This window comes from Paenibacillus sp. J31P190, from assembly GCF_059692075.1.
This window is the reverse complement of sequence record NZ_JCAUAS010000009.1, coordinates 173,015-230,685: the sequence shown is the minus strand read 5'-3', so window position 1 is coordinate 230,685 and position 57,671 is coordinate 173,015. Positions and strand designations below refer to the sequence as shown.

At 46.0% G+C, this 57,671-nt stretch carries 51 protein-coding genes, 1 riboswitch and 1 other annotated feature (2 of these 53 running past the window's edge); of the genes, 8 read left to right on the top strand and 43 right to left on the bottom strand.

Annotated elements, in window-relative coordinates:
- The 7 genes from AC58U0_RS18095 to AC58U0_RS18065 all read right to left on the bottom strand — a co-directional run.
- Nucleotides 1–1,080, bottom strand: the 5' portion of a protein-coding gene (locus AC58U0_RS18095; RefSeq protein WP_497380367.1) for an ABC transporter substrate-binding protein. It extends 399 nt beyond the left edge of the window; 1,080 of the gene's 1,479 nt are visible here — the first part of the coding sequence; it begins with the start codon at nucleotides 1,078–1,080; the stop codon falls past the left edge of the window.
- Nucleotides 1,077–2,009, bottom strand: coding sequence for an ABC transporter ATP-binding protein (locus AC58U0_RS18090; protein ID WP_497380366.1), 933 nt, complete (start codon nucleotides 2,007–2,009; stop codon nucleotides 1,077–1,079). The genes AC58U0_RS18095 and AC58U0_RS18090 overlap by 4 nt, the downstream gene beginning before the upstream one ends.
- Nucleotide 2,010: 1 nt before the next feature.
- A complete protein-coding gene (locus AC58U0_RS18085) occupies nucleotides 2,011–4,938 on the bottom strand; it encodes an ABC transporter permease (RefSeq protein ID WP_497380365.1) in 2,928 nt (975 codons plus the stop codon).
- On the bottom strand, nucleotides 4,938–6,038 hold the full coding sequence (locus AC58U0_RS18080; RefSeq protein WP_497380364.1) for an efflux RND transporter periplasmic adaptor subunit: 1,101 nt from the start codon (nucleotides 6,036–6,038) through the stop codon (nucleotides 4,938–4,940). The genes AC58U0_RS18085 and AC58U0_RS18080 overlap by 1 nt, the downstream gene beginning before the upstream one ends.
- Nucleotides 6,001–6,771, bottom strand: coding sequence for an ABC transporter ATP-binding protein (locus AC58U0_RS18075; RefSeq protein ID WP_497380363.1), 771 nt, complete (start codon nucleotides 6,769–6,771; stop codon nucleotides 6,001–6,003). The genes AC58U0_RS18080 and AC58U0_RS18075 overlap by 38 nt, the downstream gene beginning before the upstream one ends.
- A gap of 376 nt (nucleotides 6,772–7,147) precedes the next feature.
- Nucleotides 7,148–7,768 carry a nitroreductase family protein gene (locus AC58U0_RS18070; protein ID WP_497380361.1) on the bottom strand — a complete coding sequence of 207 codons (621 nt, stop codon included), beginning with the start codon at nucleotides 7,766–7,768 and terminating at the stop codon, nucleotides 7,148–7,150.
- A 133-nt stretch (nucleotides 7,769–7,901) separates the two neighbouring features.
- On the bottom strand, nucleotides 7,902–8,447 hold the full coding sequence (locus AC58U0_RS18065; RefSeq protein WP_497380360.1) for a GNAT family N-acetyltransferase: 546 nt from the start codon (nucleotides 8,445–8,447) through the stop codon (nucleotides 7,902–7,904).
- Between the two features lie 179 nt (nucleotides 8,448–8,626).
- Here AC58U0_RS18065 and AC58U0_RS18060 point away from each other — a divergent pair, with 179 nt between their 5' ends.
- Complete coding sequence (locus AC58U0_RS18060) at nucleotides 8,627–10,003, top strand: dipeptidase (protein WP_497380359.1); 1,377 nt, start codon at nucleotides 8,627–8,629, stop codon at nucleotides 10,001–10,003.
- Between the two features lie 24 nt (nucleotides 10,004–10,027).
- Nucleotides 10,028–10,540, top strand: a complete 513-nt coding sequence (locus AC58U0_RS18055) for a GNAT family N-acetyltransferase (RefSeq protein ID WP_497380358.1) — start codon at nucleotides 10,028–10,030, stop codon at nucleotides 10,538–10,540.
- A gap of 195 nt (nucleotides 10,541–10,735) precedes the next feature.
- Here AC58U0_RS18055 and AC58U0_RS18050 read toward each other — a convergent pair whose 3' ends face one another.
- Entirely contained in the window at nucleotides 10,736–11,140 is a 405-nt protein-coding gene (locus AC58U0_RS18050; RefSeq protein WP_497380357.1) for a RidA family protein, read from the bottom strand.
- Nucleotides 11,141–11,153: 13 nt separating this feature from the next.
- Entirely contained in the window at nucleotides 11,154–12,035 is an 882-nt protein-coding gene (gene dapA / locus AC58U0_RS18045) for a 4-hydroxy-tetrahydrodipicolinate synthase (protein WP_497380355.1), read from the bottom strand.
- Nucleotides 12,036–12,158: 123 nt separating this feature from the next.
- Here dapA and AC58U0_RS18040 point away from each other — a divergent pair, with 123 nt between their 5' ends.
- Nucleotides 12,159–13,031 carry a LysR family transcriptional regulator gene (locus AC58U0_RS18040; RefSeq protein WP_497380353.1) on the top strand — a complete coding sequence of 291 codons (873 nt, stop codon included), beginning with the start codon at nucleotides 12,159–12,161 and terminating at the stop codon, nucleotides 13,029–13,031.
- A gap of 406 nt (nucleotides 13,032–13,437) precedes the next feature.
- Here AC58U0_RS18040 and AC58U0_RS18035 read toward each other — a convergent pair whose 3' ends face one another.
- The 8 genes from AC58U0_RS18035 to pyrR form a co-directional block, all read right to left on the bottom strand.
- On the bottom strand, nucleotides 13,438–13,638 hold the full coding sequence (locus AC58U0_RS18035) for a putative motility protein (protein WP_261305801.1): 201 nt from the start codon (nucleotides 13,636–13,638) through the stop codon (nucleotides 13,438–13,440).
- A 20-nt stretch (nucleotides 13,639–13,658) separates the two neighbouring features.
- A riboswitch (cyclic di-GMP riboswitch) is annotated at nucleotides 13,659–13,744 on the bottom strand.
- Between the two features lie 87 nt (nucleotides 13,745–13,831).
- Entirely contained in the window at nucleotides 13,832–14,473 is a 642-nt protein-coding gene (pyrE, locus tag AC58U0_RS18030; RefSeq protein WP_497380352.1) for an orotate phosphoribosyltransferase, read from the bottom strand.
- A gap of 39 nt (nucleotides 14,474–14,512) precedes the next feature.
- On the bottom strand, nucleotides 14,513–15,202 hold the full coding sequence (gene pyrF / locus AC58U0_RS18025) for an orotidine-5'-phosphate decarboxylase (RefSeq protein WP_497380426.1): 690 nt from the start codon (nucleotides 15,200–15,202) through the stop codon (nucleotides 14,513–14,515).
- 95 nt (nucleotides 15,203–15,297) lie between these two features.
- Nucleotides 15,298–18,507 carry a carbamoyl-phosphate synthase large subunit gene (gene carB, locus AC58U0_RS18020; protein ID WP_497380351.1) on the bottom strand — a complete coding sequence of 1,070 codons (3,210 nt, stop codon included), beginning with the start codon at nucleotides 18,505–18,507 and terminating at the stop codon, nucleotides 15,298–15,300.
- Nucleotides 18,494–19,666, bottom strand: coding sequence for a glutamine-hydrolyzing carbamoyl-phosphate synthase small subunit (gene carA / locus AC58U0_RS18015; RefSeq protein WP_497380350.1), 1,173 nt, complete (start codon nucleotides 19,664–19,666; stop codon nucleotides 18,494–18,496). The genes carB and carA overlap by 14 nt, the downstream gene beginning before the upstream one ends.
- Before the next feature lie 189 nt (nucleotides 19,667–19,855).
- Nucleotides 19,856–21,139 (bottom strand): dihydroorotase, encoded by a 1,284-nt coding sequence (gene pyrC, locus AC58U0_RS18010; RefSeq protein ID WP_497380349.1) that lies wholly within the window; start codon nucleotides 21,137–21,139, stop codon nucleotides 19,856–19,858.
- Nucleotides 21,140–21,159: 20 nt separating this feature from the next.
- Entirely contained in the window at nucleotides 21,160–22,065 is a 906-nt protein-coding gene (locus tag AC58U0_RS18005) for an aspartate carbamoyltransferase catalytic subunit (protein ID WP_047672396.1), read from the bottom strand.
- Complete coding sequence (pyrR, locus tag AC58U0_RS18000; RefSeq protein WP_497380348.1) at nucleotides 22,062–22,616, bottom strand: bifunctional pyr operon transcriptional regulator/uracil phosphoribosyltransferase PyrR; 555 nt, start codon at nucleotides 22,614–22,616, stop codon at nucleotides 22,062–22,064. Before pyrR ends, AC58U0_RS18005 begins: the two co-directional genes overlap by 4 nt.
- 885 nt (nucleotides 22,617–23,501) lie before the next feature.
- Between pyrR and AC58U0_RS17995 the strand changes: the two genes are divergently transcribed.
- From AC58U0_RS17995 to AC58U0_RS17980, 4 genes are all read left to right on the top strand, one after another.
- Nucleotides 23,502–25,226, top strand: a complete 1,725-nt coding sequence (locus AC58U0_RS17995) for an ABC transporter ATP-binding protein (RefSeq protein WP_497380347.1) — start codon at nucleotides 23,502–23,504, stop codon at nucleotides 25,224–25,226.
- Complete coding sequence (locus AC58U0_RS17990) at nucleotides 25,223–27,103, top strand: ABC transporter ATP-binding protein (protein WP_497380346.1); 1,881 nt, start codon at nucleotides 25,223–25,225, stop codon at nucleotides 27,101–27,103. Before AC58U0_RS17995 ends, AC58U0_RS17990 begins: the two co-directional genes overlap by 4 nt.
- 72 nt (nucleotides 27,104–27,175) lie before the next feature.
- On the top strand, nucleotides 27,176–27,886 hold the full coding sequence (gene dapD / locus AC58U0_RS17985; protein ID WP_057303031.1) for a 2,3,4,5-tetrahydropyridine-2,6-dicarboxylate N-acetyltransferase: 711 nt from the start codon (nucleotides 27,176–27,178) through the stop codon (nucleotides 27,884–27,886).
- 21 nt (nucleotides 27,887–27,907) lie between these two features.
- Nucleotides 27,908–29,029 carry an N-acetyldiaminopimelate deacetylase gene (locus AC58U0_RS17980; protein WP_497380344.1) on the top strand — a complete coding sequence of 374 codons (1,122 nt, stop codon included), beginning with the start codon at nucleotides 27,908–27,910 and terminating at the stop codon, nucleotides 29,027–29,029.
- Nucleotides 29,030–29,129: 100 nt separating this feature from the next.
- On the opposite strand, the gene AC58U0_RS17975 is transcribed toward AC58U0_RS17980, so the two are convergent.
- Genes AC58U0_RS17975 through lspA form a run of 3 tightly spaced genes read right to left on the bottom strand, consistent with a single transcriptional unit; the run spans nucleotide 29,130 to nucleotide 31,762 of the window.
- Entirely contained in the window at nucleotides 29,130–30,287 is a 1,158-nt protein-coding gene (locus tag AC58U0_RS17975) for an aminotransferase A (RefSeq protein ID WP_497380342.1), read from the bottom strand.
- Between the two features lie 31 nt (nucleotides 30,288–30,318).
- On the bottom strand, nucleotides 30,319–31,269 hold the full coding sequence (locus tag AC58U0_RS17970) for an RluA family pseudouridine synthase (RefSeq protein WP_497380341.1): 951 nt from the start codon (nucleotides 31,267–31,269) through the stop codon (nucleotides 30,319–30,321).
- Entirely contained in the window at nucleotides 31,244–31,762 is a 519-nt protein-coding gene (gene lspA / locus AC58U0_RS17965; RefSeq protein ID WP_497380339.1) for a signal peptidase II, read from the bottom strand. The genes AC58U0_RS17970 and lspA overlap by 26 nt, the downstream gene beginning before the upstream one ends.
- Before the next feature lie 152 nt (nucleotides 31,763–31,914).
- Between lspA and AC58U0_RS17960 the strand changes: the two genes are divergently transcribed.
- Entirely contained in the window at nucleotides 31,915–32,658 is a 744-nt protein-coding gene (locus AC58U0_RS17960) for a TraR/DksA C4-type zinc finger protein (protein ID WP_497380337.1), read from the top strand.
- Nucleotides 32,659–32,709: 51 nt separating this feature from the next.
- On the opposite strand, the gene ileS is transcribed toward AC58U0_RS17960, so the two are convergent.
- The 23 genes from ileS to AC58U0_RS17845 all read right to left on the bottom strand — a co-directional run.
- The gene (ileS, locus tag AC58U0_RS17955) at nucleotides 32,710–35,478 is read right to left on the bottom strand and encodes an isoleucine--tRNA ligase (RefSeq protein WP_497380335.1); all 2,769 of its coding nucleotides are present in this window, start codon (nucleotides 35,476–35,478) and stop codon (nucleotides 32,710–32,712) included.
- Nucleotides 35,479–35,543: 65 nt separating this feature from the next.
- Nucleotides 35,544–35,792, bottom strand: a binding site (T-box leader).
- A 72-nt stretch (nucleotides 35,793–35,864) separates the two neighbouring features.
- Entirely contained in the window at nucleotides 35,865–36,341 is a 477-nt protein-coding gene (locus AC58U0_RS17950; RefSeq protein ID WP_497380334.1) for a DivIVA domain-containing protein, read from the bottom strand.
- A 156-nt stretch (nucleotides 36,342–36,497) separates the two neighbouring features.
- Nucleotides 36,498–37,280, bottom strand: a complete 783-nt coding sequence (locus AC58U0_RS17945; RefSeq protein WP_497380333.1) for a YlmH family RNA-binding protein — start codon at nucleotides 37,278–37,280, stop codon at nucleotides 36,498–36,500.
- Nucleotides 37,281–37,282: 2 nt separating this feature from the next.
- The gene (locus AC58U0_RS17940) at nucleotides 37,283–37,555 is read right to left on the bottom strand and encodes a YggT family protein (protein WP_235549210.1); all 273 of its coding nucleotides are present in this window, start codon (nucleotides 37,553–37,555) and stop codon (nucleotides 37,283–37,285) included.
- A 32-nt stretch (nucleotides 37,556–37,587) separates the two neighbouring features.
- Nucleotides 37,588–38,010 (bottom strand): cell division protein SepF, encoded by a 423-nt coding sequence (locus tag AC58U0_RS17935; RefSeq protein WP_057303040.1) that lies wholly within the window; start codon nucleotides 38,008–38,010, stop codon nucleotides 37,588–37,590.
- Nucleotides 38,011–38,048: 38 nt separating this feature from the next.
- Nucleotides 38,049–38,735 (bottom strand): YggS family pyridoxal phosphate-dependent enzyme, encoded by a 687-nt coding sequence (locus AC58U0_RS17930; RefSeq protein WP_497380331.1) that lies wholly within the window; start codon nucleotides 38,733–38,735, stop codon nucleotides 38,049–38,051.
- Nucleotides 38,736–38,779: 44 nt separating this feature from the next.
- Nucleotides 38,780–39,625, bottom strand: a complete 846-nt coding sequence (gene pgeF / locus AC58U0_RS17925; protein WP_497380330.1) for a peptidoglycan editing factor PgeF — start codon at nucleotides 39,623–39,625, stop codon at nucleotides 38,780–38,782.
- 120 nt (nucleotides 39,626–39,745) lie between these two features.
- Entirely contained in the window at nucleotides 39,746–40,045 is a 300-nt protein-coding gene (locus tag AC58U0_RS17920) for a YlmC/YmxH family sporulation protein (RefSeq protein ID WP_047672367.1), read from the bottom strand.
- A gap of 135 nt (nucleotides 40,046–40,180) precedes the next feature.
- Entirely contained in the window at nucleotides 40,181–40,963 is a 783-nt protein-coding gene (gene sigG / locus AC58U0_RS17915; protein WP_057303043.1) for an RNA polymerase sporulation sigma factor SigG, read from the bottom strand.
- A 161-nt stretch (nucleotides 40,964–41,124) separates the two neighbouring features.
- Nucleotides 41,125–41,847, bottom strand: coding sequence for an RNA polymerase sporulation sigma factor SigE (sigE, locus tag AC58U0_RS17910; protein ID WP_047672364.1), 723 nt, complete (start codon nucleotides 41,845–41,847; stop codon nucleotides 41,125–41,127).
- Between the two features lie 220 nt (nucleotides 41,848–42,067).
- Complete coding sequence (gene spoIIGA, locus AC58U0_RS17905; RefSeq protein ID WP_497380329.1) at nucleotides 42,068–42,991, bottom strand: sigma-E processing peptidase SpoIIGA; 924 nt, start codon at nucleotides 42,989–42,991, stop codon at nucleotides 42,068–42,070.
- A gap of 234 nt (nucleotides 42,992–43,225) precedes the next feature.
- Nucleotides 43,226–44,347, bottom strand: a complete 1,122-nt coding sequence (ftsZ, locus tag AC58U0_RS17900) for a cell division protein FtsZ (protein WP_029196512.1) — start codon at nucleotides 44,345–44,347, stop codon at nucleotides 43,226–43,228.
- Nucleotides 44,348–44,377: 30 nt separating this feature from the next.
- Nucleotides 44,378–45,625: a cell division protein FtsA gene (gene ftsA / locus AC58U0_RS17895; RefSeq protein ID WP_060645245.1), complete on the bottom strand. Its 1,248-nt coding sequence runs from the start codon at nucleotides 45,623–45,625 to the stop codon at nucleotides 44,378–44,380.
- A gap of 276 nt (nucleotides 45,626–45,901) precedes the next feature.
- On the bottom strand, nucleotides 45,902–46,819 hold the full coding sequence (locus AC58U0_RS17890; protein ID WP_497380425.1) for a cell division protein FtsQ/DivIB: 918 nt from the start codon (nucleotides 46,817–46,819) through the stop codon (nucleotides 45,902–45,904).
- Nucleotides 46,820–46,907: 88 nt separating this feature from the next.
- On the bottom strand, nucleotides 46,908–48,176 hold the full coding sequence (gene murA / locus AC58U0_RS17885; protein WP_497380328.1) for a UDP-N-acetylglucosamine 1-carboxyvinyltransferase: 1,269 nt from the start codon (nucleotides 48,174–48,176) through the stop codon (nucleotides 46,908–46,910).
- 15 nt (nucleotides 48,177–48,191) lie between these two features.
- Nucleotides 48,192–49,097 carry a UDP-N-acetylmuramate dehydrogenase gene (gene murB, locus AC58U0_RS17880; protein ID WP_497380327.1) on the bottom strand — a complete coding sequence of 302 codons (906 nt, stop codon included), beginning with the start codon at nucleotides 49,095–49,097 and terminating at the stop codon, nucleotides 48,192–48,194.
- A 204-nt stretch (nucleotides 49,098–49,301) separates the two neighbouring features.
- Entirely contained in the window at nucleotides 49,302–50,372 is a 1,071-nt protein-coding gene (murG, locus tag AC58U0_RS17875) for an undecaprenyldiphospho-muramoylpentapeptide beta-N-acetylglucosaminyltransferase (RefSeq protein ID WP_497380326.1), read from the bottom strand.
- A gap of 7 nt (nucleotides 50,373–50,379) precedes the next feature.
- On the bottom strand, nucleotides 50,380–51,477 hold the full coding sequence (gene spoVE, locus AC58U0_RS17870) for a stage V sporulation protein E (protein WP_057303050.1): 1,098 nt from the start codon (nucleotides 51,475–51,477) through the stop codon (nucleotides 50,380–50,382).
- 99 nt (nucleotides 51,478–51,576) lie between these two features.
- Nucleotides 51,577–52,971, bottom strand: a complete 1,395-nt coding sequence (gene murD / locus AC58U0_RS17865) for a UDP-N-acetylmuramoyl-L-alanine--D-glutamate ligase (RefSeq protein ID WP_497380325.1) — start codon at nucleotides 52,969–52,971, stop codon at nucleotides 51,577–51,579.
- Nucleotides 52,972–52,974: 3 nt separating this feature from the next.
- Complete coding sequence (gene mraY / locus AC58U0_RS17860) at nucleotides 52,975–53,910, bottom strand: phospho-N-acetylmuramoyl-pentapeptide-transferase (RefSeq protein WP_056833508.1); 936 nt, start codon at nucleotides 53,908–53,910, stop codon at nucleotides 52,975–52,977.
- Between the two features lie 100 nt (nucleotides 53,911–54,010).
- A complete protein-coding gene (locus AC58U0_RS17855) occupies nucleotides 54,011–55,408 on the bottom strand; it encodes a UDP-N-acetylmuramoyl-tripeptide--D-alanyl-D-alanine ligase (RefSeq protein WP_497380324.1) in 1,398 nt (465 codons plus the stop codon).
- Complete coding sequence (locus tag AC58U0_RS17850) at nucleotides 55,405–56,892, bottom strand: UDP-N-acetylmuramoyl-L-alanyl-D-glutamate--2,6-diaminopimelate ligase (protein WP_497380323.1); 1,488 nt, start codon at nucleotides 56,890–56,892, stop codon at nucleotides 55,405–55,407. The genes AC58U0_RS17855 and AC58U0_RS17850 overlap by 4 nt, the downstream gene beginning before the upstream one ends.
- Before the next feature lie 110 nt (nucleotides 56,893–57,002).
- Nucleotides 57,003–57,671, bottom strand: partial view of a stage V sporulation protein D gene (locus AC58U0_RS17845; protein ID WP_497380322.1) — the final stretch only. It continues 1,260 nt past the right edge of the window; the window shows 669 of its 1,929 coding nt (coding positions 1,261–1,929); the start codon falls outside the window, past its right edge; its stop codon occupies nucleotides 57,003–57,005.

Sequence of the window (57,671 nt, the reverse complement as noted above, 5' to 3'; positions counted from 1 at the left end):
TATACCCATAATACCATTCATATAGATGGATCCGCCAACACCTTTTGCTTCCGGGTGGGAAGGGATCGTTACAACATCCCATTCGATTGGTGTATAGCTTTTAAAATTGGCTGCATTTTTGTTTGCATTCGTAAGCTGTTGAATTTGACCATAATTGATAATCGCCATAGCCAATCGGCCTGACATGAAATCATCATACGCAAAAGGGTTATTTTGATCATACTGACGGTTCATTTGCTTTTGCGGATCCATCATCTCTGGGAACACTTTATCTTTTTGCATTTGAGCCATTTTTGTCCAAACTTTTTCCCATTGGTCCGTATCCACCGTCATTTTCTCACCGGCATCATCAAACATTTTCAATTGCAGTGGAGCTGTGTACATTTGCATGCCATAGAACAAATCTCCGCCTTGAGATTGCGTTGTAAATGAGAAACCATTGATTCGACTCTCTCCTTCCCCTTTAACAAGGCGTTTGGAAAGATCGAACGTCTCATCCCATGTCATCCCATCCTTCGGAAAATCGACTCCCGCATCTGTGAACATTTTCTTGTTATAAATGAGTGCCGAAGAGCTGAATGTCGGAGCAAGTGCGTAAAGCTTCCCGCCGCCTGCATTTTTCATGCCATCGATAACCGCCGGAACGATTCCTGCGGTGTCGAATTTATCTTTCGTTATTCGTTGATCCAGCTGTGTGAGCATGTTGCTTTCAATCATTTCCGGCAGCTGTTCATATCCAAGCATAACCACATCCGGCGGATTATCACCCTGCATCACTTCCTTCAGCTTCTCCATCGGATCGGGCATTTTCTCACCAGGTTGAATGTTGCCATAACGGTACTTCTCATCCATCGTTGGAATCATTTCAATCTTAATATTGGGATTGGCGAATTCAAATATTTCGGTGAATTGTTGTCTGAAATACTCATCATCACCTCCGTACATCATAGAAGTCGCGATCTTAAGCACGCGCTCCTGTTTATCATCGGTTTTTTCCCCCTTGGTACAAGCAACAGCTAGTGGAGCTACCATAACCAGCGTTAAGGTTGTAGCAAGCATTTTACGTGATAACTTTTTCATTTTGATTTTCCTCCAACGGTTTGTGAATTTGATTCAATTCGTTCGATATCTTCACTCGTAGATAAATCTTTCGGTGCTTTAATCATAATTTTCTCGCCGTCAAACTCCATCGTAGCTTTACCGTCAATCTGCAGAGCGTTCAAGTAAGCCTTCGGAACCTGCAATCGTCCCGCACGGTCTAGCACCACATATTCCTCATGGTCTTCACTTGTGAGCCCAGCCGATGTTCCATCAAGCGCCGAAAACGAAGGATTGCGGGCAATAAACTCCGAACTTGTCATACCGTCTCGAATGGCAACGACTCGCCCTACTTTGCCTGCCATGGACATATCGTGGGTAACAATGACAATCGTCACTCCCAATTCTTTATTCAGCCGTTGGAAAATAGAAAGAATCATATCCGCCGTCTTCGTATCCACCGACCCCGTTGGTTCATCCGCTAACAGCAAACGCGGACGGTTTGCAAGCGAAATCGCAATAGCCACGCGCTGTTGTTCCCCACCGGACAGTTCTTGCAGCTTGTTATTCAAGCGGTGGCTGAGGCCCACCCATCCAAGCAACTGTTTCGCGTAGACAGGGTCATAGTTCCCGCTGAGCATCATTGGCATTTCCACATTCTCGAGCGCGGTGAGGTAAGAGACAAGATTGCGCGCATTATTTTGCCAGATGAAGCCGACCGTATGTCGTTTGTAATCAACCAGCTGCTTATCGGTAATCTTCAATAAATCCCAATCACCGACTTTCACTTGACCTGCGGAAGGGCGATCAAGCCCCCCTAATATGTTCAGCAATGTGGACTTGCCGCTTCCGCTATTCCCGATAATGGCCATAAGCTCACCGGCATCGATCTGAATGTTTAGCCCTTGCAAAGCGACAACTTCTATCTCGTCTGTTTTATAAATTTTGACTAAGCCTTCGCAAGTAATCACGCTATTTCTCCTCTCCCAGCTTCACAGCCTGATGAACGCGCAGCCTTCTAATGTGTAAGAACAACAGCAGCGCCCCTGTTATCATCATGAAAGCAACCACGAAATATAGCTGATAGGTGTCTTTGGAATCGAAAACAACTCGGAACGGCGGCACCTGCGTCTTCACATTCTGGGAAGTTTGAAGGAAAGGCAGGAAGAAATAACTCGTTAATTTACCAATTCCGATGCCTAGCGCGATGGACAACCCAGCTGTAAAGCCTTGCTCTAGGAGCAACATGCCAGTTAATTGTTTGCGGGAAAGCCCCATGGCGCGAAGCACTCCAAACTGTACAACTCTGCTGGATAAATTGAAGAACCAATACAGCATATAGCCGATTAAGGACACGATCACTGAGACAAGAAAGCCCAGGCTAAGAATGCCAAAGACGCCGCCTCTTGCTGGAAGCTTCTTCTGAATAATGAGCTCGTTACGAACATCCTTCACGGAAGCTAGCTCAATCCCTTTGGCTTGCAGAGATGCAACAATCGGTGCAACTTTAGCGTCAGGTTTCATTTTGAGCCATACTTCATAGGGAGTAATAGGTGCCTGATCATATATATAATCCAAATTTGCTATGAAAAATGGAGCCTGATCCGGATATTGACTCGGCCAATATGGCAGGATACCAACAATCACGAATTCCACAGGCTGCTGACCGATGGTTATCGAAAGCAAATCACCCGCTTTAAGCGCATATTTGCTTGCATAATTCGAAGGTATGATGACAGCTTGCTCATAGCTTCCTAGTAAATTCAGGTATTGATTCGGATGTGCTGGGAACAAATCGGGACGGAACCAAGCTACTTTGGCAAAATCGGCATTATCGATTCCCATGATCATTCCCTGACCGGTTGATTTACCAGAAACAACAACGTTTCCTTTCATTTGCAAAACTCTGGCCGCAGCCTGGACGCCCTCAAGATCACGGAACATTTGAAAGGGCGGCTCGACGTAACGAATCTTGGAAGGTGTCTCCTCTCCAGGTTTCGGGCCACCTTGACCTTGGCCTCCACCCGCTCCAGAGCCACCGCTGCCTCCGTTATTACCTCCGGCACCAGATGTCCCGCCCCCCTGTGCTCCACCGCCGCTTTTCCCTGCGTTCGGATCCTTCGGCAGGTCGTCTGAGAATCCTTCCCATACGGTTTGCAGCACAACATCGGTACCATATTGGTACATGATCCTCTCCGTCGAGTTCAGATCGATCGTACGTGCAGCCGAAGAATTGTACACGCCTAGGCCGAGCGTAAGAATGAGCAGAAGCATGAGCGGGTAGTAGGATTTGGCTGAGCGTGAAAGCTGAACAAGCGTCAAATATAGCGGCACGGGCAGGAATTTCCGTCCAAGCCAGCCGAACAATCGCAGCAACCACGGAAAAATGCGCAGAAAGAAAAGTCCTAGCGCAAAGATCGAGAGTGCTGGAACGAAAAACAGCAGCGGATGAACCTGTAATTGATCGGTCGTTAGCCCTGTTTGTACGGACAATACTTGGCGTTGATCAAATAAGTAGAAGCCGTAGCCAACAAGTCCTAACAGCACGATATCGATGAACCACCGCTGCCATAGTGGCGAGCGATCTGACCTTGCGAGCTGCTGCTTATAGTTGACGATCGAAGATCTTGCGAAAAGGACAGCTGGAATCACACTGGCAAGAATAGCAATCAGAACAGCGAGCCCGCCGTAGAGCATCGCCTCATTCGTAAAACTAACAGGAATTGATTTACGATCAACGAACGTAAGAAATCCGCTGGAAGAGCCGATACTTTTGGCCATGAACCAGCCCATGAAGGGTCCAATCAGCAGTGCAATCGCCCCAAGTAATAAACCTTCCAGAAAGTATATTCCCACAATTTGCTTCGTGCTGCCCCCACGGCTTCGCAGGATGGCAATCACACCACGCTGTCGATCAAGCGATTGTCTGGCATTCATCACAATGTAGTAGAAAACCATCGCAATCATTGGTGCCGCTAATGTGAATAATAAAATCTGCATCTGTAGACTTTGAGCTTTAAATTCAGTAAGAATCGGCTTGAACGAAACATCTACCTTTGTATTCTTAAGTTTTTGGAACAAATTGATATCCAGACGCTCCAAACGGTTCTCAAGTGGCGATAATTGACTAGTTTGGATATTCCGCAGATCGAATGCATAATACCAATTGGCCAGCTGAAGCGGAATCTTCTTCTCCGTCAACAACGTTTTCATGAAAACATCATCATGAATAATAAGTGCGTTTACTAACCCTTCTAAGCCTTGAAACCAATAAGCACTCGTTTCATTTTTGGGTTTGAAGGAACCAACGATCTTCACTTTTAACAATTGACTGCCGCCTGCACCCGAGACTGAATAACTGAATATATCCCCTACATGCAGATCGTTTCGAAACAAAGCTTCTTCTAAGACTACAGCTTCCAATATCCCATTCTGCACTTGCCCAGAAGCCATCTGGCCGATTGACCATTCAACCTGATCGGTTAATCCGCTTAATGTCGTTAATGTCATTTGTCGGCGTTTACTAGGGTCTGCTTTAGTCCCATCTGCGGGAGCTAGCTGCGCTCCTTTGATGGTATAGCTTCTTGCATAGGTCTGTAATGGAAAGCCAACATCTTTCGGAATTTCATCTTGTATATACACATTGACGTCATTGAGCTCTGTAAGCCCTGCACGTTCTGTCCCAACAGCTTGATAGCGCATGAGCAGTGAGCCTGCTGGAAGTCCCTCGCTCTTTTCTTCTAACGATTTGGCGACGACTCGCTTCAGTGACCCATCGGCATACATCGGAATGCTCGTGGTAAAAGCAACAGCCATCACTAGTCCAAGCAGGGTGCTGAGCGTTAGCCAGCGGGTATTCCACATTTTCCGAAATAAAAACCGCAGCATCGGCATGGACATTAGCGACCCACTACTTTCTGCCCAGCTGTGAGACCTTTAACAATCTCCACATCCGTTGATGTCTGCTGACCGATTTCCACGTCCACTTCCTTCTTATTTCCTTGATTATCAATGACTTGGACATAATTCCGACCCGAATACGAGCGAAGTGCAGCCAGAGGGATCGTCGTGGCGTTTTCTTTTCTTTGTGTAATAATCGTGACACTTAGCGGTGTTCCTCGATTCAGCCCTTTTGGAAACTCACTAAGCTGAACGACCAAATAATTATCAATTGTATCCTGCTCACCTTGCCCACCTTGGCCAGGAAACCCGCCGTTATTATTGTTGTTACCAGCTTGCGGATTCGGAAGCTGCTTCACTTTCCCTTTGTGCTGGCCAGCCGAATTAATATCCACCTGCACGTCCATACCAATAGCTACTTTCTTCGCATCATCTGCGCTAATACTTGCGGCCACAGATAGTTCATTCAAATCGGCGAGAGTCGCAACGGATTCACCGGACTTCACGGTATCGCCTTTCTTGGCAGTTACAGTGACAATGGTTCCGCTGAACGGAGCGAGCAGCTGCGCTTTACCAACTTGTGTTTCAAGCTTGGTCAGTTCTTCCCGCTTTAACTCAAAATCAATCTTTGCCTGCTCGATTTGCTCAGGCGACATTTCATCCGCTTTACGTAGTGTTTCGATCATCGTAAGCTCATCCTTACGTGTTTGAAGCTTCTTTCGCTTCAGATCGCTCGCCATATCCGATACGTCAAGCTCCGCGATCGGCTGCCCTTTTTCGACGGAATCCCCATTCTTCACAAGAATGGCACTGATCCGTTTGGCGGACATATCTTCGGAGAAAAACAGCTTCTCCTCTTGCAAAGCCATTAAACGCCCACTCCCTCTCACTTTCGTTTCAAGGGTTTCCGTTTTCACTGTGTATTCAGGCTTTTTGGAAAGCTTAGGTGGATTAATCGTCGGAAGCGATTCTTCTTCCTGCTCCTTAGGCAAAAGTGAACACCCAGACGCAAATAGTATTGTTGAACATACAAGAAGTGCAGCTAATGGCTTCATCGTCCAATTACGTGACGAATCTTCCGTCCACCATTTCGTAAACATGATCGGCAACCTCCAAAATTGTAGGGTCATGAGTTGTCATACATATCGTGACTTGCTCTGCTTTCATAATGCTGCGGAAAACGGACATAATCTGCGCACCCATTTGCGAATCCAGCTCAGCTGTTGGCTCATCCGCCAAAATAAGGGAAGGCCGATGCGCAATCGCCTTTGCAATCGCCACACGCTGCTGCTCACCGCCGGAGAGCTCGTAAGGACGATGGTGCATCCGCTTGCCAAGCCCAACGAGCTCCAGGCAATGCTTCACTCGCTCTTTCCACTGGGAATGCGGAATACTCGCCATTCGCAGCGCTAGCTCGACATTTTCCCAAGCAGACAGCAAAGGCATTAAAGCATAAGATTGAAAGATAAAACCAATTTCCTTACGACGTATCAACGTCCGTTCATCGTCACTGCTGAGATGAAAGGCATGCTCTTGAAATAAAATCTCCCCCTCATTCGGCTGATCGAGCCCCCCAATTAAATTAAGCAGCGTTGTTTTCCCAGAGCCGGATCGGCCTTTGAGCATGACAAGCTGCAGCGGTTTGAGCTCCATCTCAATCCCTTTCAGTACCTCTAACTTCTGGCCTCCAACTTGAAAGGAGCGGTGTACACCACTGACCGATAATAGTGGAGAATGAAGTTGGCTGTGACGAGAAAAGCGTTCATCCGAATGCGGCTCCTCATCGATAGCCAAAGCGTCAATTGCGCTTCTTTTACGAAACCAGCTTGCCATTTGGTATAACTTCCTTTCATTTCCAAACTGTATGTATGATAAAATAGACGGCAGATCTTTCCAAAAGGTTTCATGAAACTGAAAATTTCCTGAAAGCTTTTTGACGATGTATCCGTTTGTATGAATCTATTAAAATATACTATGAAATGGAAAATTCATCCATACAACGAATTGCCTATTTATAATAGCCCCGCTTCTTCATCGCTAATCCCTCCTTCATCCTTACATTTGTAGGATAAAGCAGTTTTTTTAAGAAAAAAGCAGGGCAATTATAAAGTTTTTCTTAAATTATTGCAGTAGACGTACTTCAAAGAAACCAGTAATAAAAAAAGACCGTTCATTGCCTTCTTAGCAATAAACGGTCTCTATATATGTATTAAACAAATTTCACAAACTCACCAATCGGTTTACGATAACCGCGCGGCCGCTGACGGGAAGTATCTTCTTTCCCAATCGTAATTAACATAACTGGCACGTAACGCTCCTCTAATTGAAGAGCCTCAATCAGCTTGTCTGCCTCAAAACCGATCATCGGACAAGTGTCCCAACCTTGTTCTTTCGCTGTAAGCATAAATAACATGGCTGATAGACTTGCATTCCGAATCGCTTCATCTCGCTTGAACGGCTCTCCCCGTTCTTCATAGAAATGTGTCACTTGCTGTACTTCGGCATCTAACTCTTGTTTACTTAAGAATCCTAAATGGAAAAGCCCTTCATTGATTCTATCAGAGTCCTTATATGCTTCCAAATCGCCAAGGACCGCAATAACTGCAGACGAGCTCTGAATTTTGTACTGCTTGTAAGATGCATCATAGACCTTCTGTTTCACCGAAGGGTCTGTGACAACAACATAATTTGCATGCTGTAAGTTATAAGCCGACGGGGCAAACTTAACAAGGGAAAAAATTTGTTCTAATTCTTTTTGTGAAATATCGATCCCTTGCGTGAATTTGCTTGCAGATCGTCTAGATTTTACAACCGTTTCAAAATCATTCAACGTAATGTCCCCCTAGTAATTATGTATGAGTACATGCTCAATACATTATTCTATTAGAGTAATGACTTGATAGCAATATGATATGACGATCCTTACGTACATTTTTCGACATTTTCTATGATTTTCCTGAATTTTATTCCATAGCTGTATTTCGCAGTACCATATGAATATGGTCCTCCCAAACACCATGAATTTGCAAATATTTGAGGGCCAAGCCCTCTTCATAAAAGCCCAACTTCTCAACGACCTTCAATGATGCCGCATTTCGAGGCATGATATTGGCTTCAATACGGTGAAGTTTCATCACGTCAAAAGCGTAGGCAATAATCGCTTTCACTCCCTCTGTCATGAGTCCTCGATTAAGGAGTCTCCCGTCCATTCGGTAGCCCAAATGGCAAGATTGAAAAGCGCCTCTGATGATATTACTAAGCGCAATTGACCCCACAATTCGTTCTTCAAATAGCATCCATACCTTAAGCATCTGGCCTTCCTCGATCTTCATTGCCTCTTGTTCCAACTGCTCAGCTTGATAATCCTTCGTGAAATACGTATCATTACGTTCTAATTCCCACGGTTCAAGAAAAGTTCGATTACGAATCACATAGTCCAGAACCAGATCTACGGAAGTACGATCCAATAAAACTAAAGACATTCGTTCCGTCTTAACCAAGAGTTTCATTAACTTCCCCCCTTCAAATAGCAGAATTTACCTATTCAATAATACCTACTTCCATTTACATCGTGCAACTCACTTATAAAATGTGTGTCTGCATCACTTAATTGCAGGAATTTACTTGCATTTGGGGAACTTAAAAGAAGCAACAATCTAAATGGCTTACAAAGAAGGAGAAATCAAACATGATTGAAACGATCAAAACCTATTTGAATGAGCAAAGGGATCAACACATAGAGGAATTAATGCAGTTTTTGCGGATTCCGAGTATAAGTGCTGTCGCCGAGCATCAACCAGACATGATTCGTTGTGCAGAATGGACGGCTCAATCTTTGAAACAAGCCGGTCTTGAGAACATTGAAATTATGGCTACTGGGGGACATCCCGTTGTCTACGCAGACTGGTTGCATGCTCCGGGTAAGCCAACTGTACTTGTCTACGGGCATTATGATGTTCAACCGGCTGAGCCGCTAGAGCTGTGGAACACACCCCCATTTGAGCCTATGATTCAAGATGGCAAGCTATTTGGCCGCGGCAGCACCGATGATAAAGGGCAATTGCTGCTTTATGCCAAAGTAATTGAAGCTTTTTTACGAACGCACGGCAGTCTGCCTGTTAATGTGAAGTTTTGTATTGAGGGCGAAGAAGAGATTGCTAGTAAGCATCTACCTGCCTTCGTTGAAAAGTATAAAGATAAATTACAAGCTGATACCATTGTTCTTTCCGATACACAAATGCAAGGACCAGGAAAACCTGCCCTTATGTATGGTCTTCGCGGACTAGCTGGGTTTGAAATTACGGTCGATGGCGCAAATAGTGACCTCCATTCGGGCCTGTTCGGCGGCGCTGTTCAAAATCCGATTCACGCTTTATCGAAGGTGCTGAGTTCCTTTCATGATGAAAATGGTCGAGTAGCCGTAGAAGGCTTCTATGATCGCGTCATTGAGCTCTCAGACAAAGAACGCGAAGCCTTTAAACAAGTAGAACCCGACGCTAACAAGGTCCGATCGGACTTACATGTTGAAACACTATATGGGGAAAAAGGGTTCTCGTTCTACGAACAAACAACATCTAGACCGACCTTGGAAATCACGTCCGTGAGCGGCGGCTTTCAGGGTGAAGGCATTAAACCAATCATTCCTAATCGTGCCAGCGCAAAAATAGCTTGCCGTCTCGTTGCCGCACAAGTACCCGAGGAAATCATGGATGCGGTTGAAAATCATATCCTCGCTATCTCGATGCCTGGTGTAAAAGTGACCCTAGACCGCCAGCTGCGCGGAAATCCTTTTATTACGCCAATTGACGAGCCAGTTATGGTAGCAGCTGCGGAAGCTTATGAGGATACCTATGGCGTTTGGCCTGTATATACTCGAAGCGGAGGTTCAATCCCCATTGTTGAAGTGTTGGGACGTGTATTAGACGCCCCCGTAGTGCTGCTTGGCTTTGGTTTGCCAGGTGAAAACCTGCATGCACCGAATGAACATTTCCATTTGGTCAATTGGGATAAAGGTACAGAGACTATCAGCCGTTTCTGGCTGAAACTAGCCGCAATGAGTAAATAAACACGGAAAGGAAAGATCCTTAACATGAGTACGAATCACCTAACGATCCGCGATGCCAGCTTGGAAGACTTAGCAGAAATTGTACGAATTTATAATTCTACCATTGAAGGACGCATGGTTACGGCTGATACAGAACCCGTGACCACTGCCAGTCGCGAAGGCTGGTTTCATGAGCACTCAGCGGATTTCCGCCCTTTATGGGTATTGGAAAACGGCAGCGGCATTTGTGGATGGCTCAGCTTTCAGTCCTTTTATGGCCGCCCCGCCTATAACGCTACAGCAGAAGTCAGCATTTATGTCGATGAAGCTTTTCGCGGCCAAGGCATTGGTCGTTACCTGATGGAGCACGCAATAGAGGCTAGTCCAAAGCTGGGACTGAAGACACTGCTCGGCTTCATTTTCGGTCATAATGATCCCAGCCTCCACCTTTTCCGTAAATTCGGCTTCGCCAATTGGGCCCATCTGCCTGGCGTTGCTGAACTTGACGGAATCGAACGCGACCTCATCATTCTTGGTAAACGTGTAGGATATAAATAAACAAAAGCGCTTTCCCCTTATGCCCGCGATTTCAAATCGCCTTTTAAGGGGACAAGCGCTTTTTTTAATAGAATTTATATGTTTTGGTAGCTGAGAAGTCCATTTCCGGCTTCTCAGACTCTGTCGGCGAACTTCGGCTCGCAGAGCTCTCGCTGTAAGCGCGTTTCCCGCGCTTATTTGTACTAATAAACCTTACTACAAGCCTCTCAAAGCTTCCTCTACCAACAGGGCTTCAACCTCAATCTCTATCAACAACAAAGGATCTATTAAAGCCTTCACTTCAACCATCGTTGCCACGGGCTGCACGTCGCGGAAAAACTCCCCATGCGCCCTGCCGAACTCCTGCCATAGCGAAATATCCGTCACATACATACGTGTTCGAATCACATCTGACATTTGCCCCCCGAGTTCTTGCAGCGCCTGCTCAATCGTCTGGAGGACAAACCGCGCTTGTTCATACGGATTACCAATGCCAACAACCTCTCCATCCCTCATGGCAGTTGTGCCAGCAACTTCGATCCAGTCCCCCACCCGAATCGCCCGACAATAGCCTACAACCGGTTCCCAAGGTGAGCCTGTAAATACCCTAGTACGATTCATAACCCTCTTCCTCTCATTTTTGTAAATAAGCAGCTAACTTCTTCTGCAAGCCTTCTGTCACCGAAAGCAGCGGCAACCGAAGTGTTCCGGATTCAATGACACCTTGCTGCTCAAGCAGCCATTTGAGAGGTGCTGGATTTGGCTCTTCGAAAAGTAATCGAATGAGTGGCAGCAACTCATCGAATAGCTTTTTGCTCAACTCGTGTTGTCCAGCTTCAAAATGCTGATAAAACGATACAATCCGCTCAGTCATTACGTTCGCTGACGCACTCATAACCCCTTTAGCACCGGAGCTAAGCGCCTCATAAAGCAGTGAATCCTCCCCACACAAGACGGGCTTGGAGCCTAGACGAGTAAGCTCAGACACCAATCGGGTGTTAGACGTACTGTCTTTCATACCTATGACACCATCGAGTTCAAGTATCGTACGCACGGTATCAAGTTCCAACGTCACTCCTGTGCGATGCGGTATTTCATATAGAATGACAGGCACACCAACGCTGGCTGCCCGGCGAAAATGTTCAATGATCCCTTGCTGACTCGGCCTATTATAGTAAGGCACGACGACTAAAACGGCGTCAGCCCCTAATTTCCCAGCAGCCTCCGTCTTTTTTACCGTGGACAACGTATCATTCGTTCCTGTACCTACTATGAGTGAAGCATCTACTTGCGCAGCCTCGCGAGCTGCTTGTGCCGTATCGAATAAGATCGCCATCTCCTCATTCGTAATCGTCGGCGATTCCCCTGTTGTCCCATTGACGACCAGTCCGTTTACCTCATCTTGAAATAAATTAAAAGCAAGATTATAAAAAGAGGATGCATCCACCTCGTATTCCTCATCAAACGGCGTAATAATGGGAACATAGATCCCGTGTAAGTCTTTCTCTCTTAACATTCCAATCATCTCCCAGTCCTCATTCATTTGTATATTCACTTTAGCATGGATCATTGGATCACAGTTAGCTATAATAAATGATAAGACTCATCAAAAATTTTGATAATAAAGCGAGGGGTTCCCATGGATTTAACCTATTTCCGAACCTTTCGGGAGGTTGCACGGAGAAAGAGCTTTACACGAGCTGCTGAAGAATTGGGCTATGCGCAATCGAGTATTACGATGCAAATACAGAAGTTGGAACGAGAATATGGAGTCCCTCTTTTCGAAAGATACGGGCGTCAGCTTCGGTTAACTGCACCCGGTGAAAGCTTGCTAAAGCTAGTCTTGCAAATGCTTGACCTCTATGATCAATCCAAAGAAATGATAACAAGCGAAGTCAGCGGAACACTGACGATCGGAACGATTAACTCACTCGCGGCTTATTATTTACCACCCTATTTACATGTGCTGAAACAACAATTTCCTGGACTGAATATCCAGCTCTTCCCTGATAGTGAAGCTTCCCTCATTACCAAAGTAAGAGATGGGGACTATGACATTGGACTCCTACTAGATCGTTATCCTGCAGATACCACACTTACCTGTACAAAGGTCAGGGAAGAACCTTTAGTTTTGGTGGCACCGCTTGGGCATCCGCTAACGAAACGAACACAAATACAGCTAACTGATTTTCAGCAAGCCGAATTTATCGTTACAGAAGAGGGCTGTATCTATCGAGGTATGTTTGAAAAGTTACTAAAAGATCATGCAGTCCCGCTTCAAATTGGTTTTGAACTCGGCAATTTAGAAACCATTAAACACTGCGTCATGAATGGGCTAGGTATCGCCCTGCTGCCCCAAATTGCAGTACAGAACGAACTGGAACAAGGAAAACTTGCCCATCTTCCTTTTTCACATTCAGACTTAAAATTAGACCTTCAACTGCTGCTTCACCCCAAAAAGTGGATGTCCCAGCCCTTGCAAACATTTATTCAACAACTGACACAAGGTTAACCTCATCCAGAAAGAAAAACGGATTAGAGTCGATCAGCAGCTTAGTGAAGTTTAGATGGGCTATACTGGCTACACGCCTAAAGGCTATTTGGCAAAATTATAGTTGTACTTCATTTCGAACCCATTTGTTGCGATTCGATTTTAGACCTCAATGTAGAGTAAGGTTGGCCGAATGAATCGACGATCTCTTTTCTATAAAAAAGCCATCAGAGTTCTCACATGCTAAGTTGCTTTATCTAGGCCCGTCGCTCTACACTGTAAGTTCTCCCACAGAAGAGAAAACAAACAACAGGAGGGAGTAAGCTTTGCATTGCTTTGATTTCCTCACCTAACCCAAAACATATTAATTATATAATCAAAAAAGAAGCTCTCCTTTTCGTAAAGGTAGAGCTTCTTCCGTTATGAACTATATGCGGATGTCGAGATTGCCACCCAAATGCGGTGTCGCTGAAGCGGTAACCAGCTGTTGGGATTTAGCAAAATCCTGTACTAAAGTACTAGATGAAGCTGCTTGCATATCACTTACTTTGCTTAAAAGCTGAATGCCAACGGCTTGCTTCAAAGCGTCTCCACCACTAATCGCAGTTAGAACACTATTGATATTCACGAGCACTCCTCCTCTCATCGTTCGGTAGCTGGCAAGCATACGGTGTAACCGAGTAGCCCCTATAGCTTTGCGTCTGTCGCTTTCGCGTCATTTGCCATTTCGCAGATGTTAGGCAGTACCTAGCACTTATCAAGTATAGAATATACTTACACAATTCGTCAATCCTCGCAATTCATTTTAAGCAGATACAGACCTACACACCAAACGCAGCAGGATTCGATCTCCAAGAACGAAGCAATTCCATGTCTTCTTGTTTGATTTTCCCCTTCTCCAGAGCCACTTCAAGCAGTGTAGAGTAGTTGGAAAGTGTGTACAGCGGCATATCAGCAGCTTGGAATGCATCGGTAGCTTTATCTAGCTGATAGGAGAAAATCGCGAGCACACCCAGCGCTACAGCGCCAGCTTCTTTGACAGCAATAGCTGCTTTCAAAGAACTGCCACCCGTAGAGATCAGATCCTCAATCACGATCACCTTTTGACCTGGTTTCACAGTACCTTCAATCAAGTTTTCCTTGCCATGTCCTTTGGCTTTATCACGAATGTAGATCATCGGGAGACCTAACTTCTGAGCAACCCAAGCGGCATGAGGAATGCCCGCTGTTGCCGTACCAGCAACAACCTCAGCATCCGGGAATTTCTCTTGAATCAAAGCTGCGAAGCCGTCGGCGATCGCTTCACGTATAGCTGGGTGTGACATCGTCAGACGATTGTCACAATAGATTGGCGACTTCAGGCCAGAAGTCCATGTAAAAGGCTGCTGCGGTCGAAGTGCCACCGCTTCTATATCTAATAATGACGCTGCAATATGCTGCGCGATTGTTTCGAGTTGACTCATGTTCCTACCACCGTTCCTTCCGTTGTTAGACCAAGCATGCTAAACGATTGAATCGATAATCGCTTCAATTGCTGCTCTTGGATCCGCTGCGCCTGTGATCGGTCGACCGATCACGACATAATCCGTCCCCTGCGCGAACGCCTCAACTGGCGTCATGATGCGCGATTGGTCGCCCACGTCGGCTCCCGCAGGGCGAATGCCTGGCGTCACGGTGACGAACCCGTCACCGCATGCTGCCTTAATCGCGGTCACCTCAAGCGGTGATGCGACGACACCCTGAAGCCCCGCAGCATGCGCCAAGCGGGCATAACGAATGACGGCCTGCTCAACCGTACCGGTCAGGCCGATCTCGTCATTCAGCACCTGTACACTGGTGCTGGTTAATTGTGTCACGCCGATAACGATCGGGCGCGAAGCACCTACAGCTAACCCCTTGTCGACACCCTCCAAGGCGGCTTCCATCATTTGCTTGCCTCCGGCAGCATGGACATTGAACACGTCAACCCCAAGGCGCGTCACGCTTTCTGCGCCGCCTTTGACCGTGTTCGGAATGTCATGCATCTTCACATCGAGGAACACCTTGTAGCCGCGATCCTTCAGACTCGCTACGAAGCCAGGACCCGCAGCATAGAACAGCTGCATGCCCACCTTCACGTAGCAAGGGATGCCTTCGAGCTGCTTGAGCAGCCCTTCAGCACCTTCTGCGTTCGCATAATCCAAAGCGACCATAATGCGTCCAGTAACATCTGTGCGAGTTAGTGTACTCAAGTTCGTCACTCTCCTTAGAGTTTTGCTTTAGCAAAACTGACTTCGTAAGCATAGTCTTAGACATGAATTGGCATTGCACGTGAGGAGAAGTTGATCGCTTCAAGCATATTAACAAGCGCTCTTACTGTATCAAGTGATGTCATACAAACCACACCGTTCTCAACCGCTTCACGACGAATGCGGAAGCCGTCACGCTCTGGCTCTTTACCTTTCGTCAGTGTGTTCACAACGAATTGTGCATCACCGCTGCGGATAAGATCCAGAATGTTAGGCGAACCTTCGCTCAGCTTGTGAACGGTCGTCACTGGAAGACCAGCTTGTTCGATCGCAGCTGCCGTTCCGCCTGTTGCAATGATTTTATATCCAAGTCGATAGAAGCCCTTTAAGATTTCAATCGCTTCTTCTTTATCTTTATCAGCTACTGTTACTACGACAGATCCTGCTGCAGGAATTTTCATCCCCGCTCCAATTAAGCCTTTATAGAGTGCTTTGGCAAAATTGATATCGCGCCCCATAACCTCGCCCGTCGATTTCATCTCAGGTCCGAGCGTCGTATCTACACGGCGCAGCTTCGCGAAGGAGAACACTGGCACTTTAACCGATACGTACTTGTCTTCCGGCCATAAACCGCCTTGGTAGCCCATATCAGCCAGCTTTTGTCCCATAATAACGCGTGTAGCCACGTTCGCCATCGGGATGTTCGTTACTTTGCTCAAGAAAGGCACGGTTCTGGAAGAGCGAGGGTTGACCTCGATCACATACACTTCATCGTTATGAATAACGAACTGGATGTTGACCAGACCAACTACGTTCAGCTCAAGGCCGATTTTCGTCGTAATGTCGATAATTTGTTGTTTAATCTCATCTGAGATGGATTGCGGCGGATAAACTGCGATGGAGTCACCGGAGTGAACCCCTGCGCGTTCAACATGTTCCATAATCCCTGGGATTAGAACCGTTTCTCTGTCGCAGATGGCATCCACCTCAACCTCTTTACCAAGCATGTAGCGGTCAATCAGGACCGGATGTTCAGGGTTGATTTTCACAGCATATTCCATATAGCTCAGCAATTCTTCATCGGAGTAGACGATTTCCATTGCGCGTCCACCTAGGACGTAGGATGGGCGAACGATAACCGGATACCCGAATTTCGCCGCTGTCCCCACAGCTTGGTCAACCGATGTAACGGTGCCGCCTGGTGGTTGAGCAATCGAAAGCTTGCTAAGTAAGGCTTCGAATTTCTTGCGATCTTCCGCTGTATCGATACTTTCCAGATCGGAACCGAGAATGCGTACGCCAGCTTTGTGTAAAGGTGCAGCCAAGTTAATCGCTGTTTGACCACCGAATTGAACGATAACCCCGATTGGGTTTTCGCGTTCGATCACGTTCATCACATCTTCAAAGAACAGAGGCTCGAAGTACAAGCGATCGGACGTATTGAAGTCTGTTGATACGGTCTCTGGGTTGTTGTTGATGATAACCGCTTCGTAACCTGCCGCTTGGATCGCCCAAACCGCATGAACCGTGGAGTAATCGAACTCAATCCCTTGACCGATACGAATCGGACCGGAGCCCAATACGACCACTTTTTCTTTTGTTGTTTCCGTAACTTCATCTTCTTGCTCATAAGTTGAATAGTAGTATGGCGTTGAAGCTTCAAATTCTGCCGCGCAAGTATCAACCATTTTGTAAACCGGCTTGATGTTTTGCTTCAAACGGTGCGTTCTGATTTCAGCTTCTTTGGTGAATGTCGAACAACCAGCCAGAGTACGAATCTCAGCAATCGCACGGTCTGTAAAGCCTTTACGCTTCGTTTCGAATAGCAGCTCGTTTGTAAGTTCGCTAGCTGCAATCTCTTTCTCGTATTTAATCAGACCGTCTAGTTTGTTCAAGAACCACCAGTCAATCTTCGTCAAATTCTGCAATTGTTCCACGGTGTAACCTCTGCGATACGCTTCTGCGAGTAAGAACAGGCGCTCATCGTCAGGCTTTTGCAGGCGGTACTCGAGTGTTTCTTGATCGATAAGATCCGTCTCTTTTAGGAACAAACGGTGTACGCCGATCTCTAGGGAACGAACTGCTTTATGAATGGACTCTTCGAATGTACGGCCAATCGCCATAACTTCGCCAGTCGCTTTCATTTGCGTACCCAGCTTACGGTTTGCCGCTGTAAATTTATCGAACGGCCAACGTGGAATTTTGGAAACGATGTAATCCAAAGCTGGCTCGAAGCAAGCATAAGTTTGGCCTGTTACTGGATTGACTAGCTCATCGAGCGTGTACCCAATCGCAATTTTAGCAGCCATCTTCGCAATCGGATAGCCTGTTGCTTTGGATGCAAGCGCTGAGGAACGGCTCACACGCGGGTTAACTTCGATTACGTAGTATTGGAAACTGTGCGGATCAAGCGCGTACTGTACGTTACAGCCACCTTCGATGTTCAAGGCACGAATGATTTTCAGCGAAGCCGAACGCAGCATTTGATACTCACGGTCCGACAAAGTCTGGCTTGGTGCTACAACGATACTATCACCGGTATGTACACCAACTGGATCAAAATTCTCCATGTTACATACCACGATGCAGTTATCGTTCGCGTCACGCATGACTTCGTACTCGACTTCCTTCATTCCCGCAATACTGCGCTCTACTAGACATTGACCGATTGGGCTGTAACGAATACCGGAAGCTACGATTTCCGTCAACTCTTCCATCGTGTTACAGATACCGCCGCCCGTTCCACCTAATGTGTAGGCAGGTCGAATGATGATTGGAAAGCCGATTTCGTTAGCAAAATCTACCGCTTGAGCAACCGTCGTTACGATAACGCTATCTGGTACAGGCTGCTCTAATTCTCTCATCAAGTCTCTGAAAAGGTCACGATCCTCTGCTTTCTCAATCGCCGTAAGCTGTGTTCCCAGAAGCTTCACGTTCTCGCTTTCTAGAACACCCGCACGAGCTAGTTCAACAGCCATGTTCAGACCAGTTTGACCACCTAGTGTTGGAAGCAAACCATCCGGACGTTCTTGACGAATGATTTGCGTAACAAACTCAAGAGTAATCGGTTCGATATATACTTTATCCGCCATGTTCGTATCTGTCATGATCGTAGCAGGGTTGCTGTTGATCAGGATAACTTCCATGCCTTCTTCTTTAAGCGCTTGACAAGCTTGCGTACCTGCATAGTCAAATTCCGCTGCCTGACCGATGACGATAGGACCGGAACCGATAACGAGAATCTTTTTGAGTGTATTATTTTTTGGCATATTGCAGTTCCTCCTTCACAGATGTCGATGCCGTGGAAGCTTTCCACTGTGCAAGCATTTGCGCTTGGCGCGGCTGCTGTGGGTTATCGATTTTGTGCTGACGAATCAGCGAGATGAAATCATCGAACAAGTAGCTGGAGTCAAATGGCCCCGGCGCTGCCTCAGGGTGATATTGAACCGAGAAGGCAGGGTATTTCTTATGTTTCAAACCTTCGATAGTGCGATCATTATTGTTGATGTGCGTCACTTCAAGGTCAGTTCCTTGAACGGATTCTTCCTTAACCGTGTAGCCATGGTTTTGCGATGTAATGTAGCAGCGTCCAGATACAAGATCTTTAACCGGGTGGTTACCGCCGCGGTGACCGAACTTCAATTTGTCTGTGTCTGCACCGCAAGCCAGTGCAAACAGCTGATGACCCAAGCAAATGCCGAATAGCGGGATATCGCCGAGCAAACCTTTAATCATTTCGACAGCGTGAGGTACGTCTTTCGGATCCCCAGGGCCGTTAGACAGCAGAACACCGTCTGGCGCAAGGCGACGAATTTGTTCAGCTGTAGCATCTTGAGGTACAACAACAACGTCGCAGTCACGTTTGCTTAGATCGCGGATGATTCCGCTTTTAGCTCCGAAGTCTACGAGAACGATACGTTCTTTGTGTCCAGGCGCGCCGTATACACTTTTTGTGGATACACGAGCGACTTGATCCGTCATAAGTTGCGTTCCTCTTAGGATCTCAGTCAGTTCAGCAATGGATTTATTGGATGTTGTCAAAAGGCTTTTCATAACGCCGTGATGACGAATTTTACGTGTTAACATGCGCGTATCGATGCCGCTGATCCCAACGATGCCGTATTCTTTCAGCAGGCTACCCAGTGTATATTGCGCTCTCCAGTTACTAGGAATCTCTTCATGCTCACGAACGACAAAGCCATGAATGAATGGACGTACGGATTCAAAATCATCCCGAATCACACCGTAGTTCCCCACCAAAGGATACGTCATGGTCACGATTTGACCGCAGTAGGAAGGATCGGAAAGCACCTCCTGATAACCTGTAATTCCTGTATTGAATACTACCTCGCCGACGGATTCACCTTCACTACCGAACGATTTTCCTGTAAAAAGAGTGCCGTCTTCCAGCAACAATCTTGCCTGCATGTTCTTTCAACTCCTTCGCTATTGTCAACGATTCTCACGAACCGTAGATGTCATGCCTACAACTTCTTTGTGTATTGCATAAGATTTGCATAAAAAGCAATCATTCTGTATAAATATACACGATTTTTCGATCTGCGTATAGATCTTAATGCGGATTTATGCTTGAATACAACGCTATTTAAGAACGATTTATGACCAAACCACTTTACCAGAAGCGATTGTAACAACCGGCCAACCTTGCAGCTTCCAGCCAATGAATGGCGTGTTTTTGCTGCGTGAAACGATCTCTTCTTTGAGAACTTCGCGCTCTGTTTCCAAATCCACGATGGTGATATCAGCTGCGCTGCCTACTTCCAGTGTTCCGTATGGAAGGCCGAATACGTCGGCAGGTTTTTTCGTCATCCGGTCTACGAGGAAGCCTAATGACCATTTACCTGTAAGCACAAATTTCGTGTACAGCAGAGAGAACGCAGTTTCGAAGCCGAGTATACCGAATGGAGCCAGCATCATGCCCTTTTCTTTCTCTTCTTCGGTGTGCGGCGCGTGATCCGTCACGATAATATCAATCGTACCGTCTTCCAAACCTTCAATGACAGCCTGCACGTCGCGCGGCGTGCGCAGCGGCGGGTTCATCTTCCAGTTGGCGTCAAGCCCTGGAATGTCTTCATCTGACAGCACGAGGTGATGCGGGCATACCTCGGCAGTCACTTTAATGCCGAACTGCTTCGCATGTCGGATCAAGCGAACCGACTGCTCGGTGCTTACGTGGCACACGTGGTAGTGAACACCCGTTGCTTCGGCTAGCAGCACGTCGCGACCTACATGAATCGCCTCGGACTCGTTCGGGATTCCCTTCAGTCCGTGCTTCTTCGCGAACGCTCCTTCGCTTACCGGCGCGCCGACCACAAGCGTGTCATCCTCGCAATGCGCGATGATTGGCATACCGATCGATGCAGCCAAAGCCATTGCATCTTTCATCATTTGCGCACTTTGCACGCCGACACCGTCATCGGTGTAGCCGATGACGCCCGCTTCTTTCAGCGCGGCGAAATCGGTCAACTCGCGGCCAAGCTCGTTCTTCGTAATCGTGCCGTATGGGAGAACACGGACGACACCTTCCGTCACTGCTTTATCCAATATGTAGTTCACCGTCTCAACAGTATCGATCACAGGTCTTGTGTTGGGCATGCAAGCAATGGTTGTGAAGCCGCCTCTTGCAGCGGAACGTGTTCCGGTCGCGATATTTTCTTTATGTTCAAAGCCAGGCTCTCTCAGGTGGACATGCATATCGATGAATCCTGGAGTCACCAGTTTACCTGAGGCATCAATGACTTCATGGCCTTCGGTTTGTGGAGCCGAACCTTCTACTGCTTCTATAACCTTTGCAATTTTATCATTCTCTACCAAAATGTGTTTCTTCGCTTGTACATTATTTACATCGACGGTAAGTCCGTTTAAGATCCAAATACCCATTGTGATGAAGTCCCCCTGTTTTATGATAAAGCTCGTTCGATGACCGCCATACGAATCGGAACACCATGAGCAATTTGTGTGAAAATTTTGGATTTCTCGTGTTCTACCAGCTCATCATCAAGCTCTACATTTCGATTGACCGGAGCAGGATGCATGATGATTGCGTGAGGAGCCATGCGGCTTGCACGCTCTGCAGTTAACCCGTATTGCTCGCGATATTCCTCTGCTGAGCGGATGATTCCTTTGTCGTGCCGTTCAAGCTGCACACGCAGCATCATAACTACGTCAGCTTTCAGTGCTTCCTCGAAGGACACATACGGTGCGAACTCAGCCAGCTCCGGTGCTTGCATGCTTTCCGGTGCGCAGAACTGAACTTTTGCCCCCAGCGCGATGAGTCCCCATAGGTTGGAGCGAGCGACGCGGCTGTGCAAGATGTCTCCGATAATGGAGACCGTCAAGCCTTTGATGGCGCCGAACTGTTTGCGCATTGTGTAGAAATCGAGCAGGGCCTGCGTTGGATGCTCGTTATTGCCGTCCCCCGCGTTAATGAGCGGGATTTTGATTTTCTCAGCCAGCTCTTGCAGGACACCGTTCGGCTTCAATCGAATGACACCGGCATCAATGCCCATGGACTCGAGTGTACGGACTGTATCGTAGATGGACTCCCCTTTTTGTACACTGGATTCCGCAGCGGAGAAATTAAGTACGTCAGCACCGAGCCGCTTTTGCGCCAGTTCAAAGGAGAACCGAGTTCTTGTACTATTTTCAAAAAACAAGTTGGAAACGAATTTGCCTTGAAATTGATTCGTCACCTTCGAAGGATATTGTTCCCAGTAGGCAGCACGATCAAGTATGCTCGTTATTTCCCCTGCGCTTACGCCTTTTAATCCTAGAAAATGCTTGGTTTGTGTACTCACTATGCTCACTCCTGTTTCCCCCTCTGTTGAAGTATCATGACGCCATCTTTATCATCGATTTCCGTAAGCAGCACTTCAATACTTTCACTTTTGGAGGTAGGTACGTTCTTTCCTACATAATCAGGGCGAATGGGCAATTCACGATGCCCCCTGTCCACTAGTACGGCAAGTTGAATCATTTGTGGTCTGCCCAGATCGATCAATGCATCCATAGCTGCCCTCACTGTTCTTCCGGTGTAAAGCACATCATCGAACAGGATGATTTTGCGGTCTTGAATTTGGATCTTGCCGCCTTCCTGAACATTTTCCACTGACTTCACCTTAACGCGATCATCACGATAAGAAGTGATATCAATCTCACCTACAGGAATCGGCACACCTTCAATTTCAAAAATTCGCTCTGCTACTCGACTGGCCAAGTAAATACCGCGGGTCCGAATCCCAATCAAGGTACAATTCTCTACCCCTTTATTCTTTTCCAGTATCTCATGCGCAATCCGTGTTAACGCCCTGCGAATTCCCATTTCATCAATAATCGTGTGTTCGGCCGTTTCATTCATCTTTTTCGCCTCCTAAGAGTTTTGCTTTAGCAAAACTGACATCGTAAGCATTGGCTGAGTTTTGCTCTTTTTTGCAAAACTGGCATCGTATGCATTCGCAGGTTTTCTGTTTGCAAAACCAAAAAACTCCTTGCCATTTGTTGGCAAGGAGTTACGAGTGCATAAAGATACAGAGCGGGGCATAAGGATGCGCACATCCCCAAGCTTAGTCATACACTGAATCCGCGACTCAGTATATCCCGTCTTTTCTCATCGACTACCTTGCCAGTCTCTCTGGACTGTTTTTAAAGGTACATATTTAATTAAAAGAATTATCCCACTTTCGACACGATAAGTCAATATCAAAATCCATTTTCATAACAAAAGTCGAGATATATTCAGCTATTAATTTCTAAAAGCTCGTGACATGAGTCACACGGTAGTTTGCAAAATGATGGCTGCTCCAAGTGATCAAAAAATCAGCATATGAACGAAACGTAAACGCGGTTTTGCAGCAGCTGATGAGCGTTCGTAATCAAATTGATGCAAAAAGTGCAGTTAATCAGAGATATTCCCTCAATAAATGGTGTTTAATTGCGTTTTGTACAACTATATTTTGAGTTTTCACCGATATTGAATGTTGCATGCAGATTAAGATGCATTTTTTGCATCTATTCACCTGAAATTAAAGATTTAGGAGAAATTAGATGTCGCAAATGCATCTATTTCCACTGAGCCCATTATGGACTCACGCCCCTACTCCCGACCCATAACTCTCTTTGAGCAGACGCTCAACCATGTGTTATAATTTACATATAAAACACGAGCTTCGCCTGTTTTCTACCGAAAACTTAGTAAGGCTTATGACGCCCGTTTTTGCTAGGGCAAAACGCTAAGGAGGAACCTATGTTCAAATTGTTTCGGCTTCTGAAACCGTACAAAGCTTCTGTGGTTGCGATTATTACTTTGATGCTCTTGCAATCACTGGCGCAGTTGTACCTGCCCACACTGCTCGCTGACATTGTCGATGTCGGGGTTGTGAAAGGAGATATTCCTTATATTCTCCGGTTTGGCGCTTACATGCTTTTAGTAGCGATGGGCGCGATGGTTTGTGTCATCATCGCAAGCTACTTGTTGGCACGAACGGCGACAGGATTCGGCAGGGATTTACGACGAACGCTTTTTACCCATGTTGAAAGCTTCTCCTTGCACGAATTTGATAAACTCGGTACTTCCTCCCTCATTACCAGAACCACGAATGACATCGCACAAGTTCAGCAAGTGATTGTCATGATGCGGATGTTCATCGGCGCACCTACGATGCTAGTCGGCGGAGTCATCATGGCCACTTATAAGGACGCTCATCTCGCCATTGTATTAATCTCCATCATCCCGATTCTTGCACTAGCTATTGTGGGAATCATGCGTAAAGGACTTCCCTTATTCAAAACATTACAGCTCAAAATCGATGGCATCAATCTCGTGCTGCGTGAAAATTTAACCGGCATCCGCGTCATTCGCGCCTTTAACCGTTCCGATCATGAAAAACGTAAATTCGAAAAAGCGAACCTGGATTATACGAAAACAGCCGTAAAAGTAAATGTGATCATGGCTACGATGATGCCCATCATGATGCTTGTATTTAATCTTGGAGTTGTCGTCATTCTTTGGTACGGCGGAGTTCGTATTGATGCCAATCAAATGCAGATTGGTGACTTAATCGCCTTCATCCAATATGCCATGCAGATTATGTTTTCTATGTTCATGATGACGATGATTTTCATGATGATTCCACGTGCATCAGCTTCTTCTGTCCGTATTAATGAAGTTTTAGCCCATCAATCTAGCATACTTAGCGCCGAAACGGCGAAATCTCTTGATACCAAGCATGCTGCAGTTGAATTTAAGCATGTATCCTTTAGTTATCCCGGGGCTGAACAACCAGCAATCCGTGATCTATCCTTCCGTGCTGAGCCTGGTGAAGTAACAGCAATTATTGGAGGAACAGGATCGGGAAAGACGACCCTCATTCATTTACTGCTGCGCTTCTATGATGTAGAGTCCGGCTCTATCCTCTTAGATGGTCATCCCCTGCCTGCTTTGAAGTTAGAAAGTCTAAGACAGCAAATCGGTTATGTCCCACAAAAAGCGGCACTTTTCTCAGGAACAGTTGCGGATAACATCCGTTTTGGAAATGAGATGGCAACTGATGAGGAGATTCAGCATGCTGCAACCACTGCGCAAGCAGCTGATTTTATCGCCGAAATGAATGAAGGCTATCAAGCTGTTCTCGCCCAAGGCGGAACGAATTTATCCGGTGGCCAGAAGCAGCGGCTTGCCATTGCTCGTGCACTTGTTCGTAAACCGAACATCTATGTATTCGATGATAGCTTCTCAGCCCTTGATTTCAAAACAGATGCTAAACTTCGTTCAGCTCTCAAAACTGAAACTGAACAAGCAACGATGATCATTGTCGCCCAACGTGTCAGTACAATTATGGACGCAAACCGGATTATCGTACTGGAAGAAGGACAAATTGCAGGGATCGGCACCCATTCAGATCTGATGAAAACATGTGCTGTGTATCAAGAAATTGTTGCTTCTCAGCTGTCAGAGGAGGAAATTGCATGAGCGTGAAACCAAAAGAGAAAACTCCTTCTCAAGCGGGGCTAAATCCCGGTCATTTTGGCCGAGGCGGCATGGGTGGCATGGGAATGCCGGTCCAAAAGGCTAAGGATTTCAAGGGAACTATACGACGGTTGTCCAGGTATATGAGTCCTTTCCGTGTATCTATCCTATTTGTTTTTATCGCGGCTGTTCTCAGCACACTCTTCAGTATTATTAGTCCCAAACTCATGGGAAATGCAACAACCATATTGTATGAAGGCTCTATCGCGAAGTTCAAAGGTGTTGCCGGCGCCAAAATTGATTTCGATGCCATTTTCCAAATCATCATTATTCTTGCAGCCCTCTACATACTTAGCGCCATACTCACCTTCATCCAGCAGTGGATTATGGTCGGTGTCACACAAAAAATAGTATTTAATCTTCGCAGAGATATTAGTGAGAAGCTCACCCGAGTACCTCTCTCCTTCTTCGACTCACGCAGTCATGGAGACACGATGAGCCGAGCTACTAACGACGTAGATACGATTAGTTCCACCATGCAGCAAAGCTTGACGCAGTTGATTACTTCAGTCGTGACCCTAGTCGGGATCATTATTATGATGCTAACCATTAGTCCATTGTTGACTTTAGCCACGATCGTAACCTTACCGCTTAGCATTTTGGGAACGAAGATGATTGCATCACGGTCTCAGAAGTATTTTAAAGGACAACAGAAGACACTCGGTGAACTGAATGGTCACGTGGAAGAAATGTACACGGGGCATACCATAGTCAAAGCTTTCGGCCGAGAGCAGAAATCCGTTGAGCAATTCAATGAAATTAATGAACGCTTGTATCATTCAGGCTGGCGTGCACAGTTTATCTCAGGGATGATATTCCCCCTTATGTCCTTTATCGGGAATATCGGCTATGTATTGGTCAGTGTGATTGGTGGCATCATGGTAACAAATGGGGCTATTAAAATCGGGGATATTCTTGCGTTTATTCAGTATTCAGGGCAATTTGGGATGCCCATCGCACAAGTGGCTAATATAGCCAACGTGATTCAATCCACAATCGCCGCTGCGGAACGTATCTTCGAGTTATTAGATGAGACTGAGGAAGTACAGGAAATCACCCATGTAAAAACGACCAAGAATGTCCAAGGTCATGTTCAATTTAAACAGGTTACCTTTGCTTACAAAGAGGATACATCATTAATTCAAGATATGAATATCCACGTAGAGCCAGGACAAACGGTTGCCATTGTTGGCCCCACTGGGGCGGGTAAAACTACGATTGTCAATCTACTGATGCGTTTCTACGAGTTAAATGGCGGTATGATTTCCATTGATGCGGTAGATACACGTGAAATGTCACGCAGCCATCTGCGCGGACTGTTCGGCATGGTACTGCAAGACACATGGCTGTTCAACGGAACGATTCGCGAGAATATCGCTTACGGACGTGATGGTGCTACAGAAGACGAGATTGTTAGTGCTGCTCGCGCGGCCTATGCCGATCATTTCATTCGAACCTTGCCGGAAGGTTACGATACCAGACTGAATGAAGAAGCATCCAACCTTTCACATGGGCAAAAGCAGCTTCTGACCATTGCTCGCGCCATACTTGCGGATCCAACCATTTTGATTCTTGATGAAGCAACGAGCAGCGTAGATACACGCACGGAAGTTTCCATCCAAAAGGCAATGAATAACCTGATGGAGGGTCGCACAAGCTTCGTCATTGCACATCGTCTTTCCACCATTCGTGATGCTGATCTCATTCTTGTTATGAACCATGGCTCTGTTATCGAACAAGGAACACATGAACAGCTTTTGGAACAACACGGCTTTTATGCAGATCTGTACTATAGTCAGTTCGCACAAAAAGCTCTATGAATACACATTGGCTCAAATGCCGCCTTTCTGATAATATAGGAGAGTCAATCTAAATTTTAAGGAGATGTCACCATGAGCGAGATGAATACTTTAGAAATTATTCAGTTTATTAAAGAAAGCAAGAAAAAAACGCCTGTAAAAGTATATGTAAAAGGAAACCTTGAAGGTATTAACTTTGGCGAAGGCAGCCAATCCTTTATATCCGGCGGAAGCGGCGTTGTGTTTGGCGAATGGAGCGAAATTCAGCCTGTTCTTGAAGCAAACAAAGCGCAAATCGCGGATTTCGTCGTTGAAGCAGATCGTCGTAATTCTGCGATTCCAATGCTTGATCTGAAGCCAATCAATGCGCGCATTGAGCCAGGAGCGATTATTCGTGATAAAGTACATATCGGAGATAATGCCGTTATCATGATGGGCGCTCTCATTAATATTGGTGCTTCTGTTGGTGATGGTACTATGATCGACATGAATGCTGTTCTTGGCGGTAGAGCACAAGTCGGCAAAATGTGTCATATCGGTGCTGGTGCAGTCGTTGCAGGCGTTATTGAGCCCCCTTCCGCACAGCCTTGTGTGATTGAGGATGATGTGCTTGTTGGAGCGAATGCAGTGATCTTAGAAGGTGTTCGCATCGGAAAAGGATCTGTTGTTGCTGCCGGCGCTATCGTTACACAAGACGTTGAAGAATACACGGTTGTAGCAGGAGCACCTGCACGAGTGATCAAGAAAGTGGACGATAAAACGAAGTCCAAAACAGAAATTTTACAAGATCTGCGCACCCTGTAAGGTGTTCTGGAGGAATTCACCATGCTTAGCCCCTTTATAGAGCTGCGCCGTCAGCTTCATCAAATTCCGGAGCCGGGCTTTCAAGAGTTCAAGACGCAACAGCTTCTCCTTGACCATCTAGCTAAGCTTCCTCAGGATAGACTGACGATTCGCACATGGCGCACTGGTATTTTGGTTTACATTAAAGGTACTAATCCTACCAAACGCTTCGGATATCGAGCGGATATGGACGGGCTGCCCATTACGGAAGAGACTTCTCTTCCGTTTCCTTCCCAGCATCCAGGTTACATGCATGCGTGCGGACATGATTTTCACATGTCGATTGGGATGGGCGTTGTTACCCATTTCGCTCAGCAGCCGATGAAAGATGACCTGATTGTGTTGTTTCAGCCAGCTGAAGAAGGTCCAGGCGGCGCTTTACCTATGCTTGCTGCTGAAGAATTGCAGGATTGGAAGCCCGACCAAATGGTGGCTCTCCACATAGCTCCTGAGTATCCAGTAGGCACGATTGCCACTAGGCCGGAGATCTTATTTGCCAATACGTCTGAGCTGTTCATTGACCTGCTGGGCAAAGGCGGGCATGCCGCTTACCCGCACCAAGCGAACGATATGATCATAGCGGCGACACAAATGGTTGGTCAACTGCAAACCATTGTTTCTCGCAATGTGAATCCGCTAGATTCGGCTGTCATTACCATTGGTAAAATGGAAGCCGGGACCAAGCAGAATATCATCGCGGAAAAAGCCCGCTTGGAAGGCACAATCCGCACCCTTTCCGCTGATTCTATGAACAAGATCAAGAAACGTATCGAAGCTGTAGCGTTAGGAATCGAAAGCTCCTTCGAGTGTCAAGTCTCCATTGATTATGGCTCGAATTACCGCCAAGTGTTCAATGATCCTGCTTTGACCGTGGAATTCATGGACTGGCTGCGCGGTAATGATAACGTACAGCTTGTGGAGTGTACAGAAGCAATGACAGGCGAAGACTTCGGCTACTTTTTGGAGCAGATACCTGGCTTCATGTTCTGGTTAGGGGTAGATACCCCTCATGGGTTGCATAACGCCAAGCTTGATCCTAACGAGAGCGCTATTGATGTAGCCATAGATACCATAACAGCCTATATGCGGTTTAAATCTAGTTAAGTAAACAAAAAACCTCCAATCTGCTTCAGAGTAGATTTGGAGGTTTTTCGTATTTTCATTAACATACCGTCGACTAATCAAATGCTTTACAATTAACTAGCTACGCTAGCTTGTTTACAAATCGCTCAAGACGATCTAGTGACTCTTCCAAAACTTCTTGTGAATAGGCATAAGAAATGCGGATATAGCCTTCTCCATAAGAGGTAAAAGCATCTCCAGGAACAACAGCAACATGTTCCTCATGTAGCAGCCTCATGGTAAAGTCCTGAGAGCTTAAACCGAATTTGGCAATGGAAGGGAATAAATAAAACGCACCATTCGGTTTTTCCAACTCAAAGCCCATAGCAAGAAGACGATCATAGACATAATCCCTACGAGCTTCATAGGCATTGCGCATAGGAAGAGCATCATCCACACCAACTGTTAAAGCCTCTAATGCCGCATACTGGCTTACAGAGCTTGCGCAAGTCACATTATACTGATGCACCTTGACCATATGCTCCGTAATGTAAGCCGGCGCTAATGTAAATCCAACACGCCAGCCGGTCATAGCGTGGGATTTGGAGAGGCCATTAATGACAATCGTTTTCTCGCGGAGCTTGCCCATCGTTGCAATAGACTGATGACGAACACCGTACACAAGCTCGCTGTAAATTTCATCGGATAAAATAAACAATTCCCGATCTTCTAATAATTGAGCCAAATCGGCCAATTCTTGCTCCGTGAGTACTTGGCCTGTTGGATTAGATGGGTAGCATAAGATAACGCAGCGCGTATTAGCTGTTAGATAAGGTTCAAGTAATTCCGCCGTTAGTTTCAAACCATTCGGTCTGGTATCGACATAGACAGGGACTCCCCCTGCCAATCTGATTAATGGCTCGTACCCAGGGTAGATAGGTGCGGGAATAATAACTTCCGCTCCAGGTATAAGAATGGTACGTAATGTAATGTCTACCGCTTGACTTGCTCCAGCGGTCACGATAATTTCATCAGCTGCGCGGTATTGTTGGCCGTACTTCGTGAGCACGAAATTGGATACCGCTTCACGCAATTCCAATAGTCCTGGATTTTGCGTATAAACCGTCTTATTTTGATCCAAAGCCCTTTGTCCCGCCTCAATTATATGCCGCGGCGTCGGGAAATCAGGCTGGCCAATCGTTAACGTCAAGGCTCCCGGAATCGTGCTGACGAGGTTAGATATTTTGCGTATGCCTGAAATTTGAATGTCTTTCACTTGCGGATTAATCAGATGCTCCATGTGATTCACTCCTCTCCCACTCTGAAGAACCCTAGGATGTTCGAATTGTTTGCAGAAGATTTTCCATATCAGTTGGAATTGGCGCTTCAAATTGCAGCCATTCCTCTGTACGCGGATGCTTAAAGCCCAGAATGGCAGCATGCAGCGCTTGGCCATCCATCAACATCCCTTTGCTCTTGCCATACATCGGATCCCCAACAAGCGGATGACCAATGAATTTCATGTGCACACGAATTTGGTGGGTTCTTCCTGTTTCCAGCTTCAGCTCAACCAAGGTAAAATCACCAAAGCGTTCGATAACTACAAAATGAGTTACCGCATGCTTACTGTTTTTCTCCGTTACTGTATACATCTTACGGTCATTTGAATCGCGACCGATCGGAGCGTCAATCGTACCTTGATCATGCTGTAGATTCCCATGTACCAAGGCAATATATTTGCGATTGACCGTATGAGCCTTTAACTGCTCAGCTAAGCTTGCATGTGCTTTGTCGTTCTTTGCTGACATAATAAGACCGGATGTGTCCTTATCAATCCGATGTACAATTCCAGGACGCAGCTCTCCATTGATGCCGGATAGATCCTTACAATGATACATCAATGCGTTAACCAATGTACCTGAGTAATGGCCAGGCGCTGGATGAACGACAAGTCCCCTCTGTTTATTGATCACGATGACATCGGCGTCTTCGTATACCACATTAAGCGGAATGTTTTCCGCGGCAAGCTCAACACCCTGGGGTTCAGGAATGCGCAAAGAAATAACATCTTGTTCAGACAGCTTATAGTTTGGTTTTATGGCTTTCCCATTCACTTTAACATGCCCGTCTTTGACCCATTGCTGGACGAGTGTTCTTGATACATCTTCTTCCAATGCTTCGGTAATGAATTTATCAATACGTTCACTGGCATACTGCCCTTCAACCGTCCATTCGATGACATCATTTGCCGCGGCCTCAGATGAGGTCTGATTTGTGTTCATTCGTTGCTCCTTTTTTCTCTTTTCTCCAAGTAAGTAACGATTCTAAGAAAATCAGGATTACCCCGATCACGATGGCCGAATCAGCTAAATTGAAAATCGGATAAATATAATAAATGGCTTTGCCGAACAAGCTAAAATCAAAGGTAAACTGCAGGAAGTCCACAACTTCACCGAATAAAGCTCGATCAATGAAATTACCGATTGCTCCTCCTAGTAGAAGACTAAGCGCAAAAGATAGCAAAACTTTTCTTTCACGGATCGTCCGACGCATGTACCAGAGAATACCAATCACTACAATAAGTGTAATCACGATGAAAAACCATCTTTGGTTTTGCAAAATGCCAAATGCCGCGCCTCTATTACGATGCGACGTCAGGATAAAGAAATCACTCAGCACTGGACGCTCCTCGCCAAGCGGAATCCTTTTCACAATAAACCATTTGGATACCTGATCCAAAATAAATACGATGAGCGCATAAAAATAATATTTCATTATCTTTTCCTCCTAAGAGTGCTTTAGCCAAACTTATTTCGTAACAAGTTCCTTATTTCCTTAGTTTCAAGGAATTACCTCACTAAAAAAAGCTGTCACTCGGCATTATAACGGTATGCATCAGCTGTTAGAAAGGAGCTGTACGACCACCTATGAGCCATTTATCCGAGGAGCAATTAAGAGAATTATATCTGCAATTATTGGAGGAAAAGCTTTATCTCGAGAAACATTTCGCCGCGAATGATAATTATGGCCTGTCCAATTCTTTCAAAGATAGTACCGGAGAGCTCTCCATGTACGATAATCATCCAGGAGACGTCGCCACAGAAATTTACGAACGAGAAAAAGATATTTCACTCAACGAACATGCTGAATTTCATTTAAATCAAGTCAATGAAGCCTTAGCACGCATGGAGAGTGGAGAATATGGCATATGCGTGTTCAGCAAACAACCAATTCCCTTCGAGCGCCTTCAAGCTATCCCTACCACACTTTATAGCTTAGAACACGTCCCTGATCCAGACCAATCATTCAGAAGACCTGTTGAAGAACAAGTGCTCTACCCACCTTTTGGTAGAACCAGTTTTGACGAACGTGACGATGAGACCGAATTCGATGGTGAAGATGCCTGGCAAATCGTTGAAAGCTGGGGCACATCCAATTCACCTGCATTTGCTGAAGATCCCAACGTTGAAAGCTATGATGAAATGTATGTGGAAGCCGATGAGCATGTTGGTTATGTTGAGTCTTTTGAGAGCTTTGTTGCGACAGACCTGTATGGTGAACATGTCACCATTGTTCGAGGCAAGGCCTACCGTGATTATATGCACAATGGCGAGGGCGATCCTCTACTCGAACCAGAAAACCTTTCTAACTCGGATGATGAGCAGCTTTAGAAAAAACAGGACAAACGAGCTTCGCATAAAGCGAAAGCTCGTTTGCTTCCTTTACTCGTGGTAATGAGCCGAAACAACGTCATTACATCTGGCACAAAGTGTCGGATGTTCTTTACTTTGCCCCACCTCAGGAGTCACTATCCAGCAGCGCTCGCACTTCTCGCCTTCAGCTACAGTGATAGCAATGGCAGCGTCCTTCGATTGATATACCTCAGCAGGAGTCTTTGTTCCGGGTTTATGCACGCTCACAGCAGACACGATGAACAACTGATCCAATTGCTCCAATTGCAATAGTAAATTGTAAGTAGCTTCATCTGGATATAGATGAACAGCAGCTCCTAATGAGTTACCGATGACCTTCTCTTTACGTGCCTCTTCGAGAGCTTTGAGAACTTCATCTCTAACATCAAGGAAGCTATTCCATTTATTTTCCAAATCTTCGTTGTATAAGCTTGAGTCCACTTCTGGCAATTCGGCTAACTGCACGCTGCTAAGCTCAACTCCAGGAATGTACTTCCATACTTCATCAGCAGTATGCGGAAGAATAGGTGAGATCAGTTTCGTGATCGCAGTTAAAGAAGCATATAATACGGTTTGCGAAGCTTTCCGAGCTGGATCATGAGGCGCGTTAGCATACAAACGGTCCTTGATAATATCCAAATAGAAAGAGCTCATTTCAACCGCGCAGAAATGATGAATCGTTTGGTATACGACATGGAATTCATACGCTTCGTAAGCCTTCACTACCTTCTCAATCATGCGATTCAAACGAATCAAGGCATAACGGTCGAGCTCCGACAAACTCTCCGTCGCTACGCGATCTGTTTCTGGGTTGAAATGACTCATGTTCCCCAGCAGGAAACGCATCGTGTTACGAATTTTACGGTAGACTTCCGTTGTTTGGTTCAAGATATTATCCGAGATCCGGTGATCCGATTGATAATCGACTGAGGATACCCACAGACGCAGGATATCAGCGCCTAGCTTACCGCATACAACATTCGGATCAATCGTGTTTCCGATCGACTTGGACATTTTCCGTCCTTCTCCATCCAACGTGAAGCCATGGCTGAGAACGCCTTTATAGGGCGATTTTTCTCTTGTGGCAACACCTGTAATAAGGGAGGAGTTGAACCATCCACGGTACTGGTCAGAACCTTCTAGGTACAGATCCGCAGGCCACTGCAGCTCAGGACGCGATTCAAGGACAGCTACATGGCTAGAACCAGAATCAAACCATACATCCATGATATCCGTTTCCTTACGGAACTCACCATGACCACATTTGGAGCAGCTAGTTTCCTGAGGAAGAAGATCCTTCTCCTCCTTGATAAACCAAGCATTTGAGCCTTCTTGTTCAAATAACTGAGCTACGTGTTCAATGGTTTGCTCATTGACAAGCGGTTCGTTACAGCTGCGACAGTAGAAAATTGGAATAGGAACACCCCATGCACGCTGCCTCGAGATACACCAGTCTCCACGATCTGCAATCATGTTATGCAGGCGGATTTCGCCCCACTCTGGCGTCCACTTCACTTGCTTGATTTCATCCAGCATCTCTTGTCTGAATTTATCGATGGACGCAAACCATTGCTCTGTTGCTCGATAAATAACAGGCTTTTTCGTGCGCCAATCATGAGCGTATTGATGCTGAATTTCGCCAGCTTTAAGCAATAGACCTGATTCTTGCAGCTTTTCGATAACCAGCTTGCCGCCTTTTTCGTAGAACATGCCTTCAAAGCCCGGTGCTTCAGCTGTGAAATGCCCTTGATCGTCCACAGGACATAGCACTCCGATGTTATAACGTTGTCCAATTGCGAAATCGTCTTCCCCATGTCCAGGAGCTGTGTGTACACAACCAGTACCTGCTTCAAGTGTCACATGTTCGCCAACCATCACAAGCGATTCACGGTCATAGAACGGATGCTGACACGTAACGAACTCAAGCTCACTGCCTTTTATCGTCGATAACACTTCGTAATCAGTCCAGCCAATTTCCTTAGCTGCAGCTGCAAGCAAGCCTTGTGCAAGTACATATTTCTTCCCACTGGCTTGAACAACAGCATAGTCGAACTCAGGATGAAGTGAAATGCCCAGGTTTGCAGGCAGTGTCCATGCCGTTGTCGTCCAGATCACAATCGCAGCATCCTGCGGCAGCTTGCCTTTGCCGTCTTTAACAGGGAACGCTACATAAATGGAAGTGGAGGTTTTTTCTTTGTACTCAATCTCAGCTTCTGCAAGGGCACTTTCGGAAGATGGAGACCAATAGACAGGCTTCAAGCCTTTGTAGACAAAGCCTTTTTGCACCATTTTACCGAACACTCGAATTTGCTGAGCTTCATAGTTCGGCTGCAGCGTGATATAGGGATTCTTCCAGTCCCCGCGGATACCCAGACGCTGGAATTGGCTCTTCTGTTTCTCAACAGACTGCAAAGCATACTCTTTGCAATATTCACGAAACTCAGGGACAGTCATTTTTTTACGATCAACTTTTCCGCTATTTGTAATGACTTGCTCAATCGGCAAGCCATGCGTATCCCAGCCTGGAACGTAAGGTGCATCAAAACCTTGCAGCGTTTTAAATCGCACGATGATATCTTTTAACACCTTGTTCAGCGCATGTCCGATATGAATATCGCCGTTCGCGTACGGAGGTCCATCATGCAGAATAAATTTTGTTCTGCCTTTGCGACTCTCCTGCACTTTGGCATAGATGTCCTCAGCTTCCCAATGCTCTTGCATTTTCGGTTCCGCCTGCGGCAAATTGCCTCTCATCGGAAACTCCGTTTGTAGTAAATTTAATGTTTTGCCATAATCCATGCCAACCACTCCATTCCTGCCTAAATCTTTATGTTGTTAAAAAACAAAAAAAGCCTCTCATCCCTAGAAGGGACGAGAAACTCTAGCTCGCGGTACCACCCTCGTTAAAAAGCTAAATGAACTTACACCCTCGGGTGTAACGAACAAAAGCTTAATCACTCGATCATGTGTAACGGCATGACCCGATTCTCTCTACTCGCTTCAAGAGACGCTCCTGGGGGATATTCGGTACGCTGCAGAGATTAGGCTCACACCAATACCCTAATTCGCTGACACTGCTAATACGACCTACTCGTTCCAGTCATAGCTTTGCTGAGATACATTTAACAGGAGTATAACCAATTCGTTAGGCATAGTCAATATGACAGCTGCCTAATCATTGATTCCTACTCTTCTTTATTTTCAAACTGCATACTTTGCCAGCCTTCTGTGCCCAGCAGCTCTAATTGTGCTTCAAGCAGTGTACGGAAACGTGTGCGATAAATGGAGGCTTGTTTCTTCAACTCTTCAATCTCCAAAGCAACCTTGCGTGAACGTGTCAAGGATTCGTTAATAATCCGGTCTGCATTCTTCTCAGCTTCCTTCAAGATCAGCTGTGCTTCTTTCTTGGCATTACTTCGCACTTCATCCGCAGCTTCTTGCGCAACGATAATCGTTTTGCTAAGTGATTCCTCAATATTCGTGAAATGGTCCAAACGTTCCTGCAGTGTCACCGTTTGATTATGCAAGTCTTTATTCTCACGAATCAATGCCTCGTAATCCTTAATGACTTGATCCAGGAATTCATTCACTTGATCTTCATCATAACCGCGGAACGAGCGGGAAAACTCCTTATTATGTATGTCTAGCGGTGTTAATGGCATCAGTGCCCCTCCTTAGCGTTTTGCGCAGCAAAACTGACTTCGTAAGTATAAGCTGAGCTTTCTTCCAAGAAAGCTAGTTTGAACCCACATCTATACTGAATCAGTTCGACAGAAAATAAGCAATTCCTGCAAAGTTCGTGGATAAATGTTCCACATTCATGCAAATTTGCCGATCTTCACACGAATTCGTCCTTTTTTCGTTACGCCTTCCACTTCAAGCACCTTAAATCTGCCAAATCCTTGCAATGACACCATGTCCCCCTCTTTAAGAGGCTTACTAGGATCTTCCTCCAGCTTCCAATTGACGCGGCAGCGTCCAGCTTGAATGGGAACCAGTATTTTAGCTCGGCTTAGCCTGAATACATCGCTTACAATCCCGTCCATGCGCATCGATGCAACAGACAGACTCAGCTCGTCCAATTGTACTTGTGCCAGTTCGAGCTTATCTAATGACAGCAGTTCTGTCTGTACATGAACCCTATGAACCTGTGACAAATTCAAATGCAGGTAATCCGCTGCATCCTGGGTAACCAAACAATGGCAGCCGCCCTCTATAACATGAATATCGCCAACCTTGTCTCGCTTCATGCCGAGTCCAAGAATGGCGCCCATGTAATCTCCATGTTCTAATGTTAGAAATTTGCCGTCTCCGGAAGAAACGGACAAGACCGCCATTGCCATATCTTCCTCATCCAAAGATCGGTAATCCGGGGCAATCAGAGCCCTTCTTCGTTCCGCGGCCGAGTATCCGCCATCTAGACGGCAGTGGACATCTGGGTGCCGATTCACGAGTGATGTCAGTATAAAAGCCTGTCTGGGATCTAGAAAATCCGTTAACTTCACAGCATGCTGTTCAGCTGCCCGTTCTACCCAATCCCAGGCTTTATCGACAAAATGGTGTTCATCCGAATGAAAATGACCATAGAGTTCTTTTGGCAATGTTAGAACAACCCCACAATGAAATCGAGCACAGCTATAATCCCCATAACTACAAATCGCAATGCGATTAAGGCCACAATTGGCGAAAGATCAATGAACCCTATGCTCGGAATGATTTTTCGGAAAGGGCTTAAATACGGTTCAACCAATTTTCCAAGGAGTCCTCCAACGAAGCTATCACGTGCATTAGGAAACCATGAGAGGATCAAATAGCCGATAATCATGAAATAATAAATTTCCATCAAAATACTAAGATAATAGTGAACGTAATTCACGTATGCATCCACCTCTGTGTTAGGATATGCGCCTATTCTTCACCCATCATCTCGGAGATGTGACCATGAATATCAACTGAATCTGGAGTACAGAGGAAGATATTTGGTCCTAGTTTGGATATAGACCCACTCAAAGCATATACCGTCCCGCTTAAGAAATCTACGATACGTATGGCTTGATCACCACGAACTCGCTGCAAATTAACGATCACAGCTCTTCTGGAGCGAAGATGATCTGCGATATCCTGTGTCTCTTCATAGGTTCGAGGTTCACTTAGCACGACACGTGCATTTTTCTGTGAATGAATGCTGACGACATTCGCCTTATTTTTATTACGTAATTCATAAGGATTGGTTTCAGGTTCTTCTGTGGCCTCCACAATACGCTCCCGCTCCACAACCTCTTCCTCTTCTTGCAGCCCAAGAAAATTCATAAATCGGTTATAAACACCCACTATAGTTCCCTCCTTATCATGTTCTTAAATCAGGTTGACTAAAGTTCTTTCCCTACCAAAACAGTACCCAAACGAACCCAAGTTGCACCTTCTTCAATCGCTACTTCAAAGTCTCCAGACATGCCCATGGATAACTCCGTTATCTCGTATGGGAAAATTCTCCGTTCATTCAGACGGTCTCGCAATTCTCTCAATCCACGGAAGACAGGTCTTGTTGCATCGGATTCCATCTCGTAAGGTGCCATGGTCATCAAACCTGTGATATGTATATGTTTCAGCCCACTAACTTCTGCAGCAAAATCGAAGAAATGCTCAGGTGCAATACCATACTTTGACTCTTCGCCGGAAATATTCACTTGCAATAAACAATTCACTTCAATTCCCAAAGCTGCAGCCTGCTTGTCCAGTTCTTTGGCCAGAGAAATCCGATCCAACGAGTGAATATAGGCGAATTTGCCAATGACATCCTTTACTTTATTCGTTTGCAAATGTCCAATGAAATGCCAGGTTCCCCGTTCGTGGAGCGCTTCCCACTTCGGCTTTACATCCTGCCAGCGATTCTCACCGATGTGCAGAAGTCCTGCATCCAAAACGCTTTTGGTCGTCTCTAAGGAAACGTATTTCGTTACAGCAATAATCTTAGCTTCGTTCTCTTTCCGTCCTGACCGCTTACATGCTGCGGCGACACGGGCTTCAACCTCATCTTTACGGGCTAGTAAACTCACTTATGCAGACACCTCAATTCAACGCTGTGCTTGCATCAATCTCCTCAAAGAAGACCAATCCAAGCAATCATTCTACCTGTAGAACCGCCTTCTTTTCGATGTGAAAAAAAGAGATCCGTGCTACAACTCGTACATAACTGAGATACTTCGATATGGGACGACAAAATTCCTGCTTGCCGTAACAATTTTCGGTTCAATTCTTGCAAATTCAGCATATACTTGCCATTTCCTTTGTCGACCATAACAGTTTGACGCTCTTCAGATGATGCTTTGACATCCGTAAGTACATGGTTCACACGATTAGCTACAGTCTCATCAACCTCATAGCAGCAAGCTCTTATGGATGGACCAATTGCCGCGCGAATGTCTGCGGCCTGACTACCAAAAGTATGTGTCATTAAGGATATAGTAGCCATGGAAATGTTTAACACTGTGCCTTTCCAACCTGCATGAGCAAGCCCTACAACACGCATAACAGGATCATAGAAAAATAACGGCACACAATCTGCAAATTGCGCACAAAGAACGATCCCCTTCTCATTCGTAATGAAGCCGTCCTTCGCTTGAATGGCCGTTTCCCTGGATGTTCTGCCTATGCCCTTTTCCTGTAGACTTACTACAGTGACTTCGTTACCATGCACCTGCTCTGCATACGTAAATGCTTCAAACGGCTGTCCAACGGCTTCAGCGATCAACTCACGATTCCTCACCACATGCTTTGGCACATCATTCACATGCAGCCCGCAATTAAGCGTCGAATACGGCGCCTGACTTACTCCGCCATGGCGGGATGTAAAACCAACTGTTAATTCCCTGTATTGCTCCATCCAGCTTGTTATCGTAAATAGGACTGGCCCCTCTTCTTTCGCTTGTTTCACAAATGGTTCCACGGTTGTCTCTCTCCCCACACCTCAATCTTTACTTCCTTTTACTTTAGCACAAAATAAAAAGACACACGATGTTTGCTTCGCCTGCCCATGAAGCAGCAGCCTTCGCTCGTGTGCCTTCCGTCAATTACGGAATTGCTGATTGAACTCATAAACACCTTCGTTATCATCCGTTTGACGATAAGGCCGGACATCTTCTAATTTCACAAGAACGACATCCGCACCGATTTTCACAATATGCTTCCAAGGTATGATGACATCTGTCCCTGAACCAAACAACCCGAAAAATCGGCTTTGATTAGGCACAACAATCGATTCGATTCGACCCTGACGCAGATCAAGCTCCAAATCACTGATTTGCCCGAGCTTTTTACCATCGACAATATTGATTACATCTTTCGTCTGGAAATCAGATATTTTCATGAGGCTATTCACCACGAATCTCATTAGGATTTTTAACTGATTTTGTACTAGTATATGTGCGGTGTGGGCAAAATGTCCTGAAAACCAAAAAAAGACCTTCACGGCTTGTCACAGCCGATCCAGTCTTTATGTTAATTACGATTTCACATGTTTCTGCATCTGACAGATGGCCGATTTCTCAAGCCTGGAAACCTGAGCTTGGGAAATACCGATCTCATCGGCAACCTCCATCTGCGTTTTCCCTTCAAAAAATCGCATGGAGAGAATCATCTTCTCCCTAGCATTTAATTTACGCATAGCTTCGCGAAGAGCAATTCCTTCAATCCACGACATGTCCTTATTGCGCTCATCGCTGATCTGGTCCATGACATAGATGGGATCTCCGCCATCATGATATATCGGTTCGAATAACGATACCGGGTCTTGAATAGCATCAAGCGCGAATACTACATCCTCCTTAGGCACATTAAGGGCCTCGGAGATTTCGTAGATCGTAGGCTCGCGTGAATTCTGATTCGTCAAGCTGTCTCTGACTTGCAGAGCCTTGTAAGCAATATCTCTTAAGGAACGAGAAACGCGAATCGGGTTATTATCTCGTAAGTAGCGGCGAATCTCACCTATAATCATCGGTACAGCATAGGTCGAGAACTTGACGTTTTGACTTAAATCAAAGTTATCAATGGCTTTCATCAAACCAATACAGCCAACTTGGAAGAGATCGTCCACATACTCTCCGCGATTGTTGAACCGCTGGATCACACTTAGAACTAACCTTAGGTTCCCATTGACCAATTTCTCTCTTGCAGCTCGCTCCTGCTTCGTCTGCAAATCAGAGAACAGTTCACGCATTTCAGCATTGGTCAGAACAGGCAGTTTGGCGGTATCAACACCACATATCTCAACTTTATTTCGGGTCACCGTGATTACCTCCCAAGGAGAAACATTACTGTTAATTATCCCCGTGAGCGGTTGATTTATTCCTGTCCAATCCCTGATGGAGCTACTTGACAAAAGGGTTTCGACTCGCTCCCTCCCGTGACTGCTGAACAATTTCGACATGACCCGTCAAAAAATATTTTTCAGACCATCTTATTAAATTCTTTACGAAGCCTTTTAATAATGCGCTTTTCCAATCTGGAGATATACGATTGTGAAATACCCAGTAAGTCAGCGACGTCCTTTTGCGTTTTTTCCTCCCCGTCTTGCAGGCCAAAACGAAGCTCCATAATGATACGTTCCCGCTCTGTTAACTTATCAAGTGCTTTATGCAGCAGCTTTCGATCTACTTGCTCTTCAATATTTCTGTAAATGGTGTCATTCTCGGTCCCTAAAACATCAGATAACAGAAGTTCATTTCCGTCCCAATCAATATTAAGAGGTTCATCGAAAGAAACTTCCGTACGTATTTTACTGTTTCGTCTCAAGTACATGAGTATTTCATTCTCAATACAGCGGGAAGCATATGTAGCTAGCTTGATCTTTTTCTCAGGGTCAAAAGTGTTCACCGCTTTAATTAGGCCGATGGCACCGATAGAAACCAAATCCTCGATATTGATGCCAGTATTTTCGAACTTTCTAGCTATATAGACAACCAATCTCAGGTTGCGCTCAATCAGCATAGCTCGCACTGCAGCATCCCCGGACGGTAACTTTTCCAATAAGTACTCTTCTTCTTCTCGCGTAAGTGGGGGCGGTAGCGCCTCGCTACCACCAATGTAGTAGATTTCTTCGCCTTTGAGACCTAATAGCATTAAAATACGATAATACGCTAGTTGAAAAAGCATTTTCCACTTCAAGAACATGTTAGTTTCCTCCTAAGAGTTTTGCGTATGCAAAACTGACTTCGTAAGCATTCGCTGAGTTTTGCGTTAGCAAAACTTTCATCGTAAGCATAGGCTGAGTTTTCCATAGGAAAACTGGTATCGTAAGCATATGTAGAGTTTTGCTGCTAGCAAAACAAATTTCCTAAACCGAAGAAGTGGTGGTTTACGTTACTTATTACTCGCCTTCACTTTGAAAGCGCTATCCTGCTGAAATCAAAGCTGGATGGATAATCGCTTGATAAGTGCCGTCACTGCAAAGCTTTCCTCCATCAAGTCCGATAAGCACCTTAGACGCTTCAATTTGCAAATGATTATGGGTGATCACCACCTTATCCGGTTTAATGGCCAGCATGAATTGGGTATTCCGATTAACGCCACGGTATGGCACGAGACGCAATCGATCCTGCCAAACAAATTCCTCTACACCCAAACCACTTATGATCTGATCAACATCTGCCGATCGAATCCTTTGGAGCCATTCTACAGGCAGTACATCCCCCCACTCAGACACTTCCATGACCATCACAGGGGTTCGTGTCAACGGGTCATACAATTGATTCCCCGTATCTATTAAACCTTTGCAAGAGGCTGTATAATCACCCACATGAATCGTTACTTCCGCCAAATAAGATGTCAACACCTCACGCTGTTTCGAACTCTGAAACACCGTTCGGAACCACCATAGCAAAGGTAAGAGCAGCACAAGCACAAACAGTAGGCCTCCAACCTGCAGCTGAAACATGGCCACACCTGTTTGCGTAAACACAATTCCCTTCATCACATCAGATGAGGATGCCAGTACATAATGAATGCCGAACATACCGCCGGCTACAGCAAAATTCACTAAAAGGAACGTTCCGATGTTTCTTAATAAATTTTGTAAGGAGCCAAACCCAAAAGCAGTCATAATCATACCGATACAGAACATACATTTCACAGAAAATGTAAAAAGAAATAACGGCACTGGCAAGAACATAATGACCACATAGGAAGCTCCCAAAACCGACGAACCTACGATTCTCCACCACTTGAACGATATTTTCCGCGTTTTAGCCGTTACGATAAGCATGGCCGCATCCATCAGAAAGTTCAGCAGGAAAATGAGATCCGCATAGACGACCACAATTTCCTCACCTCCAAGACGGATGCTTTTATAGTAATTTTTCTGACGAAACTTTAAGGTTCTAAATCAGTATATGGGAATCCAAATTCAAAGTCTGTCTAAACTTGCTAGTAGGATGATACTTTTTTTGTCAGTTGACGCGGCCTATTCCAAGCTAGAAAAGCCCTAAGAACAACAAAAAACCGAAGCCTCTACATCATGTAGGGCTTCGGTCTCTTTACAAATATTGTGTAATTATTTGTCGGTATTCCGTCCGCGATTACGCAGAAACGTCGGAATATCTAATTGGTCGTTAGAAGGTTGTGAACCAAAAGGTTTCAAGTTGTTCAAACGATTGTCTGGTGCAGGAGTTTCTGGTTGACCCGTGCCAGGACGTTTGATCGGTTGATGGACAGGCGCTGCCTTATGCTCGAAACCAGTTGCAATAACAGTAACGAGAATTTCATCTTTGAGTTTATCATCAATGACAGCTCCGAAAATCATGTTCACTTCGATATCAGATGCAGATGCAACGATATCAGCAGCTTCATTGACTTCGTACAAGCTGAGATTCACGCCACCCGTAATGTTCATTAGAACCCCGCGCGCTCCTTCAATAGAAGTTTCCAACAATGGGCTGGAGATCGCTTTCTTAGCTGCTTCAGCTGCACGATTCTCACCCGTTGCCACACCGATACCCATGAGGGCCGAGCCGCGTTCTGTCATAATCGTTTTGACATCCGCAAAATCGAGATTGATTAATCCAGGTACAGCAATTAAGTCAGAGATTCCTTGTACACCTTGACGAAGTACGTTATCTGCTTCGCGGAAGGCTTCAAGCATAGGTGTCTTCTTATCTACAATCTCTAGTAGACGATCATTCGGGATAATAATAAGCGTGTCTACCTTCTCTTTCAATGCTGCAATTCCTTGCTCAGCTTGCAAAGAGCGTTTGCGTCCTTCAAATGTGAACGGACGTGTAACAACACCCACTGTTAAAGCGCCTACTTCTTTGGCAATCTCGGCAATAACCGGTGCTGCTCCAGTACCCGTACCGCCACCCATACCGGCTGTAACGAATACCATGTCTGCGCCGCGAAGCGTATTCAGAATTGTCTCCCTTGACTCTTCTGCCGCTTTCTTACCTACTTCAGGGTTCGCACCTGCACCAAGACCGCGTGTCAGTTTATCCCCGATTTGTAATTTATGCACAGACTTAGCTAAGTGTAAAGCTTGAGCATCTGTATTAACGGTGATAAACTCAACGCCTTTAACACCGTTCTCGATCATCCGGTTTACTGCATTGCTTCCGCCGCCACCAACACCGATGACTTTTATTTGAGCCAATTGGTCTAAATCCATATCAAATTCAAACATGTGAGTCATATCCCCCTAACTTTGCGTTCACTATATAAATTCACTGAAAAAATTTTTTACCCGTTCAAGAAAACCTGGTTTATTACTATCGGAGGATTTTTTTGCTGTTGTCTTCGTTACTACTTTCTTCGAGAAACCCGAATTCCGATTTTTCATATATTTGGATACGAATTGAATGATACCAACGCCACTCGTGTAGGAAGGATCACGTACTCCAATGAAATCCGGAACAGCGATACGTACAGATGTTGCAAGTTCAGCTTGTGCGACCGCAAGTATGCCTGGCATACAAACCGTTCCGCCTGTAAGCACATAACCACCAGCTAAATCACCATATCCTAAACGATGAACTTCCGCACGGATCATTTGGAAAATTTCTTCAACACGGGGTTCAATGATATTCGCGAGGTCTACTTGCGAAAACTCTTTTTCTACATTGCTTCCCATTCTCGTAACCTTAAAGACTTGATCGGGCGCTGAATCATCTACAGAAGCACAACCGTATTTCAGCTTTATTTTCTCTGCGATTTCGAGCTGAGTCCGGAGTCCAATTGCGATATCATTACTGATGTACTCGCCACCGATTTGAATCGTCGACGTTGCCACAAGATTACCTTGTTCAAATACAGCAATCGTTGCTGCCCCTGCACCTACATCAACAAGAACCGTTCCAACAGCTTTCTCATCCTTTGATAAGGCTAACTGTCCAGATGCTAGCGACATCAAGATGAGGCCTGCAACCTTCAGTTCGGATTTTTCCACAACACGGATTAAATTATGTATCCCTGTCTTCGCTCCAGTGATAATTGTTGCTTCCACTTCTAAGCGAACACCAATCATGCCACGAGGATCATTAATGCCTTCTTGTCCATCTACTAAGTATTGCTTAGGTACAACTCCAATAATTTCACGTTCGGGAGGTAATGCGATGACTCTAGCCGCCTGAATAACACGATCAATATCCTCTTCTCCGATTTCTCGGTCTTCATTAGAAACAGCGACAACACCATGACTAGATTGAAGAGCAATATGATTACCTGAAATTCCTACGTAAACCTCGGAAATTTGTACGCCGACCATTCGTTCAGCATGATCGACAGCGCTGCGAATTGAATTCACAGTTTGATCAATATCAACGATTGCGCCTTTACGAATACCCTCTGACTCGGCAGATCCCACACCTATTATATTAATGGTTCCGTTTACGACTTCCCCAATAATAGCTCGAACCTTGGATGTACCGATGTCTAAACTAACAATGATGTCATTGTTGCTCAAGCCCCTGGCACCTCCTGTAACTTGGGTAATAAAGTGAATTCATCACAAATACTTCTATACGTATTCCACACAACCGCCATATTCCCTCTTTTTTCTACATTTTTTTTGCTAGTAAAAAAGTCATTTACATATCTAGTCTTAATGATGAGAAAATGATATAGATCCTGTCTAGTAAATACTTAAATCAATCTAATGAACTGATAGATACCTAATTAACCATAAATCTAATTTTAACATTATTTTAAGTGATTGAGTAGCCCATTAAACGTTTTTTTGTCAGGAAGGACGCGCTGTTTCCTTTGGTGATGGTTTGGGCGTCGCTTTTGGAGTCGCCTTCGGGCTTGTCTTACCCCCATCTTTGTTCGAATCAGGTGTAGGACTTGGGGAATTGCCCCCAGCTTTCTGACCGGATGAATTGTTCGCTTCATTTTTGGAATCTTCATTGGGTTCGAAAGGAGCGTGATATTCTACTTCTAGCATTTTGATAACACCACTCGTAATATGATCTTCTTGTAAGCTTGCTATATAGGCAGGTAGATTGTCAATTTTCTCAGGTAAATAGGCAATGGTTGTATACACTTCGAATTGGGATCTTGTATACAATTTGATCTTGTCAGGGTATGGTTCCGACGGGTCCGGTTTAATTTCGGATATGTCAGAAAGCGCACTCTCCGGAATTTCACCCAGCACTTTGCAAAGTGCGGCCTTATTCGGATCGCCGTCTGTCCACCCTGTCAAAATTGGCATATCTAAAGGAATACTTCCTGCAGAAAGCTGCACGACAGCACCATCAGCGAGCACAGCCTGCTTCTTACCATCTGCTCCAATTTGGAACGCCACTTTCGGGAATTCTTCTACATTAATACGGATAATACCTGGAAAATGCTTCTTCACGACGGCTGTTTTGATCATAGGCATCTTGGCAATGCGCTGCTGGATAGCCTGTGAGCTAACTGCAAAGAAACGATCACCGACAGCAATTTGACTAGCTTGTCCTATTGCTTCTGAGGCCATGAGTTCATTTCCTTCAACTTCAATGGCACTTATTCGGCTTAGGGAAGATTGAAAAAACAAAATGATAAGAACAGTGATGAAAAAAACGAACAAGAAAATGAGCAGCTTCCGATTCGTACGCGCACGCGGCTTAGGAACAGGCAGAGTGGGTACTTTGCGGTCTTCTGACAAGATGGGCACCACCTATTATTTTCGTATGATAAACAAATGAAAACCGTGTATCCCCACCTGCAAGCAGGAAGGGATCCGCGGAAGTCATTCAAACATTCTACTCGCTTGGGACGGGTGATTGGCGATGCACGGAGGCACCCAGCATGGAAAGCATATGTTCAATTCTATCATAGCCTCTATCAATATGATGAATTTGCTCTACGATCGTTGTGCCATGCGCAGCCAGACCGGCAATGACAAGCGCTGCACCGGCTCGCAAATCAGTCGCTTCAACTGTAGCTCCATATAGCCTTGGAACCCCTCGGATAAAGGCTGAACTCATATCTACACGGATATCCGCTCCCATACGGGAAAGTTCATCAACGTGTTTAAATCTACCTTCGAATATCGTTTCTTTCATTACGCTCAGTCCATCTGCTAGAGATAACAGCACCATGACTTGCGATTGAAGATCCGTTGGAAAGGACGGATGCGGTGAAGTAACAATACGTTCGACCGCCTTCGGTCTTGTCGGACAGCTTACATGTATTATATCACCGTCCGTAATGATTTGAACACCTGCGCGCTTGAGGACATGGATAACCGAGGTTAAATGAGCAGGGTTCACCTTTTCCAAGGTGATATTTCCCTTCGTCGCAGCTGCTGCAACAAGGAATGTTCCGGCTACAATACGATCGGGTATGATGCGGTATGCGCAAGGAGACAATGACTCCACTCCGCGAATCGTTATGGTGTCCGTACCTGCGCCAATGATATCGGCGCCCATCGCATTCAGGAAGTTTTGCAAATCCTGAATCTCAGGCTCACGGGCAGCATTGTAAATCGTTGTGATGCCCTCTGCCTTAACAGCAGCCATCATAATATTTTCTGTTGCACCAACGCTTGGGAAGTCTAGAACAATCTCGCTGCCGTGCAATGAATCTGCCTTACAAACAATTTTGTTGGCGAATTCTTCAATGTTGGCTCCAAGAGCCTGCAGACCTTTAAGGTGCAAATCGATTTTACGTTCACCAATCGCGCAGCCACCCGGTTGATAGACCGTAACACTGCCGAATCTAGCGAGTAGCGGACCCATTAGAAAGATGGAAGAACGCATCTGCCCCATCAATTCTTCTGGGATATGAGAGGAATGAGCTGTGGATGTTGTAATGGATACTGTATCCCCTTGCTGCTCAGCACGACAGCCCAGCGCGCGAAGAATGCGCAGCATGGTGTCAATATCGAGCAGATTAGGAACATTATGCAAAGTATGAGTGCCGCTAGCCAGGATGCAGGCTGCTAAAATTGGTAATGCGGCGTTTTTCGCGCCGTGTATCTGGATGGCTCCCGTAAGAGGTCTTCCACCTTCGATAACGAGCTTCTCCAAAGTTCCACCTCCGATTTACCTCTCACCCATCAACAGAACTTCCGGTACTAACGATATGCCGTACTGTTTCTGTACGATTAGCTGTACCTCGCCTATGAGAGTGAGAACGTCCTCGGCTGTAGCATCTCCAGTATTAACAATGAAATTGGCGTGAAGCTTAGAGATTTCAGCTCCACCGACACGTTTGCCTTTCAGGCCAGCTTCTTCGATGAGCTTAGCTGCGAATCCCCCTTCGGGGTTGCGAAATACACTCCCAGCGCAAGCTAATTGAAGCGGTTGCGTGCGGAGGCGCCGATCCCGGTAAGCCGCCATGGCTCCCGCTATTTCTTTGCGCTCTCCAACCTGTAATTCAAAGACAGCTTCCGTTACAATGCCAGGCAATGTTTGCAGAATGGAATGTCGATAGGCATACTGCAAATCCTCCGCCTGCATCGTGACCAATTCCCCTGTGTCCAGGATGACTTCAGCCTGCTTGAGTATGCGTGACACATCGGACCCATGAGCCCCTGCATTCATGTAGACGGCGCCTCCCACAGAACCGGGAATGCCAGAAGCAAACTCCAGTCCGGTTAAACCCTCTTTGGCCGCTAGTACGGACAATTTAATGAACGAATAGGAACCACCTGCGTAGACCATCGCACCATCAAAGCGAAGCGTTTCTAACGCATTGCCAAGTTTAATAACGACCCCTCTAATGCCTTTATCACTTACAAGCAGGTTAGATCCTCTACCGATGACCGTCCATGGAACACCGCGTTCATATAGAAATCGGATGACAGCAGCTACCTGCTCTTTCGTTTGGGGAATAACGAGGCAATCAGCCGGACCGCCGATTTTCCATGTCGTAAAAGGGGCTAGTCGTTCATTCGTTCGAATCTCGCCAATATTTGCTGCCTGTAAGTCGGATATTAACTGTTGCATGGGAAAACCTCCTTCACAGAACGTAGGGCGAAATGATCTTGAAAAGCAGCTTCAAGCTTCATAATTTCATAATACGGACCGAGTCGAAGATGGCCGGTCTTCGTTGTTTGGCGCCATATTAAGCCTTAGGTGTCTGTCACGGTTATAGTGTAGTTTATGTAAAATCGGATAGAGTGTGACAATCGCCTATTCGGTTTAGCAAAATCAAGTCGATAAGCTATAAGTTTCAATCAGTTTTACGATCGATGCAACCGCATCGCTTTCTTTTCGCGATTGCATCGCTGCCTTATAGGCCTCTCGATTCGTATGAAGAGCTTCCACACGCTCTACGAGCGTATCTGCTGTTAAGGCTTCTTCTAGTATAACGTCCGCGTAGCCAGCTTTCTGAAAGGACTCCGCATTAAGAATCTGGTCTCCTCGACTTGCCTGCAGCGATAAAGGAATAAGCAGCATTGGCTTTTCCATGACTAAAAATTCATAAATGGATGTGGCACCGGCTCTTGAAATAACAAGCTCTGTCATTGCCAAAATATCGGGGAGCTCTTCATTCAAATATTCAAATTGTTTATACCCCCGGGTATTAGCAAGCTCTGACGCAATATTGCCTTTCCCGCATAGATGAATGATCTGAAATTGAGCAAGTAATCGCTCCAGGTTGCCTCTGACAGCTTGGTTAATCACTTGTGAGCCTAGGCTGCCGCCCATCACCAAAATGACCGGTTTCTGCGAATGAAAATCACAAAGCTGGTAAGCGCGCGACGCTTTACCACTGAGAATGTGTTCTCTTATCGGTAAACCTGTCAGCTCAGCCTTGTCTCTTTGAACATGCTGTAAGGACTCCGGAAAGGTAACGCAGACCTTGGTTGCAAAAGGAATTGAAATTTTGTTCGCAAGCCCTGGCGTTATATCCGACTCATGAATAATTACCGGAATTTTATTCATCCGACTGGCAAGAACGACCGGGACGGAAACGAACCCGCCCTTCGAAAAGACGATGGCGGGCTTCAAACGACGGAGCAATCTATAAGACTCATAGACGCCTTTCATCACTTTGAAAGGGTCTTTGAAATTTTTCAGATCAAAATATCGACGTAATTTTCCAGACGAAATCGAATAAAAAGGTACCCCTTCGCGTTCAATAATGTCTTTCTCGATGCCCGTAGCTGAACCTATGTATTTAATTTCCCAGCCTAACTGCGCAAGCTTATGCATCAGCGCTATGTTAGGTGTAACATGCCCTGCGGAGCCTCCTCCGGTAAAGACAATCGTTTTCATTCCCCTGTCACCTCGAATAGCGGGATATATTGAGCAGGATGCCGACAGATGTCAGCATAAGCGTCAATGAAGACCCTCCTGCACTTATGAATGGCAAAGTAATGCCGGTTACCGGGAACATCCCAATAACAACACCAATATTAATAATGACTTGAACGGCAATCATGCCGATAATGCCTACAGCGATCAAACTGGCAAACGTATCCGGTGCAGTAATGGCTGCCCGCATTCCGCGCCATACAAGAATCGTAAAGAGCAGCAGCACAAGCGTACCGCCGATAAATCCAAGTTCCTCAGCAATAATGGAGAAAATGAAGTCCGTTTGCGGCTCTGGCAAATAGCTGTACTTCTGACGGCTCATACCAAGACCAAGCCCTACAAGACCTCCCGGTCCAATCGCATAGAGCGATTGAATCGACTGATAACCTGCACCTAACGGATCTTGCCACGGATCCAAGAATGCTGTAATTCGCTTCAAACGGTATGGGGCGGCAATGACGAGCCCGATAAAACCCGCAACCCCTATCATACCTAGATACGAGAGATGAAGCAATCTCGCCCCCGATGTGTAGATGATAAGCAGCGAAGCTCCGACGAGAACAGCACCTGTTCCAAGGTCAGGCTGCAGCATAATGAGACCGAACGCTAAGCCCATAATGCCAAGCGGTGGCAATAATCCTTTTCTGAATAAGGTTATTTTCGCTTGGTTTTCGGATAACAAGTTGGAGAGAAAGAGAATCATCCCAATTTTCATAAATTCGGACGGCTGAATACCGAAGGCACCTATACCTAACCAGCTTCTTGCCCCACCCCGAACAACCCCGATGCCGGGAATCAGAACGATAATCAACATGGCAAAGCAAACAAAAAGCGCTACTCGGGCAAACCTTTTCCAAACTAAATAATCAACATTCATCGTAAAAAACATGGCGATAACACCCAAAACAGCAAATATAAATTGACGTTTCAAGTAGTAAAGGGAGTCGCCAAATTCGCGAAACGCAAGAACACTGCTAGCGCTGTAAACCATAATAACGCCAATTGTCAAAAGCAATAAGGTTGGAACAATAATCCAAATGTCAGGAGCGGACCGTGCTTTACCCATAACAGACACCTCTTCGTGTGTTGTGGGCGTCATCCTTGATACATATCAGCAAGCAGCGACAATATCGCCAACCAAACAGCATATGTGGATAAGCCCTATTTAAAGGTTATGCACGGACTCCTTAAACATGCGTCCCCTGTCCTCATAGGAGGGGAACATATCCCAGCTTGCACAAGCAGGTGAAAGTAGAACAATATCTCCAGGTTCACTCATTTGCCAGGCTAGCTGGACGGCTTGCGCCACCGCGTCCGCTGCATCCTTAGCAGTATCGACGGTTTGAATGCGGCTAATCCCTGCCATCTCGGCAATATGCGTAATTTTCTCTTTCGTTTGACCTAAAGTAACGATACCTTTAATCCGCTCACGAAAAGTAGGCAGAAGTTCCATATAATCCGACCCGCGATCCAAACCTCCTGCAATCAGAACAACACGCTGGTTGAACGCCTCAATCGACTTTATCGAGGCTGCTGCATTCGTCGCTTTGGAATTGTTATAGAAAGTCACATAATTCAGCTCTCTAACGAGCTCCAGACGGTGTTCTACGCCTTGGAAGCTTCTGAGCACATCTGCTATGGCATCCAGCTGAACACCCGCGGTAATGGCTGCTGCCGCCGCTGCTAACGCATTCTCGACGTTAAAGCTGCCTGGGATCCCCATTTCACTTGCCGGCATTATCGGCTGCACTTGGCCTAGTCCATTTGCATAAACAATGACCTCAGTCTCTACATCGAAGTAGACGCCAAAAGCGAGCTTTTCTTTCATAGAAAAAGGGAACAACTTAGCCTTCAGACTAGGAATTAAAGACTGGCACACCTCATCATCCCAATTCAGGATTGCCGTATCTTGTTCGGTTTGATTCGCAAATAATTTAGCTTTCGAAGCGATATAGTCATCCATTGAACCATGATAATCCAGATGAGTTTCGTACACATTTAACAAAAGGGCAATCGTTGGTCGGAACGAAGTCGTTCCTTTCAGTTGAAAGCTGCTAAGCTCAACAACCATCCAGTTATCAGCTGTAACTTCAGGCGCAGCCTCGGTTAATGCGCGCCCGATATTACCCGCTACAACGGGAGATAAACCAGCTGCGTCCAGCATTAAACCAATCAATGTTGTCGTCGTGGTCTTGCCATTCGAGCCCGTTATACCAATAATTGGAGCTTCACAGAATTGATAAGCAACCTCAACCTCTGTCACGACTTCGATTCCGAGCTCTTGTGCTTTGCGAATCGGCTCCACCGTATACGGAATTCCTGGATTCTTCACAACGAGAGAAACACCCGTATGCACCAAGGACTCCGGATGAGAGCCGCATACAACAGAAATACCCAGAGCCGTAAGTTCGTCGGCTTCAGGGCATGCGCTTCGCTCTTTTTTGTCGTTGACCGTGACCAAGGCTCCTTTTTGATGAAAAAGCTTAGCCGCAGCGACTCCGCTGCGAGCCAAGCCCAAAATAATCACTTCAAGTCCACGATAATCCCGCGGATGCTTCATGCTCTACAACACCTCATTCATATATAATCCGAGTACAGCAAGCACGAGACCTACGACCCAGAATGTGATAACAACACGCCATTCCGACCAGCCAACCAATTCGAAGTGGTGATGGATCGGACTCATTTTGAAAACACGCTTGCCTCTCGTCTTGAAAGAAACAACTTGGATCACAACAGAAAGAATTTCAACCAAGAACACACCGCCAACAATCGCTAGCAGCAGCTCAGCCTTGGTCAAAATGGCAACAGCCACAAGGCCGCCACCAATCCCGAGCGATCCTGTGTCACCCATAAATACTTTGGCAGGATGCGCATTAAAAACGAGAAAACCGAGTACGGCCCCAACCATGGCTGCTGAAAAAATAGCCGCTTCCGGCTGCGTATTATTCATAGCAATAACCGTATAAGCACCAAATGCAATGGCACTTGTCCCTGCAAGCAGTCCATCAAGACCATCTGTAAAATTCACCGCATTCGATGCACCCAACATCAGAATGGCCATTAACGGAAAGTACAACCAGCCTGGGTTGAAGTGGAAAGCCACAAATGGAATATATAAGTCCGTGCTGTGTCCTTGCATGACAAGCAGGTAACAAACAATGGCGGAGATCAAGAGCTGACCGAACAGCTTTTGTTTCGCTGTAAGACCAAGTGATCGCTTGAAAATAATTTTGATATAATCGTCGAGAAAGCCAACCAATCCATAGCCTAATGAGGCTATTAACAAGATTAGAAGATCCGTATTTTTATCGGCAAAACGAAGCGTAGCAAGGGCCAGCGCGAGTAAAATAATGACCCCGCCCATCGTCGGTGTCCCTTGTTTTTTCAGATGCCCTTGCGGGCCATCCTCACGAATTTGTTGTCCGAATTTCATACGCCGCAAAATGGGTATAAAAAGCGGTCCCATAATAAGCGCAAGCACAAAAGCTACGCCCATCGTTAATAAAATTGCGTTTTCCACGTTGGTTCCCCCTGCTCGTTTTCGTCTTTCGAAAACGATCTACTGTTTCATCTTATAATTAAATTACAAACGCCATCTAGGCGAGTAAGGCATTAACCACATGCTCGAGACGCATGCCGCGCGAGCCTTTTACGAGCACAAGGTCATCGGCTCGAACCTCAGCCCCCAGCTCTGCCGCGAGCTGCTCCTTGTCATCGAAGGCACGAACGCTCGCCTTCGGGAACCGCCCAGCCGCTTCATCTGCGATGCAGCGGCCGAGACGGCCGAACGTGAAGACATAGTCTACACGTTCCGGAGACAGCATCGCACCAATGCTGCGATGGAACTCCTCTTCGTGCTCGCCAAGCTCCAGCATGTCGCCGAGCACGAGGAACTTGCGACCGAAGCCGCTCAGCTGCTCGGTCAAATCGATCGCAGCCCGCATGGATGCCGGGCTGGCGTTATACGCATCGTTAAGCACAGTCAGCCCTGAGGCTGCTGTCAGCTTCTCGATGCGCATGCTTGTCATCTGCAGCGAGCGAAGCCCCGCTGCAATTCCCTCAGGCGAGACGCCGAAGGCCTCGCCGATGGCAATGGCTGCTAACGCATTAATTACATTATGCGTTCCGAGCAAGGGAATGAACAATTCCGGGTACACCGGTGAATTGATCTGGAAGTGCGCCCCGTCCGCATCCATCCGGATGTCGGTCGGGAACAGATCATTGCCCGCGCCGCTGCCGAAGCGGATACGGCGCAGCCCCTCTGGCAGGCCACGCTCCGCGAGGGCCTGTTCAATCAACGGTTCGTCACCGTTGTAGACGAACAGCCCGCCGCTGGGCATTCCGCTAACAATCTCGGCCTTAGCCCGAGCTATTTCTTCCCGCGAGCCCAGCTGAAGCATGTGCGATTCGCCGATCATCGTAATGATCGACGCTTCCGGCTCCGCCAGATGGGATAGCAGTTCGATCTCGCCACGTCCACTCATCCCCATCTCAACCACGGCGAATTGCGTGGTCTCCTCAAGCTCGAGCAGCGTGAGAGGTAAACCAATATGATTATTCAGGTTTCCCTTTGTTTTATGCACATGAAACGTACTGCCCAATACAGCCGCAACTAAATCTTTGGTCGTCGTTTTGCCATTACTCCCCGTAATGCCAATAATGCGAACCGGCAGCTGCTTGCGATAAGATTTAGCCAACTGCTGCAGAGCTGTTAGCGTATCCTTGACGCGAATGATCGGCATGCCTTCTGGGGGGTGAGGGTGATCATCTTGCCATAAGGCAGCCGCAGCACCCTTGCTATAAGCCTCTGAGGCATACGCGTGACCATCGAAATGATCCCCGATCAGCGGCACAAACAGACTTCCTGGCCGTATAGTACGCGTATCGGTAGATATGCCTTTTATTGGAATATCCCTGTCAGCTGACGTTGAGGTCACCAGCACACTTTCAACACCTAGCATGTCTGTCATTTGTTCCAACGTGCGCTCTATCATCGTCCTCTCCCCCTTATCGCAGCCTTAGCCACCAATCGATCATCGAAATCATGCTTGACCCCCATGACATCCTGATACGTTTCGTGGCCTTTTCCCGCTATCAATATTACATCCTTAGGGCCTGCCCCTTCAATAGCCTTTTGTATCGCTTTTTTGCGATCCACGATTAATTCATACTGTTCTTTAGGGAAATTAACCTCTTTTAGACCAGGAACGATATCATCCAGAATGGCATCTGGATTTTCCGTACGCGGATTATCTGAAGTCACATATAAATAATCACTATACTTGGCCGTAACCTTACCCATAAGAGGACGTTTCGTTCGATCTCGGTCACCTCCGCAGCCAAACACAGTGATTACCTTGCCTTCTGCAAATTCACGTACAGTAGACAGGGCATTCTCAAGTCCATCTGGAGTATGAGCATAGTCCACCAAGACTAAGTAATCCTGTCCCTCATTCACAACCTCCATGCGTCCATCTACTACCGTAATATTTTCTAGACTATTCCGGATCGCTTCAAGGGGAATCCCTTCAGCCAGTGCCGCAGCAATGGACCCAAGCGCATTGTACACGTTGAATTTACCAACCAATTTCATTCTAAAGAAAGCCTCTCCCGCAAATGAGTTAAGCTGAAATTCCGTGCCTTGAGCCGTAATTCGAATCTTTGTCGCCCTTACATCACATTCGTTCTCTATCCCATAGGTAATAATTTGCGCGGCTGTCAGCTTACTGAACGTATGAGAAGCAGAGTCATCCGCATTTAGAATAGCATACTGACGCTCTTTGAGATCGGCCGAGAAACCATTTCCCAATCTAGAGAAGAGCAGACCTTTTGCCGCTGCGTAAGCCTCCATTGTTTTGTGATAATCCAAATGATCTTGCGTTAAATTCGTAAAAATACCCGAACGGAAATGAACGCCCTTCACTCGACCTAATTCCAAAGCATGGCTGGACACTTCCATAATGCAGTAATCCGTCTTTTGTTCACACATTTGGCGGAAACTGCGCTGTAAATCAACAGCTTCTTGCGTTGTGCGCTCCATTTCTGTATAGGTATCGCCGATTTTCATTTGAATCGTTCCCATAAGTCCCGTCGTGAAACCTTGATCTCGCAATATTTTCTCGATTAAATAGGTCGATGTCGTTTTGCCATTCGTCCCCGTAATACCAATTAATTTCAGTTCTTTGCTGGGATAGCCGTAGAAATGGGCTGATAAAGCTGCCATTGCATATCTCGCATCTTTCACAACAAGCTGAGGAATTGGCAAGTCAAGCACTCTTTCCGTTACAAGCGCAGAAGCCCCAAGCGCAATCGCTTTTGGGGCATAATCGTGACCATCTGCTATCAGTCCAGGGATGCATAGAAACAAATCCCCTGCTTTTATTTTACGAGAGTCTGCTTCAATCCCAGTAATCTCTGTTTCAGCATCTCCATGTATGTGGGTAATGAGCAGTGCGGAAGCAAGCTCCTGAAGTTTCATGAGCAACCCTCTCCTTAATGTTTTTGCTACCTATTATTGACAATTTTATGCCTATGGAAAAGCTAAACATGTCTTACTTGCAAATCTTTTTTCGGGCCATCCAAACCAGATTACTGCGGCGGCGCATTATTCGAGAGAAAAATACGTATTGTAGAACCTTGATCTACTCGTGAACCCGGTTTTGGCGCTTGACTGATTACATATTTGCCGCTGCCCGACTTAGCCAGCCTAAAATTCATGTTCAGATCTTCTAATATATCATCAACGGAGGCTCCAACCAAGTCCGGCACCTCAACAACCGGTATTTCACCATAGCGATACTCTTTATCAAGCTGGTTTTTATCCGGTTCGACTTTCATATACCGCAAAGCATCAGCCATCATATTCTTCACAAGCGGAGCTGCAATCAGACCTCCGAATTGAATCCCTTGAGGATCGTCCACAGCTGCATAGATGACAATCTTCGGATTATCGGCCGGCGCGAAGCCAATGAAGGAGACAATATGCTCATCTGGCGAATAACGTCCGTTAATGACCTTCTGCGCTGTCCCCGTCTTCCCACCTACGCGATAGCCGTCGATAAACGCATTGCGCCCTGTGCCTTTGGCAACTACGCTTTCAAGCGCTTCGCGTACTTGCTTCGATGTCTCTTCCGAGATGACATTGCGCACAAGCTCGGGCTCTACTACATCAACAACCTCACCCGTATCCGGATTCGTAAACGATTTTGCCACATACGGCTTAAAAAGTCTTCCTCCGTTAATAGCCGCAGACACAGC

Excerpts from the sequence above, each read along its gene's own strand:
- AC58U0_RS18085 (WP_497380365.1), bottom strand. The coding sequence starts at position 4,938 with ATGTCCATGCCGATGCTGCGGTTTTTATTTCGGAAAATGTGGAATACC.
- AC58U0_RS18080 (WP_497380364.1), bottom strand. The coding sequence starts at position 6,038 with ATGTTTACGAAATGGTGGACGGAAGATTCGTCACGTAATTGGACGATG.
- AC58U0_RS18075 (WP_497380363.1), bottom strand. The coding sequence starts at position 6,771 with ATGGCAAGCTGGTTTCGTAAAAGAAGCGCAATTGACGCTTTGGCTATC.
- AC58U0_RS18065 (WP_497380360.1), bottom strand. The coding sequence starts at position 8,447 with ATGAAACTCTTGGTTAAGACGGAACGAATGTCTTTAGTTTTATTGGAT.
- AC58U0_RS18060 (WP_497380359.1), top strand. The coding sequence starts at position 8,627 with ATGATTGAAACGATCAAAACCTATTTGAATGAGCAAAGGGATCAACAC.
- AC58U0_RS18055 (WP_497380358.1), top strand. The coding sequence starts at position 10,028 with ATGAGTACGAATCACCTAACGATCCGCGATGCCAGCTTGGAAGACTTA.
- AC58U0_RS18050 (WP_497380357.1), bottom strand. The coding sequence starts at position 11,140 with ATGAATCGTACTAGGGTATTTACAGGCTCACCTTGGGAACCGGTTGTA.
- dapA (WP_497380355.1), bottom strand. The coding sequence starts at position 12,035 with ATGTTAAGAGAGAAAGACTTACACGGGATCTATGTTCCCATTATTACG.
- AC58U0_RS18040 (WP_497380353.1), top strand. The coding sequence starts at position 12,159 with ATGGATTTAACCTATTTCCGAACCTTTCGGGAGGTTGCACGGAGAAAG.
- pyrE (WP_497380352.1), bottom strand. The coding sequence starts at position 14,473 with ATGAGTCAACTCGAAACAATCGCGCAGCATATTGCAGCGTCATTATTA.
- pyrF (WP_497380426.1), bottom strand. The coding sequence starts at position 15,202 with ATGGTCGCTTTGGATTATGCGAACGCAGAAGGTGCTGAAGGGCTGCTC.
- carB (WP_497380351.1), bottom strand. The coding sequence starts at position 18,507 with ATGCCAAAAAATAATACACTCAAAAAGATTCTCGTTATCGGTTCCGGT.
- carA (WP_497380350.1), bottom strand. The coding sequence starts at position 19,666 with ATGCAGGCAAGATTGTTGCTGGAAGACGGCACTCTTTTTACAGGAAAA.
- pyrC (WP_497380349.1), bottom strand. The coding sequence starts at position 21,139 with ATGGGTATTTGGATCTTAAACGGACTTACCGTCGATGTAAATAATGTA.
- pyrR (WP_497380348.1), bottom strand. The coding sequence starts at position 22,616 with ATGAATGAAACGGCCGAACACACGATTATTGATGAAATGGGAATTCGC.
- AC58U0_RS17995 (WP_497380347.1), top strand. The coding sequence starts at position 23,502 with ATGTTCAAATTGTTTCGGCTTCTGAAACCGTACAAAGCTTCTGTGGTT.
- AC58U0_RS17990 (WP_497380346.1), top strand. The coding sequence starts at position 25,223 with ATGAGCGTGAAACCAAAAGAGAAAACTCCTTCTCAAGCGGGGCTAAAT.
- dapD (WP_057303031.1), top strand. The coding sequence starts at position 27,176 with ATGAGCGAGATGAATACTTTAGAAATTATTCAGTTTATTAAAGAAAGC.
- AC58U0_RS17980 (WP_497380344.1), top strand. The coding sequence starts at position 27,908 with ATGCTTAGCCCCTTTATAGAGCTGCGCCGTCAGCTTCATCAAATTCCG.
- AC58U0_RS17975 (WP_497380342.1), bottom strand. The coding sequence starts at position 30,287 with ATGGAGCATCTGATTAATCCGCAAGTGAAAGACATTCAAATTTCAGGC.
- AC58U0_RS17970 (WP_497380341.1), bottom strand. The coding sequence starts at position 31,269 with ATGAACACAAATCAGACCTCATCTGAGGCCGCGGCAAATGATGTCATC.
- lspA (WP_497380339.1), bottom strand. The coding sequence starts at position 31,762 with ATGAAATATTATTTTTATGCGCTCATCGTATTTATTTTGGATCAGGTA.
- AC58U0_RS17960 (WP_497380337.1), top strand. The coding sequence starts at position 31,915 with ATGAGCCATTTATCCGAGGAGCAATTAAGAGAATTATATCTGCAATTA.
- ileS (WP_497380335.1), bottom strand. The coding sequence starts at position 35,478 with ATGGATTATGGCAAAACATTAAATTTACTACAAACGGAGTTTCCGATG.
- AC58U0_RS17950 (WP_497380334.1), bottom strand. The coding sequence starts at position 36,341 with ATGCCATTAACACCGCTAGACATACATAATAAGGAGTTTTCCCGCTCG.
- AC58U0_RS17920 (WP_047672367.1), bottom strand. The coding sequence starts at position 40,045 with ATGAAAATATCTGATTTCCAGACGAAAGATGTAATCAATATTGTCGAT.
- sigE (WP_047672364.1), bottom strand. The coding sequence starts at position 41,847 with ATGTTCTTGAAGTGGAAAATGCTTTTTCAACTAGCGTATTATCGTATT.
- ftsZ (WP_029196512.1), bottom strand. The coding sequence starts at position 44,347 with ATGTTTGAATTTGATATGGATTTAGACCAATTGGCTCAAATAAAAGTC.
- murB (WP_497380327.1), bottom strand. The coding sequence starts at position 49,097 with ATGCAACAGTTAATATCCGACTTACAGGCAGCAAATATTGGCGAGATT.
- murG (WP_497380326.1), bottom strand. The coding sequence starts at position 50,372 with ATGAAAACGATTGTCTTTACCGGAGGAGGCTCCGCAGGGCATGTTACA.
- spoVE (WP_057303050.1), bottom strand. The coding sequence starts at position 51,477 with ATGGGTAAAGCACGGTCCGCTCCTGACATTTGGATTATTGTTCCAACC.
- murD (WP_497380325.1), bottom strand. The coding sequence starts at position 52,971 with ATGAAGCATCCGCGGGATTATCGTGGACTTGAAGTGATTATTTTGGGC.
- mraY (WP_056833508.1), bottom strand. The coding sequence starts at position 53,910 with ATGGGCGTAGCTTTTGTGCTTGCGCTTATTATGGGACCGCTTTTTATA.
- AC58U0_RS17855 (WP_497380324.1), bottom strand. The coding sequence starts at position 55,408 with ATGATAGAGCGCACGTTGGAACAAATGACAGACATGCTAGGTGTTGAA.
- AC58U0_RS17850 (WP_497380323.1), bottom strand. The coding sequence starts at position 56,892 with ATGAAACTTCAGGAGCTTGCTTCCGCACTGCTCATTACCCACATACAT.